The following is a 57370-nucleotide window of genomic DNA, read 5'->3' as shown; positions in this document are numbered from 1 at the left end:
TGAGCCGGCGGGGGAGGCATCCGTCTCGCGCGTCGTGCTGGCTCAGCCGGACTGATCAACCCGGGGGAGCGCCCGGGAACCGGTCAGAGACTCAGTCGTCGGAGTCGTCGTGCCCGCGGCCGTTGTTGCCGGGGAAGTCGGGGGAGTCCTTGTCGAGACCGAACGCATTGCCGCGGCCGTTGTGGCCGGGGCCGTCATCGTCCATCGCGTCGGCATCGCCGTTGCCGCGGCCGTTGTTCCCCGGGAAGTCCGGGGAGTCCTTGTCGTGACCGAACGCGTTGCCGTCGCCGCCCCTGTCACCGTCCCCGCGGTTGCCGTTGCCGGGGAAGTCGGGGGAGTCCTTGTCGTGACCGAACGCGTTGCCGCGGCCGTTCTCGCCGGGGCCGTCATCCGGTGCCGCCGCGAAGGTCGCCGGGACCAGTGCGGGGAGCGGGGCTCCGGTCGCGACGCTCGGCACCAGGATCGCGGCCGCCACGACGACGGCGATCGCGGCGCCCGTGAGGAGCAGCTTCTTCGAACCCATGACGCACCTCGGTTTCGGGCGGCGGAGGCAGCCGGTGCGGGGAGCGTACCACCGCCGAGGCGCGGTGCGAAGGGTCCGACTCAGCGCGCGTAGCGGGTGACGAACGTGCGCAGCATGCGGCTCGGATGCGAGACCGCAGCGCGCCGCACCGCCGCGAGGGTGAGCTCGAGCTCGTCGGCGGCGAAGTACCCGTAGTCGGCGTACGCGTGGATGCGCGTCGTGATGCCCTCGACGTCGAGCTCGGGGTGGAACTGCGTCGCGTAGACGTTCTCGCCGACCCGGAACATCTGCACCGGGCAGCCCGGCGACGACGCCAGCAGGGTCGCCGCGGCGGGCAGCTGCGAGATCGCCTCCTTGTGTCCGACGAACGCGTCGAAGGTCGTCGGCATCCCCTCGAGCAGCGGATCGGATGCCCCGGCCTCGGTGACCGTCACCGGCACGACGCTGATCGGCTCGGGGTAGGTGCGGTCGATCACCGCGTGCTGGTGAGCGCCGAGCGTGCCGATGCCGTAGCAGGCGCCGAGGAACGGGAAGTCGCGGTCCACGACCTCGTCGAGCAGGGTCGCGAACTCCGCCTCGACCCGCCGCTGCACCGCCGACTTCTTCTCGAGGGGATCGGACGCGTTGAACGGTCCGCCTCCGACGAAGATGCCCGACAGCGCGTCGAGATCGAACCGCGGCATCGGCTCCGCCTCGAGTCGCACCCGCACGAGCTCATCGGGGGAGAGACCGGTGTAGCGCAGGAACAGCGCGTACTCCTCGTCGGCGGGCACGTCCTCGGCACGGGTGGCGAGGAGGACGAACGGCTTCACCGCACCAGCCTACGTGGGCCCGGGGCGCGTTTCGTCTCGCTGCGCTCGCTCAACGACCGGTCCTCTGTGCCGGTCGTCGAGCGAGGGAGCGCCAGCGAGCGAGACGAAACGTCCCGTGCTCGGACCCGGTCGTTGAGCGAGGGAGCGCCAGCGAGCGAGACGAAACGCCACGAGTCGACGCGCAGCCTCGAGGAAGGACGACGGATGCCTCGACCCGGCGCAGCACGCCGGATCGAGGCATCCGTGATCGGTGTCCTACGAGGCGTACGTGACGAAGCCGAGCTCCACGGGCGACACGAGCTGCGGGTGCGCCGGCCGCACGCGGACGGTGTACCCGAACGTGCCCGTGACGCTGAGCGGCAGCGTGCCGGTGAAGGCCCGCACTCCGTCCACGCCCTCGCCGGTGGGGGAGAGGCGGTACACCGAGTGGTCGCGCGCGAGCGCGTCGTCCTCGTCGGTGCTGCCGTAGAGCAGCTCGACGGCGACGTCGTCGGGCGAGAGGCCGTCGAGTCGCACGTCGGCGCGCACCTCGAGAGCGTCGCCGGCCTGCGCCTGCGCCGGGATGCCGGAGCTGTCGACGCTCGCGATCGAGATCCGGCCCCACGCGCCCTTGATGCGTCCGACGAACGCGGCGACCTCGCGGGCCAGGGCGAACCCGTTCGCGCGCAGCGCCACGTCGTGGGCGGCCGCCGGCACGTACAGCCGCTGGACGTAGTCGCGCACCATGCGGTCGCTCGTCGCCTTCTTGCCGAGATCGGTCATGGTGTGCCGCACCATGCCCAGCCACGCGGTGGGGATGCCGCCCTCGCGCTCGTAGAACTTCGGCACGAGCTGGTGCTCGATGAGGTCGTACAGGGCTGCGGCCTCGGCGTCATCGCGCTCCTCGTCGTTCGACGCGGTGTCGGCGGTCGGGATCGCCCAGCCGTTCTCGCCGTCGAACCACTCGTCCCACCAGCCGTCGAGGATCGAGAGGTTGAGCGCGCCGTTGAGCGCGGCCTTCATGCCGCTCGTGCCGCACGCCTCGAGGGGGCGCAGCGGGTTGTTGAGCCACACGTCGCAGCCGGGGTACAGGTCTTTGGCGAGGGTGATGTCGTAGTCCGGCAGGAACACGATCCGCCCGCGCACCTTCGGATCGCGGCTGAAGCGCACGAGCTGCTGGATGAGGATCTTGCCCGAGTCGTCGGCCGGGTGCGACTTGCCGCCGATCACGATCTGCACCGGCCGCTCGGGGTCGGTGAGCAGAGCGGTCAGCCGCTCGGGATCGCGCAGCATCAGCGTGAGCCGCTTGTACGTGGGCACGCGCCGGGCGAAGCCGATGGTGAGCACATCTGGATCGAGCAGATCCTCCACCCACGAGGGCGTGTGGCCGTTGCCCGTGGACACGGATGCCGCCACCCGCCGCCGCGCCTCGGCGATGAGCCCGCCCTTCATCTGCTGACGAACACCCCAGAGCTCGGCATCCGTCACGGCAGCCCGGTCGGTCCAGTCATGGGTGTCGGTGCGCGCGTCGCCCCACGCCCGCTCGCTCACGGCCTTGAGAGCGGGGTGCACCCAGGTCGGAGCGTGGACGCCGTTCGTGATCGACGTGATCGGCACCTCGTCGGCGTCGACGCCTGGCCACAGCATGCCGAACATGCCGCGGCTCACCTCGCCGTGCAGCACCGAGACGCCGTTCGCGTGCTGCCCGAGGTGCAGGCCGAGCACGGCCATGTTGAAGACGCCCTGGTCGCCGCCGTTCCAGGTCTCGAGGCCGAGCGCGATGGCACGCCCCGCGTCGAGGTTCTGGAAGAGGCCGCTGGCGAGATAGTCCGCGATGAGGTCGCGCGAGAAGCGGTCGATGCCGGCGGGTACCGGGGTGTGCGTCGTGAAGACGGTGCCCGCGCGCACCTGGGCGAGGGCCTCGTCAAAGCTGAGGGCGTCCTGCGTGATGAGCTCCGACATCCGCTCGAGTCCCTGGAACCCGGCGTGGCCCTCGTTCGTGTGATAGACGTCGGGGGCGGGGCGACCGTTCAGCTCGGACCACGCCCGCACCGCGCGCACGCCGCCGACGCCGAGCAGCAGCTCCTGCAGCAGACGGTGCTCGCCGCCGCCGCCGTACAGGCGATCGGTGACGCGGCGCATCTCGTCGGTGTTCGACGGCGTCTCGGAGTCGAGGAGCAGCAGCGGGATGCGCCCGATGTCGGCGATCCACACCCTCGCGTACAGGCGGCGGTCGCCCGGCAGATCGAGCGCGATCTCGACCGGTGCGCCGGCGCGGTCGCGCAGCAGCGTCAAGCCGAGGCCGTACGGGTCGAGCAGGGGATAGGCCTCGCGCTGCCATCCGTCGTCGCCGATCGACTGGCGGAAGTAGCCCGCGCGATAGAAGAGCCCGACGCCGGTCAGCGGCACGCCCAGGTCGGACGCGCTCTTGAGATGGTCACCGGCGAGGATGCCGAGCCCGCCCGAGTACTGCGGCAGCGACCCGTCGACGCCGAACTCGGGGGAGAAGTAGGCGATGTGCGCCGGCTTGTCGCCCTCGAGCTGCTGGAACCAGCGGTCGCCCTCGAGGTAGGCGGTGAGCCGCTCGTCCTCTTCGCGGACCCGAGCGACGAACTCCTCGTCGCGCGAGAGCTCGTCGAGGCGGGATTGACCCAGCGCGCCGAGCATGCGGGCGGGGTTCGCGCCGATGTCGTCCCACAGGGCCGGATCCATCGAGGCGAACAATGCATGCGTCGCGCGACTCCACGACCAGCGCCAGTTCGAGGCGAGGCGATCGAGCGGGGCGAGGGTGTCGGCCAGCACAGGGCGGACCGTGAACGTTCGGATGGCCTTCACGCTCGCGATTCTAGAGGCAGAACCTGGAAGCGCTTGCACCACGATCGCCGCCTCAGCGGAACGCCGGGCGTCGCGGCGGTGAACGTCGGCGGCACGGAGACACGTCGGCCGGCAGAGCGCAAGGGTGCGGATGGCGTCGGGCGCCGGGTCTACGCTGGGGGCATGGCCATCGCACGACTGCACGGAGGCCCGCTCGACGGGCAGCTCCTGCCCCTCGAAGACCCCCAGCTGGACCGCTTGATCGTCCCCTACAGCGAGACGCAGGTCGTCTACGAGCGCAAGGGGTCGCCCGAGAACACGGGCGACGGCGATGGGCCGACCGAAGCCGAGTTCTGGTTCATCGAGTCCGAGGACGACATCGATCCGTACAGCGACACCGCACGTGATCGGCGCTGACGAGCACCCTGCCGAACCGACCCGCCCGAGCCATTCGGTCGAGATCGAGCTGAAATTCGACGTCGACGACGACACCGCGCTCCCCGACTGGTCTGGTCTGCCCGGGGTGTCCTCGGTCGGCGCGGCCGAGCCGCGCGCCCTCGACGCCGTCTACCTCGACAGCGACGACCTCGCCCTCGCGCACGCCGGCTACGCGGTGCGCCGCCGCACCGGCGGCCCCGACGAGGGCTGGCATATCAAGGGCCCCCGTGACGCGGAGGGCGGCCGGGTGGAGCTGCACTGGCCGCTCGGCACCGACGACACGATTCCGGATGCCGTCGCCGACGCCCTCGCGGCCGTCGCCGTGACGTCGCACCTGGCGCCGATCGCCCACATCCGCAACCAACGCACGGCGTATGCCCTCTGCGACGCCCAGGGCGGCGTCGTCGCCGAGTTCGTCGACGACCACGTGATCGCCACCGACGAGCGGGGCGGCGTGGAGCGCACCTGGCGGGAGTGGGAGCTCGAGCTCGGCCCCGCCGCACCCGGTTCCGCGGACGACCGCGCGGCGCTCTTCGCCGCCGCCGCACAAGCCGTGCATGCGGTCGGCGGCCGGGAAGCGGCATCCGATTCCAAGCTCGCCCGCACGCTCGGCGCCTGAGGAGTCGTAGCGGGTTTCGTCTCGCTCCGCTCGCTCAACGACCGGTGGAGAGGCGTTTCGTCTCGCTTCGCGCGCGCGTCCGAACCAGCACCCGGTCGTTGAGCGAGGAGCGCCAGCGACGAGACGAAACGCCCCGGACCTTTCGAGAAGGTCCGGGGCGTTCCCGCGTCAGCTGATCAGAGGTTGATCATGTGGCCGGCCAGGCCGTGGAAGGCCTCCTGCACGGCCTCCGACAGCGTCGGGTGCGTGTGGACGTTGCGCGCGGCCTCGAGAGCGGTGAGGTCCCACTTCTGGGCGAGCGTCAGCTCGGGCAGGAGCTCCGAGACGTCGGGGCCGATGAGGTGACCGCCGAGCAGCTCGAGGTGCTCGCCGTCCGCGATGAGCTTGACGAAGCCGATGGGCTCGCCCAGGCCGTTCGCCTTGCCGTTCGCCGAGAACGGGAACTTCGCGACCTTGACGTCGTAGCCGGCGTCGCGCGCCTGCTGCTCGGTGAGGCCGAACGAGGCGACCTGCGGCGAGCAGAACGTCGCGCGCGGCATCATGCGGTAGTCGCCGAGGGTCATCGTCTCGGCCTTGCCGATCGTCTCGGCGGCCACGACGCCCTGCGCCTCGGCCACGTGGGCCAGCTGCAGCTTGGCGGTGACGTCGCCGATCGCGTAGATGTGCGGCACGTTGGTTCGCATGTGGTCGTCGATGTCGATGGCGCCGCGGTCGGTGAGCTTCACGCCGGTGTTCTCGAGCCCGAAGCCCTCGACGTTGGCGGCGAAGCCGATCGACATCATGACCTTGTCGGCGTCGATCGAGCCGGTGGAGCCGTCCTTGGCGGTGTAGGCGACCGTGACCTTGTCGCGGTGGTCCGTGACCGTCTCGACCTTGGTCGAGGTGAGGATGTCGACGCCGTAGCCCTTGTACTGGCGCGCGATCTCCTTGGAGACGTCGGCGTCCTCGTTGGGCAGCGCACGGTCGAGGAACTCGATGATCGTGACCTTGACGCCGTAGTTCACCATGACGAAGGCGAACTCCATGCCGATGGCGCCGGCGCCGACGATGACGATCGACTGCGGCAGGTCGCGGGCGAGGATCTGCTCCTCGTACGTGACGATGTTGCCGCCGATCTGCACGCCCGGAAGCAGGCGGACCTTGGAGCCGGTGGAGATGATCGCGTTGTCGAAGGTGACGTCCTCGGTGGAGCCGTCGGCCTTGGTCACGCGGATCGCGTTCGGACCGGTGAACGATCCGCGCCCCTCGTACTCGTCGACCTTGTTCTTCTTCATCAGGTAGTGGATGCCCTTGACGTGGGTATCGGCCACCTTGCGGCTGCGATCCCAGGCGACCCCGAAGTCGAAGTGCACGTCGCCCGAGATGCCGAACAGATCGGCCTTGTGGTGGAACTGGTGCGCGAGGTCGGCGTTCTTGAGCAGAGCCTTCGAGGGGATGCAGCCGACGTTGAGGCAGACACCGCCCCAGTACTTCTCTTCGATGATCGCGACCTTGAGGCCGAGCTGAGAAGCACGGACGGCCGCGACGTACCCGCCGGGCCCCGCGCCGAGGATGGCGACGTCGTAGTGAGGCATGCTTCCAGCCTAGTGGTCGGCCGGAGGCTCGGAGCCGGGCTGCGAGGGGGCGCCCGGAGCGCTCGCGGACGAGGCGGCGAGGGCCTTCTCGCGCCGCGAACGCGACACCAGCAGGTAGACCACGGCGGCCACCAGCGCGAGCGCCAGCACCCCTGCGATGACCCACGGCCACGCGCTCGGTGCGTCGTCGGAGGCAGGAGCCCTCGTCGCGGTCGGGGTGGGCTCGACGGTCTCCGTCGGCGCAGCGGTCGCCGTCTCGGACGGCGTCGGCGCCGTGGTCTCCGTGGGCGCCGGCGTGGGTGCCGGCGCTCCCGCGACCGTGAACGAGAACTCGCCCGAGATGGGATGCCCGTCGCTCGAGACGACCTTCCACAGTACGGTGACCGCACCGGACGCCTCACCCGCGAGCGGCTGCGTCAGCACGTTGTCGTTCACGACCGGGGCGCCGGCGGTGAGCGCGGTGCCCGCGGCATCCGTCACCTCCACGACCGATGCCCCCTCGTCGTCGGCGATCTCGGCGCTGAACGTGAGCGTGAGCTGCGCGGGAAGAGCATCGAGACTGCTGTCGGCGGCGGGATCGCTGCCGAGCAGCTCATCGTGCGCCTGAGCGGGGGATGCGGTGCCCAGCACGACGGCGAAGGCGACCAGCAGGGCGGCGACGAGCGCCGAGACGGGGGCTGAGAGCCGCTTGTGAACTCTGTGTGACATCACGCGATCGAGCCTATCCGGCCCTTCGATCCGGGCGTTCCGAGGTCTAGCATGGCCGCAAGGCGGGGGATCTGCCCGCCGACCCGGTGACGGAAGGATGGCGGCGATGGACTCCATGATGATGGACGCCATGTCGAAGGCGTCGATGCCCGGCATGGACACCATGGACATGTCGGTGATGCAGGCCTGTATGGACGCCTGCTCGGCCTGCGAGCAGGCGTGCACGGTGTGCTCCACGCAGATGATGTCGTGCGCGCCCGCGTGCATGAACTGCGCGGACATGTGCAACACGATGATGCGCGCCATGATGCGCATGCAGGGCATGACCCCGGCGGCGATGATGTCGATGCTCGACGCGTGCATCGCGATGTGCCAGGTCTGCATGGACGAGTGCATGGAGCACGCGGACCACAGCGAGGTCTGCAAGATGTGCGCTCAGGCCTGCCAGGCGTGCATGGACGCCTGCATGGCGATGAAGAACTCGATGATGGCGATGGGCTGAGGCCCGTCGCCTTTCTCATTCCTCCTGCGCGAAACCCCGCGCTGGAGACCGCAGGATCGCGGCAGGGCCGGTCAGGCTTCGGCGAGCTCCGCGCGGAGGACGTTGAAGCGCGCCCCGCCGACGGCGAGCACGTGGTAGCGCTCATGCAGCGCGACGGGCGTGCCCGGGGTCGCGGTCACCGCGGCGCCCACGCCGTTCCACAGCACGATCGACGTGGCGTCGGCCAGCGTCCGGACGATCACGAAACCGGAGCGCTCGTCGGACTCCTCGACGATGGCATCCGCCCACTCCGACGGCGTCGCCGACGCCAGGCGCGCCTGGATCAGGTGCAGTGCGTGGCCGGGAGCGAACGAGGAGCAGCTGCCGCCGTGGTCGCACATGCACGCCGCACGCTCACGCACCTGGAGGGGCGGGATGTGGCTGTGCGGGCTGGACACGGTGGTCTCCTTCTCATTCGACGAATCGTCTACGGTCCTGCCAGGCTAGGCGGGCACGTGTTCCGGGGCATCTCGCGCGACACGCGGCGAAACATTGCAGTACGAGCGCTTTTCCGGGTGCGCCGAGGCTCCGCCTCACCCCGCGGACGCGCCGGAGCTCTCGGGAGTGCCGGTGGCGGTGATCGGGTGAAATGGGGCGCAAACGACCTCGTCGCAGCCGAGGTCGATCGGATAGGCTGAACGGATAGAGGAGGAAACCGTGGAGCACGACCGCCGACCCGATCAGGGCGACATCCGCCGCGCAGCAGGGGCCGACGCACACGAGTCCGACCGTGCCGCCGACACCACGCAGACGTTCGGCCACGATTCCGATCTCTCGTTCGTGCCGTTCGGCAGCGAGCTCGGCGATGCGGAGCTCGACGCGATCGATGCCCTCCCCTCCGGTGCTGCACTGCTGCTCGTCCGTTCCGGACCCACCGCAGGCGCCCGCTACCTGCTGGACTCCGACGTGACGACCGTGGGGCGGCATCCCGAAGCCGACATCTTCTTCGACGACGTCACCGTCTCGCGCCGCCATGCCGAGATCACGCGCTCCGGCACGACCTTCGAGCTGGTCGACCAGCGCTCCCTCAACGGCACCTACGTGAACGGCGAGCGGGTCGACAGGGCCACGCTCACCAATGGCGCCGAGGTGCGCGTCGGAAAGTTCCGCCTCAACTTCTTCGTCTCGCCGGCCGACCTCGCCCGGGCGGCGGACGCCTGATGCCCGCGGCTTCCGCCCACGAAAGGGCGTCGTCCGCGGGTCTTCTCAGCATCGGGCAGGTTCTCGCACGCCTGTCACCGGAGTTCCCGTCCCTGACCTCGAGCAAGCTGCGCTTCCTCGAGGTGCAGGGGATCGTCACGCCGCTGCGCACCGAGTCGGGGTACCGCAAGTTCTCTCAGGACGACCTGGAGCGGCTGCGCCTCGCGCTGACGCTGCAGCGCGACCACTACCTGCCGTTGTCGGTCATCCGCGACTATCTCGAGGACGTCGACGCCGGTCGCGACCCGGCCACGCCGACCGCAGTGCCGCCTCCGTCGATCGTGCCCGCGCCGCGCCGCTACCGCCGCGACGAGATGCTCGCCGCCGCCGGTGCCGCCCCGCAGCTGCTCAACGACGCCATCAGCACGGGCATCATCGCCGGCGCCGAGTCGTACACGGAGCAGTCCGTCACGCTCCTGCGCGCGCTCGTCGCCCTCGACCGGCACGGCATCGAGCCGCGTCACGTGCGTGCGCTGCGACAGAGCGCCGAGCGCGATGTCGCCCTCGTGGAGTCGGCACTCGCCCCGCTCCTGCGACGGACGGATGCCTCGTCCCGCGGTCGTGCCGGCGAGCTCGCGCCCGAATTGACCCGGCGTCTCGACGACGTTCGGGCGATCTTCGTGCGCGCCGCGCTCGACCGCATGCTCGCCTGATCAGCCCGTCAAACCAGACCATCCGAACAGCGGGTGCCGAGCCCAGAACCGGTCGCGGAGCCCGTTCAGGCGTGCGACACGCCGACCTGCGAACAGCGGATGTCATTGCCGCGAGGGGGAGGCTGATCTAGCGTTGAGGTATTCGATTCCGGAGGGGGGAACGAGCATGACCGGAGACGTGGCTGCAGGTGAGCCATTCGGTGCCGAACTCCTCTTCACCGACGGACTTCCTGCGATGGACGACGAGGTCGGCTATCGCGGTGCCGTGGCGGCGAAGGCCGCCGGCATCACCTATCGTCAGCTCGACTACTGGGCTCGCACCGAGCTCGTGGAGCCGACCGTGCGGGGCGCCAGCGGATCGGGCTCCCAGCGGCTGTACGGCTTCCGCGACATCCTGGTGCTGAAGCTCGTCAAGCGACTGCTCGACACCGGGATCTCGCTGCAGCAGATCCGCACCGCCGTCGACCAGCTCCGTGCCGCCGGCATCCGCGATCTCGCCGGCACCACGCTCATGAGCGATGGCGCGTCCGTCTACCTCTGCACGTCGAACGACGAGGTCATCGACCTCGTCAGCCGCGGCCAGGGCGTCTTCGGCATCGCCGTCGGCAAGGTGCTGCGCGAGGTCGAGTCCGAGCTCGTCGAGTTCGAGTTCGAGCGGCCCGACCCCATGGACGAGCTCGCGGTGCGCCGCGCCGCCCGCTCCGCCTGACTCACGCGAGCGCCGGCTCGACCCGTCCTGGCTCCACTGTGGTGGCGCTGAAGGCCTGAGCCAGGTCGGCGATCAGGTCGGCCGGGTCCTCGAGGCCGATCGACAGGCGCACCAGCGCGTCCGAGGGCTTCGCGTCCGACGCCACCGGGCGATGTGTGAGAGCGGCCGGGTGCTGGATGAGCGAATCGACGCTGCCCAGCGACACCGCGTGCGTGAACAGCTCGACCGCCGCCGTCAGCGACGATGCGGCGTCGAAGCCGCCGGCCAGCTCGATCGCGATCATCGCGCCCGGACCCGACTGCTGAGTGCCCACGAGCCCGCGCGGGTCGCTCGCCGCGAAGCCGGGGAAGTGCACGCGCGCGACCTCGGGCCGCGTCCTGAGCCACTCTGCGACGACGCGGGCGCCCTCCTGCTGCGCCCGCATGCGCACCGGCAGCGTCGCGAGACCGCGGTGCAGCAGGTACGCGGAGAGCGGGTGCATGATCGCACCGGTGATGGCGCGCGTGCGGCGCAGCGCCGCGGCGAGCCGTGCGTCGCAGGCGACCACTCCGCCGACGACGTCACCGTGACCGCCGAGGTACTTCGTGGCGCTGTGCAGCGACAGTGCGGCACCGAGATCGAGCGGATGCTGCAGCACGGGCGTGGCGAACGTGTTGTCGACCAGCACGGGCACGTCGCCGGCCGCAGCGACGACGGCGCGGATGTCGACGAGTTCGAGCGTCGGGTTGGCCGGCGTCTCGAGCACGACGAGCGCCGTGTCGTCACGCATCGCCGCGGCGACCGCGTCGGGGGCGCAGAACGAGGTCTCGACGCCGAGCAGCCCCGATGCGAGCAGATGGTCGGTGCCGCCGTACAGAGGACGCACCGCCACGACGTGGCGGCGCTGCGACTCGTGCGTCAGCGCGAGCAGCACCGCGGTGACCGCGGCCATGCCCGACGAGAACGCCACCGCCTCCTCGGCGTGTTCGAGGCGCGCGAGGGCGTCTTCGAACCGGGCGACCGTCGGGTTCCACAGCCGCGCGTAGACGTTCGAGCCTCCTTCGAACGGGTGGCCGCCGGTCGCCAGCACCTCGTACGACATGCCGCCGAGCTCGATGCCGGGCAGCGGATTGGTCGACGAGAGGTCGAGGGGGAGTGCGTGGACGCCCAGCGCTGCGAGATCGTCGCGGCCGGCGTGCACGGCAAGGCTGTCAGGGTGCAGCGTCATCGATGCCATGGCGATATGGTCAGTGATCGAGAGCCGAATAGCAAGTCCTGATCACTCACTCGTGCACAAAGTGCGCAAAGTGTTCATCGAGTGAGCAGACTGGTCACCCGCGCGGATGCCGGGATACCGGCATCCGTCGCCGTCAGGAGCGCGTGTCTTCGGGAACCGGGATGCGGCCGGTGCGCATGACGCGGTCGAGCAGCGAGTCGAAGTCGGCCGCGAGCTCCTGGGCGGAGTCGCCGGGCCAGATGTGCAGGGGCTTCGCGGCACCCTGCGCCTGCTGCAGCGAGGTGCGCTCGGGCAGCTGCGGGCTCAGCACGAGGGGGCCGAACATGTCGCGCAGCTCCTTGATGCGGAACTGGTGCTCGATCGACTGGGGGCGCACGCGGTTGACGACGATGCCCAGCGGCTGCAGGCGAGGAGAGAGGCCGCGGCGGATCTCTTCGATGGCGCGGAGGGCGCGGTCGGCTGCGGCGACCGAGAACAGGCCGGGCTCGGTGACGACGATGACGCGGTCGGATGCCGCCCACGCGGTGCGCGTGAGGGCGTTCAGCGACGGCGCGCAGTCGATGAGGACGAGGTCGTAGTCGGCCTCGATGGTGGCGAGCGCCTCTTCCATCTTCCAGACGTCGCGCACGCTCGGGTGCGGGCCGTCGAAGTTGATCGCGGACGGGCTGCCGATCATGACGTCGATGGTGCCCGGATGCACCTTCGCCCAGCCGCTGGAGGTGATGGCCTGGCGGACCGTCTTCTCCTTGGGATTGGCGAGGACATCGGCGACATTCAGTCGACCGGCGACTTGGATGTCCATGCCCGTCGATACGTCGGACTGCGGGTCGAGGTCGACGACGAGCGTGCGGACACCGCGGGCGAAGGCCGCCGACGCGAGTCCGAGAGTCACGGTCGTCTTGCCGACGCCACCCTTGAGCGAGCTGACGGATAGGACGTGCACAAGGCACCACGTTACCGTCCCCTAGGCTGTGAGCACACTCAGCCTGTTTCCAGAGGCCCACCCGCGCCGCCGCTCACGGAGGTCGAATGTTCCGCAAGATCCTGGTCGCGAACCGAGGCGAGATCGCCATCCGGGCTTTCCGCGCCGCGTATGAGCTGGGGGCCCGCACCGTCGCGGTGTTCCCGTACGAGGACCGCGGCTCGCTGCACCGGCAGAAGGCAGACGAGTCGTACGAGATCGGCGAGAAGGGCCATCCGGTCCGCGCGTACCTCGATGTGGACGAGATCGTGCGCGTCGCGAAAGAGGCCGGCGCGGACGCGATCTACCCGGGCTACGGCTTCCTGTCCGAGAACCCGGAGCTCGCCGAGAAGGCGGCCGCGAACGGCATCGCCTTCATCGGCCCGCCCGCGAAGGTGCTCGAGATGGCCGGTAACAAAGTCACCGCGAAGCACCACGCGGTCGCAGCGGGCGTGCCCGTTCTGCGCTCGACGGAGGCCTCGGACGACGTCGACGCCCTGCTCGGCCAGGCCGACGAGATCGGCTTCCCGATCTTCGTCAAGGCCGTCGCCGGCGGGGGCGGACGCGGGATGCGGCGCGTCGAGCGCAGCGAGGAGCTCGCCCCGGCACTCGCCGAGGCGATGCGCGAGGCAGGGAGCGCCTTCGGCGACGCCCGCGTCTTCCTCGAGCAGGCCGTGCAGCGCCCGCGCCACGTCGAGGTGCAGATCCTCGCCGACGCGACGGGCGAGACCGTGCACCTGTTCGAGCGCGACTGCTCGGTGCAGCGTCGCCATCAGAAGGTGATCGAGATCGCCCCGGCGCCCAACCTCGACCCCGCCGTCCGCGACGCGCTGCACGGCTACGCCGTCGCGTTCGCCCGGTCGATCGGCTACGAGAACGCGGGAACGGTCGAGTTCCTCCTCGAGACGGCCGGTCCTCGCACCGGGGAGGTCGTCTTCATCGAGATGAATCCCCGCATCCAGGTCGAGCACACCGTCACCGAGGAGGTGACGGATGTCGACCTCGTGCAGTCGCAGATGCGCATCGCCGCCGGGCAGACCATCGCCGAGCTCGGCCTCACGCAGGACCGCATCCAGCTGCGCGGAGCCGCGCTGCAGTGCCGCATCACGACGGAGGACCCGTCGCAGGGGTTCCGGCCCGACACCGGCCGCATCACGACTTACCGCTCCCCGGGCGGCGCCGGCATCCGGCTGGACGGCGGCACCACCGCCGCCGGCTCGCAGATCAGCCCGCACTTCGACTCGATGCTGGCCAAACTCACCTGTCGCGGCCGCGACTTCCCGGCCGCCGTCGCCCGCGCCCGCCGAGCACTCGCGGAGTTCCGCATCCGCGGCGTCTCCACCAACATCCCGTTCCTGCGCGCCGTCCTCGACGATCCCGCGTTCATCGCCGGCGACGTGAGCACGTCGTTCATCGACGAGCGCCCCGAGCTGCTCACCAGCAACCCGTCGCGCGACCGGGCGACCAAGCTGCTGAACTGGCTCGGCGACATCACCGTCAACCGCCCCTACGGCGACAAGCCCCTGTCGGTCTCGCCGGGCAGCAAGCTGCCCGAGATCGACCTCGCCGCCGCGCCGCCCGCCGGCACGCTCGCCCGGCTGCGCGAGCTGGGCCCCGAGGGGTTCGCCCGCGCGCTGCGCGAGCAGAGCGCCCTCGCCGTCACCGAGACGACCTTCCGCGACGCCCACCAGTCGCTGCTCGCCACCCGGGTGCGCACGCGCGACCTGGTGCGGGTCGGCCCGCACGTGTCGCGGATGACGCCCGAGCTGCTGTCTGTCGAAGCGTGGGGCGGTGCGACCTACGACGTCGCACTGCGCTTCCTCGCCGAGGACCCGTGGGAGCGTCTCGAGGCGCTGCGCGAGGCGATGCCGAACATCCCGATCCAGATGCTGCTGCGCGGCCGCAACACGGTCGGCTACACACCGCGCCCGGTGGAGGTGACGGACGCGTTCGTGCGCGAGGCCGCGGCCACCGGCGTCGACATCTTCCGCATCTTCGACGCGCTGAACGACGTGTCGCAGATGCGTCCGGCGATCGACGCGGTGCGCTCGACGGGCACGGCGATCGCCGAGGTGGCGCTCTGCTACACCGCAGACCTGCTGGACCCGGCGGAGCAGCTCTACACGCTCGACTACTACCTGCGCCTCGCCGAGCAGATCGTCGACTCGGGCGCGCACATCCTGGCGATCAAGGACATGGCAGGGCTGGTGCGTCCGGCCGCCGCCGCGAAGCTCGTCACGGCGCTCCGCGAGAACTTCGACCTGCCGGTGCACCTGCACACGCACGACACCGCAGGCGGCCAGCTCGCGACCCTCCTCGCGGCCAGTGCCGCCGGTGTCGATGCCGTGGATGCCGCGGCGGCGCCGATGTCGGGAACCACCAGCCAGCCGTCGCTCTCGGCGCTCGTCGCCGCCCTCGCGCACACCGATCGCGACACCGGCCTGAGCCTGCAGGCGGTGAGCGACCTGGAACCGTACTGGGAGGCCGTGCGCCACCTGTACCGCCCGTTCGAGTCGGGACTGGCCTCGCCGACGGGCCGCGTCTACCACCACGAGATCCCGGGCGGACAGCTGTCGAACCTCCGCCAGCAGGCGATTGCGCTCGGCCTCGCCGACGACTTCGAGCTCATCGAGGACATGTACGCCGCCGCCGACCGGATCCTGGGCCGCATCCCGAAGGTGACGCCGTCGTCGAAGGTCGTCGGCGATCTCGCGCTGGCACTGGTCGCGGTGCGTGCCGATCCCGCCGACTTCGAGGCGAACCCGCAGAACTACGACATCCCCGACTCGGTGGTGGGCTTCATGGCGGGCGAGCTGGGTGATCTGCCGGGCGGGTGGCCCGAGCCGTTCCGCACCAAGGTGCTCGAGGGTCGCACGATCTCGATCGACGGGCCCGAGCTGACCGCCGACGAGCGCGAGGGCCTCGGCGGCGACACGGCGCTGCGCCGCCGCACGCTGAACCGGCTGCTCTTCCCTGGCCCGGCACGCGAGTTCGAGAAGAACCGCGAGGCGTACGGCGACCTGACCGCGCTCGGCACGCCCGACTACCTCTACGGCCTCAAGCCGGGGGAGGAGCACGTCGCCGAGATCGACCCGGGCGTCCAGCTGTACGTCGGGCTCGAGGCGATCGGCGAGGCCGATCCCAAGGGCATCCGGACGGTGATGACGACCCTCAACGGCCAGCTGCGCCCGGTGTTCGTGCGCGATCGCAGCATCACGGTCGAGGCGCGCCAGGTAGAGCGCGCCGACACCACGAAGCCCGGGCAGGTCGCGGCACCGTTCTCGGGCGTCGTCACGCTCAAGGCGGCCGTCGGCGACACCGTGACAGCGGGACAGCCGGTGGCGTCGATCGAGGCCATGAAGATGGAGGCGGCCATCACCGCACCCGTCGACGGCGTCGTCGAACGCCTCGCGATCGCCGCGACCGCGCAGGTCGATGCGGGCGACCTTTTGGTCGTCATCCGTCCCGCCCAGTAGCCTGGAGGGCGGCATACGCCCGATATGCGCCCCGGCACCGGCACAGGCGCCGTCTTCCCAGGAGAACTTCGCAGTGACGCCCGATCGCACCGAACACACGCCCGACGAGCCCGAGAACGGGGTGCTCTCCGAGACGGGCAGCATCGACACGACCGGTCTCGGCATCCTGGGTGGTGCGACGGCGCAGGTGAACGTCGAGCTGCCGTCCGAGTCCGACGACGACCTCGCCGATGACGACGTCATCGACGACGAGGTGCCCTTCATCATCGAGATCCCCGCCGACGCGGACCTTCCCGTCATCGCGCCGACGCCGGCCGCGGAGTATCCGGCCGACACGACCGAGGCGGAGATCATCGAGACGAACGCCGACCTCGAGGAGTGGACCATCGAGGGCGACGGCTTCGCGGCCGCGCCCCCGGAGGAGGACATCGCCGACGCCGACGAGGTGCTCGAGGTGCTCGAGGCCGCCGAGACGGTCCAGGCTGAGGAGTACCAGCCCGCGGAGCAGGCTGCTCCCCCCGTGGCCGCCGAGGACGCGGACGCGTACGCCGTCGAGCACGAGCCGGGCGTCGCAGCGGAGAGCATCGAGCCCGCGTTCGAAGCCGCTGAGCCCGAGTCCCACGAATCCGAGCCTGCCGGCGACCAGCCGGCCGCGGCGGTCGTCGCCGCCGAGCCTGCCGTCGATGAGTTCGAGGTCGTCGACTTCGACGCCGTCGAGTTCGAGGACGCGGACTTCGATGAAGAGTTCGATCCCGCCGAGTTCGACATCGTCCTCGCCGAGGAAGAGGTCGAAGCCGCTCTGGCGGAGAACGCCGCAACGGGAGACGATGTCATCGCGACCGACGACACCGCGGAGGAGCCTATGAGCGCGAAGACCCCGGCCGACAACGGCGAGGACGCCGGCACGACGGATGCCGCGGCCGCGGCATCCGCGCCCCCGACGTCGCCCGCACCGCCGTCGGTCTCGGCCGCCGCCGCTGCCGCGAAGACCGCCACAGGCCCGACGCCCGCGACACGCCGCGCAGCGAACCACACCGGGGCGCAGCCGGTCGTCGAGCGCTCGGCCGTCGAGCGCGCCGCGTTCCCGCGCGCCGACGTCGCCCTGTCGTCGAAGCGTCTGGGCGAGTTCGAAGCCGACCGCGAGACCGCCGACCTGCTCACCGCCGACCGGCTGCTCGACCCCCACCAGGTCGTGCGGCCAGAGCCCGAGGGCGCCTGGCAGCATTTCGTCTACTCGATCTCGGGTCGGCGCATCAACCTCGGCGACAGCAAGCGCGCGAAGGCCCGCAAGGATCTCGACCGTCGCATCGCAGCGCCGCTGACCGGCGGCGCGCGATTCGTGCCGGTGCTGTCCCGCAAGGGCGGCGTCGGCAAGACGACCGTCACCGCGCTGCTCGGCCAGGCACTGGCCGACGCACGCGACGACCGCGTCATCGCGGTGGACGCCAACCCGGACCGGGGGACCCTCGCCGAGCGGATCTCGAGGGACAGCGGCAAGACCGTCCGCGACCTGGTGCGCATCAGCCCCGAGGTCGTCGGCTTCAACGACCTGTCGAACATCGTCGCGCGCGACGAGACCCGGCTCGACGTCGTCGCCTCCGACGCCGACCCCCGCGTTTCGGAGGCGTTCAACGACGCCGACTACCGGAACGTCGCGGCACTCGCGGCCCACTACTACTCGGTCGTGCTCACCGACACCGGCACCGGCATCGTGCACTCGGTGATGGGCGCCACGCTCGATCTCGCCGACCAGCTCGTGATCGTCGCCGGCCTGAGCGTCGACGAGGCGCGCCTCGCGTCGGAGACGCTCACGTGGCTCGAGACGAACGGGTACGCGGACAAGGTGCGCAGCGCCGTCGTGGTGCTCAACAACGCACGCCCCGGACAGCCGCTCGTACAGCTCGACGAGCTGGAGGCGCACTTCCGCTCCCGCGTGCGCGCCGTGGTGCGCGTCCCCTACGACGCCCACATCGCGGCCGGCAGCGCCATCGTGTTCCGCGAGCTGCAGCCCGCGACGCGGGATGCCGCACGTGCTCTCGCGGCGACCGTGGTCGAGGGCCTCCGTTCGCTCGCGCCGGCGGCCTGAGGCACCCGATGGCTGTTCGTCCCATCCGTGTCTTCGGCGACCCCGTTCTCACGGCGGTCAGCGCGCCCATCGAGAAGATCGACGACGGCGTGCGCGCCCTCGTCCGCGATCTCCTCGACACCGTCGAGCTCCCCGGCCGCGCCGGTGTGGCGGCACCCCAGATCGGCGTCGGCCTGCGGGCCTTCAGCTACAACATCGACGGCGACATCGGGTACGTCCTCAACCCCGCGCTGGTGGAGGTGTCGGGCGAGCCCGAGGCCATCGGCGAGGGATGCCTGTCGGTGCCGGGACTCTGGCACGACGCGGTCCGCTACCCCTGGGCGAAGGTCGTGGGCATGGACCTCGACGGCAACGAGCTCGTCCTGGAGGGGGAGGGGCTGCTCGCCCAGGCGCTGCAGCACGAGACCGACCACCTGGACGGCATGCTCTACCTGAAGCGGCTCACCCCGGAGGAGCGCCGCATCGCGATGCGCGAGATCCGCGAGTCCGACTGGTTCTGACGCAGGCCGGATGAACAGAAGCCCCGGGCCCTGAAGGGCCCGGGGCTTCGGCATCCGTCGCCGGAGTTACGAGAGCGAGACGTTCGTGGTGTTCACCGGCACGGCGTAGATCTCCTCGATGTCGCCGGCGAAGTCGGCGAGGATCACGTTGCGCTTGATGCTCATCTTGGGCGTCAGGTGACCGCTGGCCTCGGTCCATTCGCTCGGAAGGATCGTGAACTTGCGGATCGACTCCGCGCGGGACACCGTCGTGTTGGCGCGATCGATCGCACGCTGCACCTCGGCGCGCACCGCGTCGTTCTTCGCGGCATCGGCGAGGGACATGTCGGCGGACAGGCCGTTGTTCGACAGCCACGTCGGCAGCATCTCGGGGTCGAGCGTCACCAGCGCGGCGATGAACGGCTTCTGGTCGCCGACGACGACGACCTGGCCGACGATCGGATTGGCGCGGATCGGGTCCTCCAGAGCGGCGGGCGCGACGTTCTTGCCGCCGGCGGTGACGATGATCTCCTTCTTGCGACCGGTGATCGTGAGGAAGCCCTCGTCGTCGAACGCCCCGATGTCGCCCGTCTTGAACCAGTCGCCGTCGAAGGCGTCGGCCGTCGCCTCGGGGTTGCGCCAGTACTCCTTGAACACGTTGATGCCGCGCACCTGGATCTCGCCGTCATCGCCGAGACGGATGCCGACGCCGGGGATCACGGGGCCGACCGTGCCGATCTTCGACTTGCGGGCCTGGTTGACGGTCGCCGGCGCCGTGGTCTCGGTCAGGCCGTAGCCCTCGAGGATGGTGACGCCGAGGCTGTGGAAGAAGTGTCCGAGGCGGGGGCCGAGCGGCGCGGAGCCCGAGACCGCGAAGGCGATGTTGCCGCCCATGGCCGTGCGGAGCTTGCTGTAGACGAGCCGATCGAACAGCGCGAACTTGATCTTCGTGCCCAGCGGGACCTTCTTGCCCTCCTGCTTCAGACGGGAGTGCTCGACCGCCGTGTGCGCAGCGGCGCGGAAGATCTTGCCCTTTCCGCCGGCCTCGGCCTTCTGCTCGGCGGAGTTGTACACCTTCTCGAAGACGCGCGGCACGGCGAGGAGGAACGTCGGCTTGAAGGAGCCGAGCGCGGGCAGCAGCTGCTTGGTGTCGGGCTGGTGCCCGGTCTTCACACCGGCGTGGATGTCGAGGATGGAGATGAACCGCGCGAACACATGCGCGGTCGTGATGAACAGCAGGGTCGACGCACCCGGGGTGGCGAACACCTCCTGGTTGGACAGCGTCGCGTTGCGGGTGAGCTCGACGAAGTTGCTGTGCGTGAGGACGCACCCCTTGGGGCGCCCGGTCGAGCCCGACGTGTAGATGAGCGTGGCGATGTCGGCGCCGTTGGCGATGTTGCGCCGGCGCTCGATCTCGTCGTCGGAGACGCCGGCGCCCTCGGCGATGAGCCGGTCGAGGTCGCCGCTGTGCATCTCCCACGCGGCGCGGATGAGCGGCAGCTCGTCGCGCGCCGCGGCGAAGCGGGCGGTGTGATCGGACGATTCGGTGATGATCGCGATCGCGCCGGAGTCGGTCAGGTTCCACGCGATCTGCGCCGTCGAGCTGGTCTCATAGATCGGCACCATCACGGCACCGGCATAGAACAGCGCGAAGTCGACCAGCGTCCAGTCGTACGTGGTGCGGGCGATGAAGCCGACCTTGTCTCCGGGCTCGATGCCTCCGGCGACGAAGCCCTTGGCGAGCGCGATGACCTGCTTCTGGAACTCGGCCGCGGTGATGTCGCGCCAGCCGTCGCCATCGGGCACGGCGAACAGCGCGCGGTCGGGCGTCGCCTTGACGCGCTCGACCAGCAGGTCGGTGACGTTTGCCTGCGGATCGGCGGGGACGATGGCAGGGACTTCGAACTGAACCACGGCAGCTCCTTCGGTACCGGACGGATGAATCTCGGGTGGATCTCATCCGAGTCTAATCGGCCGTCACATCGCGGACAGTGGCGGGTGTGGACGAAGACCGCCTGGATAGACTTCAAGGCGCTGTCGTACGTGCGGCGGCCGGAGAGGGAGATCGTGCTCAAGGTCGGTATCGACATCGGCGGAACCAAGATCGCGGGAGGCGTCGTCGACTCCGACGGCGGCATCGTCGAACAGCTCCGTGTCGACACGCCGACCGACACGGCCGCGCTCGCGCAGGCCGTGGTCGACATGGCCCGGTACTTCCGCGCGACCCACCGGGTCGCCGCCGTCGGCGTCGCGGCCGCCGGCTTCATCGACCGCGACCGCGCCACCGTCATCCACGCGCCGAACATCGCCTGGCACAACGAGCCGCTGAAGGCGACGCTCGAAGACGGCATCGGCCTGCCGGTCACGATCGAGAACGACGCGAATGCCGCCGGCTGGGCCGAGTTCCGCTTCGGCGCCGGACGCGACGTCGACCACATGGTGATGCTCACCATGGGCACGGGCGTCGGCGGGGCCATCGTCCTCGACGGCAAGCTGTTCCGCGGCGGCCACGGCATCGCCGCAGAGCTCGGCCACACGCGCTTCATCCGGGACGGCCTGCTCTGCGGGTGCGGACAGCACGGCTGCCTCGAGCAGTACGCCTCCGGCCGCGCGCTCCAGCGCGAGGCCGGTGAGATCGCCGACGCCGGCGGGATCGGCGCGGCCCTGGCCGCCCACCGCGCCGAGCACGGCTCGATCAGCGGCCCGGCCGTCTCGCGCCTGGTCCTCGCCGGGGACGCCGGCGCCGCAGAGGCCCTGCGCCGCGTCGCGACCGCGCTCGGCGAGGCGTGCGGCGGCTTCCAGGCGGTGCTGGACCCCGAGCTGTTCGTCATCGGCGGCGGCGTCGCCCAGCTCGGCGATGCGCTGCTCGAGCCGATGCGCCTGGCGTACGAGCGGTCGCTGCCCGGCTACGGCGACCGGCCGATCGCGACCTTCGCCATCGCGAGGCTCGTCAACGACGCCGGCCTGATCGGCGCCGCCGACCTCGCCGGCACAGAGGCGTAGCGGGATGTTCTACTGGCTGATGAAGTACGTGGTCATCGGGCCGATCGTCAAGGCGATCTGGCGCCCGTGGATCGTCGGCCGGCGCAACGTCCCCGCAGAGGGCGCCGCGATCCTCGCCAGCAACCACCTGTCGTTCGTCGACTCGATCTTCCTGCCGCTGATGCTCGACCGTCCGGTGTCGTTCCTCGCCAAGAGCGACTACTTCACGGGCAAGGGCCTCAAGGGCTGGGCGACGCGCATGTTCTTCAAGGGCACGGGTCAGCTTCCGATCGACCGCTCCGGCGGCAAAGCCTCGGAGGCCTCGCTCAACACCGGCCTGCAGGTGCTGGGCCGCGGGGATCTGCTCGGCATCTACCCCGAGGGCACGCGGAGCCCCGACGGCAAGCTGTACCGCGGCCGCACCGGCATCGCGCGCATGGCGCTCGAGGCGCACGTCCCGGTGGTGCCGGTGCTGATGGTCGACACCGACACGATGATGCCGATCGGCACCACGATCCCGCGCATCGTGCGGGTGGGCATCGTCGTCGGCGAGCCCCTCGACTTCTCGCGGTTCGCGGGTATGGAGGGCGATCGCTACATCCTGCGCTCGATCACCGACGAGATCATGGTGGCGCTGCAGCGGCTGGGCGAGCAGGAGTACGAGGACGTCTACGCGTCGACGGTCAAGGACCGCCTCAAGAAGAAGACTCGCTGACCGCCCGGCGAACGGGCGTCACGCGGCGCCGGCGCCGACCTCGTCACGGCTAGACTCGAGGGATGCTTCAGCAGCTCGACGCACTCGACCACTGGCGGACCCTGCCCATCAAGCAGCAGCCCCAGTGGTATGACGCCGAGGCGGCGGTCGCGGCATCCGCTGAGCTGGCCACCCTGCCCCCGCTGGTGTTCGCGGGCGAGGTCGACAACCTGCGTGACCGCCTCGCCCGTGCCGCGTCGGGCCGCGCGTTCCTGCTGCAGGGCGGCGACTGCGCCGAGACCTTCGCGGGGGCGACCGCCGAGCAGATCCGCAACCGCATCAAGACGGTGCTCCAGATGGCCGTCGTGCTCACGTACGGCGCATCGATGCCGATCGTGAAGATGGGTCGCATGGCGGGTCAGTTCGCCAAGCCGCGCTCGAGCGACACCGAGACGCGCGGCGATGTCACGCTGCCGGCCTACCGCGGCGACATCGTCAACGGCTACGACTTCACCGAAGGCTCGCGCCAGGCGGACCCGCAGCGGCTGCTGAAGGGCTACCACACGGCGGCGTCGACCATCAATCTGATCCGCGCGTTCACGCAGGGCGGCTTCGCCGACCTCCGCGAGGTGCACTCCTGGAACAAGGGCTTCGCGCAGAACCCCGCGAACCAGCAGTACGAGCGTCTCGCGACCGAGATCGACCGTGCGATCAGGTTCATGGAGGCTGCCGGCGCGGACTTCGACGAGCTCAAGCGCGTCGAGTTCTACACCGGTCACGAGGGCCTGCTCATGGACTACGAGCGGCCGATGACGCGGATCGACTCGCGCACCGACACGCCGTACAACACGTCGGCGCACTTCCTGTGGATCGGTGAGCGCACCCGTGATCTCGACGGCGCGCACGTCGACTACTTCTCGAAGATCCGCAACCCCATCGGCGTGAAGCTCGGGCCGACGACGACGCCCGAGACGGCGCTGGCGCTCATCGACAAGCTCGACCCGAACCGAGAGCCCGGCCGTCTCACGTTCATCACGCGCATGGGCGCGGGCAAGATCCGCGACGCGCTGCCGCCGCTCCTGCAGGCCGTGCGCGATTCCGGCGCCACCCCGCTGTGGGTCACCGACCCCATGCACGGCAACGGCATCACCACGCCCACCGGCTACAAGACGCGTCGCTTCGACGACGTCGTCGACGAGGTGCGCGGCTTCTTCGAGGCGCACCGCGCGGTCGGCACCTTCCCGGGCGGCATCCACGTAGAGCTCACCGGCGACGACGTCACCGAGTGCCTGGGCGGCTCCGAGCACATCGATGAGGCCACCCTCGCCACGCGGTACGAGTCGCTCTGCGACCCGCGCCTGAACCACATGCAGTCGCTCGAGCTGGCCTTCCTCGTCGCCGAAGAGCTCGAGAAGCTCACCGCTCGCGCCTGACACACGCAGAAGATCCCGGATGCCTCGGCCGAGGCATCCGGGATCTTCGCTGTGTCTGCGGTCAGAGCGCAGCGGCGATCCGCAGGGAGATCACGGTGCCGCGGGGCTCCAGGTCCTCGGCGTCGGGCTTCTGCGATTCGACCTGCGTGAACGGGTCGGGGAAGGCATCCCAGCGGGCGTCATAGTCGATGGTGAAGCCGGCATCGGTGGCCGCGTTGCGGGCTTCGGCGAGCGTCATGCCGACGAGATCCGGCACGGCGAACAACGGGGGACCCGTCGACACCACGAGGGTCACGGTGTCGCCCGGGGCGAGCCAGCCGCCGTCCTCCTTGCCGATGACTCGGATGACGCGGCCCTCGTCGACCGAGTCGCTCGCCTCGGTCTGGCTCGGGTCCGCGACGACCAGCTCAAGGCCCTCGAGGGTGCTGCGGGCCTTGCCCTCGCTCTCGCCCGAGACGTCGGGCAGAGGGCCGAGCGACACCTGGAGCCGGGCGCTGTCGCCCTGGTGCACGGTGCACCCGTCGATGCACGGGACGTCCTGCGAACCGTCGTCGGGTGCGCCGACGGGCCGGACGAAGGCGCCGATGACGGTCCCGGCGGCGGCATCCGTGAAGAACGCGGCGCTGTCGTCGGCGACCGAGACGGACTGCGCCGTGAAGGCCGATCGGGCGTCGGCCTCCGACATGCCGGCGAACGACGCGAAGGTGGCCTCGGCCGGACCGAGCGAGACGAAGACGTTCACCTCGGTGTCCTTGTCGACGCGTGTGCCCTGCGGGGGGTTCGTGCGGATGACCTGCCCCGCGGCGACCTCGAGGCTGTTCTCGCCCTGCTGCACGGCGACGAGGGAGTCCGCAGCGAGGATCTCGGATGCCTCGTCGAACGTCTTCCCCGTGACATCGGCGACAGCCACCAGGGATCCGGGTCCTGAGCCGAACCACCACCCGAGGCCGCCCGCGAGAGCCGCGAGCAGCAGCACGAGCACGATGAGCCAGGCGCCTCGCGAGCGGCGGCGCTGCGTGGCGCGGCGAAGGCGGCCGGCGTTGTCGACCTCTTCCATCGCGGCGGTGGGCCCGGTCGGCGTGCCCGGCAGCACTGCGGTGAGTTCACCCGTGGCCGTGGTGTCGTCGCGCACGATCCCGATCGGACCGGTGCGCGCGACGACGGGGGAGATGCCGAGCTCGCGCTCGATGTCCCGCAGGCGCTGCAGCATCTCGCGCGCGTCGAGCGGGCGCTCATCCGGCGACTTCTCGGTCGCCCACAGCACGAGTTCGTCGAGGGGTTCGGGCACGCCCGGATTCTTGACGCTCGGCCGCGGCACGGAGTCGGTCGCGTGCTGGAAGGCGATCTGCATCGGCTGCTCGCCCTTGTAGGGCTGCTCACCGGTGAGCATCTCGTAGAGCATGATGCCGATGGCGTAGATGTCGCTGCGGGCGTCCGCGGTGCCGCGCGTGACGAGCTCGGGAGCGAGGTAGGCGATCGTGCCGAGCAGCTGCGCGCCCGACGCGGTGTTCGCGGTCGTGGCGCGGGCCAGCCCGAAGTCGCCGATCTTGATGCGGCCGTCCTCGGCGAGGAGCACGTTCTCGGGCTTGACGTCACGGTGCACGATGCCGGCCTTGTGCGCGGCGGCGAGCCCCGACAGCACGGCGTCGAGGATCGACACCGCCTGCGGCACGGTCAGCCGCCGCTGCTCGCGCACCAGCTCACGCAGTGTGATGCCCGGCAGGTACTCCATGACGAGGTACGCCATGTCGCCGTCCTGACCCTGGTCGAACACGTTCACCACGTTCGGGTCGGCCAGCCGGGCCGCCGCGCGGGCCTCCTGGATGAACCGGCTCTGGAACACGGTGTCGTCGCTCAGGTGGCCGTGCATGACCTTGAGGGCGACGCGCCGCTCGAGGCGCAGATCTGTGGCGACGTACACGGTCGCCATCCCGCCGCGGGCGATGCGAGCACGCACCCGGTACCGGCCGTCGACGAGACGGCCGATCAGCGGGTCCGTCTGCTGACTCGTGCTCACGCTGAGAGTCTACGGACGCGGGCCTGCGAGGAAGCGGAGCGCCTCACCCCGCGAGATCGTAATGTGACGCTTCCGGATCAGCCGAGCGCCGCGAGCCACGAGTGCGCCGGCGCCTCCCACTTCGCGTACGCGTCGGGATAGGCCGAGATCTGCACCGCCTGGGCGGCCTGCGTGAACGTCAGGCCCTCCCAGCCGGCGATGTCGAGGAGACCGCGCGTGCGGGGTCCATTCGGGTCGCCCGGGCCGCCGAAGAAGGCGCGGGTCGCGCGTGCAGCATCCTGCACCTCCGCCTCGGTGCCCCAGCCGTAGCTCGGGCGCTGCTGGAAGAGGCCGAGCGAGTCGCGATCGCCCCACGTGACGTTGCGCAGCGACGACTCCTGCATCGCCGTGCCGAGGGCGATCGCGATGCCGCGGTCGGACACCCCGAGTTCGCGGCCGATGCGCACGATCAGCTGCGCGTTGGCCACCTGCTCCGAGGTCAGCCCCGGCACGGAGGAAGCGGATGCCGGGATCCGGAGAGTCTGGCCGGGGTAGATGATCGAGGACCGGTCGAGCCCGTTGGTCGACAGCACGGCATCGATGCTCACGCCGTACCGCTTCGCGATCGCGCTGACCGTGTCGCCCGCCGAGATCGTGTGCGTGCCGGCGGCCGGCGCGCTCGGAGCGGGAGCCGGCGCGGGCGCCGGGGCCGGCGCAGGAGCGGATGCGGCGGGCGCCGCGGCGCCGGGAATCGTGAGCGTCTGGCCGGGGTAGATGATGGACGACCAGCCGAGCCCGTTGGCCGACAGCACGGCGTCGGTGGTGACGCCGTGGCGCTTCGCGATCGCGCCGACCGTGTCGCCCCCTTGCACGGTGTACGAGCCGTCGGCGGGTGCCGCTGCAGGGCTCGCCGGCGCGGGTGCGGCGACGGCGACCGCGGCCAGCTTCAGTACCTGCCCCGGGTAGATGGTCGAGGACCAGCCCAGGCCGTTGAGCGCGAGCATGTCGGCGGTGCGCAGCCCCAAGCGGGCGGCGATGCGGCTCACGGTGTCACCGCGCTGCACGGTGTACGTCGCGGGTGCGGCCTCAGCGGTCACGCGGGCGACGGCGGGAGCGGCGATGACCGCCGCGTGCGCGGCGATCCCCTCCGCAGGTCCGGCGAGCGCCCTGGGCACCGAGACGGTCGCCACTGCGGGGCCCGTGGAGCGGATGCCGCGCAGCACGTGGTCGGCGCTCTGAGCGGCGGCATCCGTCGGCGCGGCATGCGCCGGAACGGCCGAGAGCGTCAGCGCGATCGAGCCGGCGACGGCCGCCGGAACCCCGGCCACGAGCATCCGCGAGGCGGCGCTCCGATGGGCATTCTTCCTGGTACTCCGCACCTGTCGCACGAGTTTTCCCCCCTCAGTCGACTCCGAAAACCGTGTCACGGAAGTCATATGGTGTCAACGCCTGTTATAAGAAGAGGCCTGTGTGACAGAAGTGGCTGAAGTGCGATGGGCTCGGCCTCGCTGCGATCTGAGATAGTTGCTTTCGTGACCTCTGACGCGCCCCGCTTCGAGACCGACTGGCTCACCCTTCCCGACCTCGTGGAGGTGCTCGGCGAACCCCTCGGCCGCGTGCGCCGGCTGCTGGACGAGTTCCACCTCGTCGGATCCAAGCGCGACGGCGTCCTGAAGGTCCCGGCCGTCTTCATCGTCGACGGGCACCCGCTGCCGTCGCTGCGGGGCACCGTGTTCGTGCTCCATGACGTGGGGTTCTCGGACGACGAGGTGATCGACTGGCTGCTGAGCCCCGAGGAGTCGATCGGAATGTCGCCGATCGAGGCTCTGCTCGCCGGTCGCAAGAGCGAGGTCCGTCGGGTCGCGCGCACCGTGGTCTGAGCGGCAGCGTCAGCCGCACCGCTCCGGGGTGCCGAAGGGCCGGTGCTCAGGTGGTGCGGACGGTCGCCGCACGAGCCAGATCCCGCAGCTCGCCGACGGCAGCATTGCCGAGCCGTGCTCCCGACAGGGCGCGATCGGCCTCGTGCGCGTAGTCGGCGATGAGGCGCTCGATTCGGTCGAGCGCGCCGGTCTCGACGATCGTCTGCTGCAGCGACGCGATCTGCCCGGCATCCAGGCCGGGATCGCCGATCAGCTCGTCGACGAGGCGGCGCGCGCCGGGAGCGAGAGCCTCGCGCGCATACGCGATGAGCACCGTGCGCTTGCCCTCTCGCAGGTCGTCGCCCGAGGGCTTGCCGGTGGCGGCCTCGTCGCCGAACACACCCAGCACATCGTCGCGCAGCTGGAACGCCATGCCGAGGGGGTGCCCGAACGCGGCGAGCGCGGCTGCCTGCGCGGCGTCCGCTCCCGCAAGCGCCGCGCCGATCGCGAGCGGCTGCTGCACGCTGTACCGGGCGGACTTGAACGAGGCCACGCGCAGCGCCCGCTCGGCGTGGCGCTCGTCGGGCTCCGTGACGAAGGCGGACTCCTCGGCGATGTCGAGGAACTGACCGAGCGTGACCTCGCGACGCATCAGGGCGTACTCCCGGCGGGCGGCCGCCGCGCGGTCGGGCGACGTCTCGGCGAGCCCCTCTTCGAGGAGGTCATCGCTCCAGGCGACGAGGAGGTCGCCGAGCAGGATCGCACCCGACCGGCCGAATGCGTCGGCATCGCCGCGCCACCCGGAGTCGCGGTGCCCCGCCTCGAGGGCACGGTGCGCCGCAGGGCGGCCGCGCCGCGTGTCCGAGTTGTCGATGACGTCGTCGTGCACGAGGGCGGCGGCGTGGAAGACCTCGAGCGCCGCGGCCGCTGCCACGACCGGGTCGGGAGCGTCGCCGGCACGGGCCGACGCTTCCTCCACAGCCCTCCACCCGGCGATGCAGAAGCGCCCGCGGAGCCGTTTGCCGCCCGTCGCCGCATCGGCCGCGGCCGAGACGAACCGCGCCGCCTCGGCGCCGGCATCCGTCACGGACTCCCGCTGAGCCGAGATGAAGATGTCCACTCGCTGGGAAATGGCTTCGATCGGTTCTGCGGGTGCGGACACGGGCCTAGCCTAGTGAGGAACGGCACGCGTACAATCGAGCCACCGAAGTACAGAGGGGGATGCATGCCACTCTCCGAACAGGAGCAGCGCCTGCTGGACGAGATGGAACGCCATCTCATGCGCAACGACGCGGATGTCGTCAGCGCGCCCCGCGACGGACGCACCCTGAGCTATCGCAACATCGTCTACGGCACGGTCCTCGTGCTGCTGGGGCTCGGCGGTCTGATCGTCGGGGTCTCGCAGCAATTGATCGTCGTCGGTGTGATCGGCTTCGTCGTGATGCTGGGCGGAGTCCTCCTCGCCGTCACGCCGGGTCGCGGCCCCGGCAAGATACCGGCCGAGCCCGACCGGCCCGCAAAACCACAGAATGCCTCCTCGTTCATGGACCGCATGAACGACCGATGGGACAAGCGGCAAGGGGAGCGCTGAGCGCCGCCGCCGGCTGAGTCCGCACGAGAAGCACCGACCTTCGGGTCGGTGCTTTTTTGTTGCCCGGAAGCCGTGCCGAGGACCGCGGCAAGGGGGCGCGGGGGAGCGTCGGGCGATCCATTAGTAGCAAAGTGGAGGAGAGTGGAGTAAAGTGGCGAACAACCCGGGGGGCCGGACGAAGGGGGTGTGATGTACCGATGCTGTTGGGCACGCACACACCCAAGCTCGATGACAAAGGACGCGTCATCCTCCCGGCCAAGTTCCGCGATGACCTTGGTGGGGGTGTCGTCGTGACGCGCGGACAGGATCGCTGCCTGTACGTGTTCAGCGAGAAGGAGTTCGAACGGGTGCACGACCGCATCCGTGAGGCCCCGCTCGCGAACAAGCAGGCGCGCGACTTCCTGCGCATGTTCCTCTCGGGTGCCAGTGCCGAGAAGCCCGACAGTCAGAACCGCATCACGATCCCCCCTCCGCTGCGCGCATACGCCGGCCTGGAGCGCGACCTCGTCGTCACCGGCGTCGGCGCTCACGCCGAGATCTGGGACGCCACGGCATGGAACACCTATGCCGAGGCCAACGAAGAGACATACGCCGAGCTGGAGCAGGAGGTGATTCCGGGCCTGTTCTGACGCGCCCTGTCGCCTGGACCCCGACTCCCAGCCGCTCCCGCCCTGTCGCCACTTCCCCGGTGCCAGGTCAGAGCGGATGGGGATCAGGATCCAGGGGGCGGAGCCCGCAGAGGCCCCGACGATCATGAACCTGCGCGACATCCACACCCCGGTCATGCTCGAGCGCTGCATCGAGCTGCTCGCACCCGCCCTCCAGCACGACGGCGCCGTCTTCGTCGATGCCACGCTCGGCATGGGCGGCCACTCCGAGGCATTCCTCGAGCGCTTCCCGAACCTCCACCTCGTCGGTCTCGACCGCGACACCGACGCGCTGCGCATCGCGGGGGAGCGGCTGGCGCGCTTCGGCGATCGCATCACGCTCGTCCACACCGTCTACGACGGGATCGCGGATGCCGTCACCTCGAGCGGCTTCGCCGCGGCCGACGGCATCCTGTTCGATCTCGGGGTCTCGTCGCTGCAGCTCGACGTCGCCGATCGCGGCTTCGCTTACGCGCAGGATGCCCCGCTGGACATGCGCATGGACCAGTCGGCGGGCACGACGGCGGCCGACATCCTCGCCACCTACGGCGAGGGGGATCTCCGCCGCATCTTCGAGCGGTACGGCGAGGAGAAGCTGGCCGGCCGATATGCCCGCGCGATCATCGCCGCCCGGGCGCAGGAGCCGATCGAGCGCTCCGGCCGGCTGGTCGAGATCCTGCAGGCGGCGACGCCGGCGGCCGTGCAGCGCACCGGACATCCCGCCAAGCGCGTGTTCCAGGCGCTGCGCATCGAGGTGAACCGCGAGCTGTCGGTGCTCGAGCGCGCCATTCCTTCGGCCCTCGGCATCCTGCCGGTCGGCGGCCGCATGGTCGTCCTGTCGTACCAATCCCTCGAGGACCGGCTGATCAAGCGCGCCCTCGCTGAGGCATCGGCGTCCACGGCGCCGGCGGGTCTTCCCGTGGAACTCCCCGAGCACGCCCCGAGATTCCGACTGCTCGTCAAAGGTGCCGAGCTCGCCACCGACGAGGAGCGCGCGGTCAACCCGCGCGCGACGCCGGTGCGCCTCCGCGCCGCTGAGCGCGTGAGGCCCGAGCACGCGGAGGGTGCCGCATGAGCACGATCGCGAACGCCATGACAGCGGCCGGGCTCTCGGGCTCCGCCGCGGGCCGACCGGTCGGCAGCGCCGCCCCGGATCGATCGGATGCCCCGCGCCGGCGCCTGCAGGTCGTCGACGCGCCCGCCCGCCGGCGTCGACCCAAGCTCTTCTACGGGATCGTCGCCGTGATGGGGGCGTTCCTCATCGCCGCCGCGCAGATGTCGCTGTCGATCATGACGACGCAGAGCACCTACGAGCTCGCCGCTCTGTCGAAGGAGCAGCGTGACCTCACCTACGAGAAGCAGATCCTCTACGACGATGTCGCCGGGCTCAGCTCGCCCCAGTATCTGGCAGCGAACGCCGCCGCCCTCGGCATGGTGATCAACGAGGCGCCGAGCTACCTGCGGCTGAGCGACGGCGCGATCCTCGGTCCGTCCGAGGTGGCCATGGGGTCGTCGTCGGTGGACGCGATCGGTCGCGGCGCGGTGGCGAACGCCCTCATCACCGACACGCCCCTCGTCACCGTCCCCGACGCGACCATCGACGGTGTGCCCGTCGAGATCGCCGAGACGCCGGACGGCGGAGTCGGCAACACTCCGCCGCCGCTCACCGACGGACTGCCCATCCCGAGCACACACTGAACCGACGGCATCGCCGGCGGTCGACACGAGAACGCGAGACCAGAGCACGAGACGCACATGACGACACGAAGCACGAGAAGTCCCCGCCGCCGCACCGTCGTGGCCCTCGCCGTCGTCCTCGCCGTCCTCGCCGGATTCATCATCCGCCTCGTCGACATCCAGGTCGTGAACGCCGACGACCACATCAAGGACTCGCTCGACACCGCGTTCGCGGGCAAGCAGACGCTGTACGGCACCCGTGGCTCGATCGTCGACGCGACGGGGCAGACGCTGGCCGGCAGCATCCTGCGATACGACTGCCAGCTCGATCCGCTGCTCATCACGCAGACCGACGCGGATGTGCTGGAGGAGAAGTCGGAGTCGCGGCTGTGGGCCGACGTGTCGAACGACGTCGCCGAGATCACCGGGCAGACGCCCGAGGACGTCCGCGCGATCGTCGGCACCGCGCTCGCGGATGACCCGGACACCCAGTACGCCGAGCTCAAGAACGGCGTGTCGACCGAGCAGTTCCGCGCCCTGGCCGACCTGAAGATGCCCTACATCACCTGCGTCTCCCACCCGGCGCGCGCATACCCCGACGGGGCCGTGGCAGGAAACCTCGTCGGGTTCATGGGCACGGACGGCGAAGCGCTGGAAGGTCTCGAACTGTCGCAGAACGACTGCCTCGCGGCGACCGACGGCGAGCGCCTCTACGAGCGGGGCAAAGACGGCGTCGTCATCCCCGGTACCGAGACCGAGGTGCCCGCGGCTGACGGCGGCACGCTGCAGCTCACCATCAACCGTGACCTGAACTGGTACCTGCAGCAGCTGATCGCCGAGCAGACGCAGAACATGGCCGCGCAGCACGGCTCGATCCTCGTGTACGAGGTGAAGACCGGAAAGGTGCGCGCGGCGGCCGAGTACCCGACCGTCGACCCGAACAACGTGGATGCCACGGCCCCCGACGACCGCACCAGCCAGATCCTGCGCGGCACCTTCGAGCCCGGTTCGACGTTCAAGGGCCTGACCGCCGCGACCGTCATCGACGCCGGCGGGCAGACCCCCGATTCGACCGTCGTGGCATCGGGGCTGGAGAACTTCCCGAACGGCGCGCGCGTGCGCGACTCGTTCCAGCACCCGGCGTACACCTACACGCTCACCGGCGTGCTGATCGACTCGTCGAACGCCGGCATCTCGAAATTCAGCGAGAAGGTCGACAAGAAGACGCGCTACGACTACTTCAAGCACTTCGGGATCGGTGACGGCACCTCGAGCGGGTACCCGCTCGAGGCGAACGGCCTGATCCATCCCGTCGAGGAGTGGGGCGCTCAGACCGCCTACAACACCGCGTTCGGGCAGGGCGTGACCACCACGATGCCCGAGCTCGCCCGCGCGTACGGCGCGATCGTGAACGGCGGCGTCAAGATGCCGCTGCAGATCATCGAATCCTGCACCAAGCCCGATGGGACCGTCGTCGAGCCCGAACTGGCCGAGCCCGAGCGGGTCATCAGCGAGAGCACCTCGGCGCAGATGCGCGAGATGCTCGAGAACGTGTTCCTGCAGGCTCCGTATGCCAAGACGGTGGAGATCCCCGGTTACCGCATCGGCGGCAAGACGGGCACCGGCGAGAAGGCGGACCTGGTCAACGGCGGTTACAAGGCCGGCGTGTACTACACGACGATGGTCGGCTTCGCGCCGGCCGACGACCCGCAGTACGTGGTGGTCGTCACCCTCGACGAGCCGACGAAGGTAACATCGTCTGCGGCCAACGCGACCGCGTTCCAGAAGGCCATGACCCAGGTGCTCAAGACCTACCGCGTCATGCCCTCGACGACGTCGCCGGAGCTGCTGCCCAAGTTCGGGTAGTCTCCCCACCCGACGGAGAGTTCCCTGATGATCGCGCTCACCATCGCCCAGATCGCCCACGCCGTCTCGGGCGAGACGCACCTCGCCGACGGCGACACGCCCGACACGCTGATCGAAGGCGCTGTAGACACCGATTCCCGACTGATCGGTCCGGGTGGCGTGTTCGTCGCCAAGCCCGGCGAGGAGACGGACGGCCACCTGTTCGTCGACGCCGCCGTCGGCAACGGCGCGGCACTCGCGATCGTCGAGCGCCGGGTCGAGGCCGGCGTCAGCCAGATCGTCGTGCCCGACGTCGTCGCCGCCCTCGCGGACCTCGCACGCGAGGTCGTCGCGCGCGTGCGGGATGCCGGCGCGCTGCGGGTGGTCGGCATCACGGGCTCGAACGGCAAGACCACCACGAAGAACCTGCTCGCCCGCATCCTCGAGGGCGAAGGCGAGACCGTCTCACCGAAGGCGTCGTTCAACAACGAGGTCGGTGCGCCGCTCACGATGCTGCGCGTCACCGAGACCACGAAGTTCCTCGTGAGCGAGTTCGGCGCGAGCGCCCCCGGCGAGATCGCGCGCCTCGCGGGTCTGGTCGACCCCGATGTCGGCGTGGTCCTCATGGTCGGCATGGCGCACGCCGGCGGCTTCGGCGGCATCGAGGCCACCTTCCACGCCAAGTCCGAGCTCGTGCGAGCGCTGAGCGCCGGGGGAGTGGCGGTGCTCAACGCCGACGACGCCCGCGTCGCCGCGATGGCGCCGATCGCCGCCGAGCAGGGCGCGTCGGTGCGCTGGTTCGGCCGCGGCGCCGCTGCCGCCGACGTGCGCGCCGACGACGTCGTGGTGACGGCATCCGGAACAACCTTCACGGTGACCGCCGACGGCACCTCGCTGCCGGTGCGCCTGCGGGTGCTGGGCGAGCACCACGTCATGAACGCCCTCGCCGCCCTCGCCGCCGCCACGACCCTCGGGGTGTCACTCACCGACGCGGTCACGCGGCTGGAGACTGTCGAGATCGCCGAGCGCTGGCGCATGCAGCCGCTCGGATCGGACCGCGTCCGCATCATCAACGACGCCTACAACGCCAGCCCCGACTCGATGTCGGCTGCGCTGCGCACCCTCGCGCAGATCACCGCTCCCGGCGAGCGCACCGTCGTCGTGCTCGGCGCGATGAGCGAGCTGGGCGAGTACGCCGAGGAGGAGCACGACCGGATCGGCCTGCTTGCGGTGCGGCTCGGCATCCAGCGCATCGTGATCGTCGGCGACGCCGCGCGCCGCATGTACCTCGAGGCCGTCGCGCAGGGCTCGTGGGACAACGAGGCCGTCTTCTTCTCGACCGCCGACGAGGCGTTCGCCTACCTGCAGGGCGAGCTGCGCGACGGCGACCGCGTGCTGGTGAAGTCGTCGAACTCGGCCGGGCTCCGGTTCCTCGGTGATCGTCTGGGAGAATCGTTCTCGTGAGATCTCTCCTTACCGCGGCGGCGATCTCGCTGGCATTCACGCTCTTCCTCACCCCCGTCTTCCTGCGGCTCTTCCGCAAGTGGGGATGGGGTCAGGTCATCCGCACGCCTGAAGACATCCGCAACCCCAATCACCAGACGAAGCGCGGCACGCCCACCATGGGCGGCACGATCTTCATCGTCGGCACGATCGTGGGCTACCTCATCGGCTGCTACGTCGGAAACAACCCTCCGACGATCTCCGGCCTGCTCGTGATCTGGATGATGGTGGGCCTCGGGGCCGTCGGCTTCATCGACGACTACATGAAGGTGCGCCAGCAGAAGTTCATGGGCCTGAGCGGCTGGCGCAAGGTCGCCGGTCAGGTCGCGGTCACGGTGCCCTTCGGCGTCGTCGCGCTCAACTTCCCGAACCAGTTCGACCAGACCCCGGCCTCGCCGTACATCTCGGTGTTCCGAGACGTGCCGGTGCTCGGCTTCATGACGCTCGGCCTCATCATCGGGTGGATCCTCTACCTCGCGTGGGTGACGTTCATCGGCGTGGCGTTCTCGAACAGCACCAATGTGACCGACGGGCTCGACGGCATGGCCGCCGGCGCCGGCATCTTCGTGATCGGCGCCTACAGCCTGATCGCGTTCTGGCAGTTCAACCAGGCGTGCTGGGGCGGTGAGGGTCTCTCCGCGGCGGCCAAGGCCGCGTGCTATCCGACCCGCGACCCGTTCGACCTCGCGATCATCTCGGCCTCGTTCGTCGGCGCGCTGGTCGGGTTCCTCTGGTGGAACGCCCCGAAGGCCAAGGTCTTCATGGGCGACGTCGGATCCATGGCCATCGGCGGCGTCATCGCCGCGATGGCGATCCTCACCCGCACCGAGCTGCTCGCCGTGCTCGTCGCCGGCGTCTTCATCATCGGCCCCGGCTCGGTCATCCTCCAGCGCCTCTACTTCAAGATCACCCGCGGCAAACGGCTGTTCCTGATGAGCCCGTTCCACCACCACCTCGAGCTGCGCGGCTGGTCCGAGGTCACGATCGTGGTGCGCATGTGGATCATCGCCGGCCTCCTCGCCGTCTCGGGTGTCGGATTCTTCTACGTCGAATGGCTCTCTCGCACATGACCTCGCAACGCCTGTCCACCCTCACCAGCTGGAACGCCGACTGGAAGGGCCTGCGGGTCGCCGTGCTCGGACTGTCGGTCACCGGCTTCTCGGTCGCCGACACGCTGGCGGAGCTGGGCGCAGAGGTGCTCGTGGTGACGGAGAAGGCCGACGAGGAGTACGCGCGCCTGCTGCCGGTCATCGGCGCGCGGCTCTGGACCGGGAGCCTCGACGCCGTGCCCGCTGAGCTCGCCGAGTTCGCGCCCGAGGTCGTCGTGGCGTCGCCGGGCTTCGCACCGCGGCATCCGCTCGTCTCCTGGGCGCGTGAGAACGACATCGCGCTGTGGGGGGATGTCGAGCTCGCCTGGCGCGTGCGCGACAAGGTGGTGCGGGCCGACGGCACGCCGGCCGACTGGATCCTCGTCACCGGCACCAACGGCAAGACCACGACCACGCGCCTCGCGGCGACGATGCTCGTCGCGGGCGGCCTGAGGGCGGCGCCCGTCGGCAACATCGGCACGCCCGTGCTCGACGCCGTGCGCGATCCTTCGGGGTTCGACGCCCTGGTCGTGGAGCTGTCGAGCCACCAGCTCTGGTACCTGGGGCTGCAGGACTCGCCGGACCCGGTCTCGCCGTGGGCCGCGGTCTGCCTCAACCTCGCCGACGACCACCTCGAGTGGCACGGCTCGTTCGAGGAGTACCGGGCCGCGAAGGCGCACGTGTACGACAGCACGCGCGTCGCGTGCGTCTACAACAAGGCGGATGCCGCCACCCAGCGCATGGTCGAGGACGCCGAGGTCATCGAGGGCGCGCGCGCCATCGGGTTCGACCTGGGGACACCGGGGCCCAGCGACCTCGGAGTCGTCGAGGGCATCGTCGTCGACCGCGCGTTCCTGGAGGACCGGCGCACCAGCGCGCTGGAGCTCACCACGGTGGACGAGCTCGCCTCGCTCGGCCTCGCGGCGCCGCACATCGTCTCCAACATCCTGGCCGCCGCCGCACTGGCGCGGTCACTGGATGTCGCGCCCGCCGCGATCCGCGAGGCGCTGCGGGGCTTCCGCCTGGACCCGCACCGGATCGAGGTCGTCGCGCGGCACGCCGGCGTCACCTGGGTCGACGACTCGAAGGCCACCAACCCGCACGCGGCCGCCTCATCGCTCGCGGCATACCCGGGCGCCGTCTGGGTCGTCGGCGGACTGCTCAAGGGCGTCGACATCTCCGAGCTCGTCTCGGGCCGCGGTGCGGGCGCCAAAGCCGCCATCGTGATCGGCGTCGACCGCGCGGCCGTCGTCGCCGCGTTCGAGCGACACGCCCCGGCGGTGCCGGTGTTCGAGGTCGAGGCCGATGAGACTGAAGGGGTCATGGCGCAGGTCGTCGAACTGGCGGCAGGGGTGGCGCGTGACGGGGACGTGGTTCTGCTCGCTCCCGCTGCGGCATCCTTCGACCAGTTCGCGTCGTACGCGGACCGCGGGCGGCGATTCGCCGCAGCGGTGAGGGAGCGGATCGGAACGGGGGACCCGGGTGACCACGACACAACCGCCGCGGGCCCGGCAGACCCCGACTCCGCCTGAACCACCGGCCCGCCGCGGACTCGCCGCGCGCGTGTCGCTGGGCCGGGTGTTCGCGCCCGTGCCGAGCGAGTTCCTGCTCATCGCCTCGACGGCGCTCCTGCTCACGGTCTTCGGGCTCGTCATGGTGCTGTCGGCGACGTCCGCCACCGCCACTGCGGCCGGCGAGGCGCCGTGGGAGATGGTGATCAAGCAGGTCGTCTTCGCCGTGATCGGCATCCCGCTGATGTTCATCGCGAGCCGTCTGCCCGTCGCGTTCTGGAAGAAGATGGCCTGGCCGGCGCTCATCTTCGGCGTCGCGTTCCAGCTGCTGGTGTTCACGCCCCTCGGCCACGGTGCCGACGGCAACCGCAACTGGATCACGATCGCCGGCTTCCAGGCGCAGCCGTCGGAGTTCCTCAAGCTGGGGCTCGCGCTCTGGGTCGCCTACGTGCTGTTCCGCAAGCGGTCGCTGCTGACGAAGTGGCAGCACGTGTTCATCCCGCTCGTCCCGGTGGCAGGGCTGGCGATCGCGACAGTCCTCGCCGGCGACGACCTCGGCACGGCGATGATCCTCGTCCTCATCGTGCTCGGCGCGCTGTTCTTCTCGGGCGTGAAGCTGCGCATCTTCGTCCTCCCCGCGATCGGCGCGGCGGCGGCGGTGGCGTACCTCGCCGTCACCAGCCCCGACCGCATGCGGCGGTTCATGAGCTTCCTCAACCCGAACTGTCTCGACGACTACTTCAACGACTGCTACCAGCCGCTGCACGGCATCTGGGGCCTCGCGAGCGGAGGCATCTTCGGGCTGGGGCTCGGAAACTCGCGCGAGAAGTACGACTGGCTCCCCGCCGCGGCGAACGACTACATCTTCGCCATCGTCGGCGAAGAGCTCGGGCTCATCGGGTGCGCGGTCGTGCTCAGTCTCTTCGCCCTCTTCGCGGTCGGCGCCTTCCACGTCATCCGCAAGACCGACGACGCCTTCGTACGGATCGCCGCCGGTGGCATCACGGTGTGGATCGTCGGACAGGCGCTCATCAACGTCGGCGTCGTGCTGCGCGTCTTCCCGGTGCTCGGCGTGCCGCTGCCGTTCATGTCGCAGGGCGGCACGTCGCTGCTGTCGGTCCTGATCGCCTCCGGCGTGCTGCTGGCGTTCGCGCGCTCGCTCCCGGCATCCATCGCCCGTCGTGAAGCGGCGATCGCCTCCGCCCGCGCGGCGCGCGCGCGGGCGAAGCTGCGCGCCGTCCGCTGAGCCGGGGCTGAGCGGGGCTGAGCCGAAGCGTCCCGTTCCGCGCCGTCAGCTGTTCTGCGGTTCCCGGGTTTGGGGCGCGGCGCGAGCGTTCGGGGCGCACGGCGTGCGCCCCGAACGTCCGCCGTGCGCCCCGAACCCGATGGAGGTCGGCCGGGTAGGCTCGGGGAGTGACGACGTACCTCCTGGCCGGCGGCGGCACCGCCGGACATGTCAACCCGCTCCTGGCGGTCGCCGATGCGCTGCGCGCCCGCGATCCGGAGGCCGTGGTGCTCGTGCTCGGCACTCGAGAGGGGCTCGAGGCCCGGCTCGTGCCCGAGCGCGGCTACGAGCTGCTGTTCGTCGACAAGGTCCCGTTCCCGCGCCGCCCCGACAAGGCCGCCGCCGCCTTCCCGGCGCGCTTCCCGCGCGCGATCGCACAGGTGCGTGCCCACATCTCCGGGCGCCACGTCGATGTCGTCGTCGGCTTCGGCGGCTACGCCTCAGCCCCCGCCTACGTGGCAGCCCGCCGTGAGCGCGTGCCGTTCGTCGTCCACGAGGCGAACGCGCGCCCCGGCCTGGCGAACGTCCTGGGCGCCCGTCGGGCCGCGGGTGTCGGCGTCGCCTTCGAAGGCACCCCGCTGAAACGGTCGACGGTCGTCGGGATGCCGCTGCGCCGCGAGATCGTCACCCTCGACCGCGATGCACTCCGCGCCGAGGCGGCCGCGCACTTCGGTCTCGATCCCGCGAAGCCGGTGCTCCTGGTGTTCGGCGGATCGCTCGGCGCGCAGCGCCTGAACGCCGCCTTCGGCGAGGGGCACGGCGCCGCGTGGCGCGACGTGCTCGACGCCGGCTGGCAGCTGCTGCACATCACGGGGGAGCGGTCCGAGCTGGTCGATCCCGGGGTCGCCGGCTACGCGCTGCGCCGTTACGTCGACCGCATGGACCTCGCGTTCGCGCTCGCAGACCTCATCGTGTCCCGCTCCGGCGCCGCGACCGTCAGCGAGATCAGCGCGCTCGGCATCCCGACGGTCTACGTGCCGTACGCCGTCGGCAACGGCGAGCAGGCTCTGAACGCCTCGTCCGCCGTCCGCGCCGGCGCGGCTCTGCTGATCTCGGATGCCGACTTCACGGGCGATCGCGTGCGCTCCGAGGTCGTCCCGCTCCTGGCCGACGACGCCCGGCGCACGGCGATGGCGGCGGCTGCGGCATCCGTCGGCACGCGCACCGGAACCGAGAACGTCGTCGCGATGATCGACGACGCGCTGCGGGCTTCAGGACGCGGGTGACGCCTCTCCGCCGCGCAGCGCGGCGGTGACGATCGCGAGCGCCTCGTCGGCGTCGAGGCGGAGGTCGCGCACCTGTGCGGCGAATGCGGCGGCGGCGCGCTGAAGCTGCTGCCGCGCAGGGTCGGCGTCGAAGGCGACGAACGTGCCGTTGCGGCCACGGGTCTCGATCATGCCGGATGCCTCGAGCTCGCGGTACGCGCGCGCGACTGTGCCGGGCGCGACGCCCAGATCCTCGGCGAGGCGGCGCACGGTGGGCAGTCGCTCCCCAGGACCGAGCTCGCCCGAAGCCACCGCGTCGACGAGGCCGGAGCGCAGCTGCTCGAACGGCGGGACGGGGGAGGACGGGTCGATGACGATCATGCGGGCTGCTCCTCGGCGACCTGCGCCGTCGGGCGCAGGAAGTCCGGGTACAAGGGGTCCGGCAGACGGCCCTGACCGAGGGAGTACAGCACTTGCAGCGCCGGGATGCCCCACCAGGGGAAGAGAGCCGCGAAATCGGTCGGACCGTGCAGCAGCCAGGCATCGCCGATGAGCGTGAGGGCGAGCCCGAGCGGCAGCCACGCAGCCGTCGCGGCGCCCATCCGCAGCACGCTCAGCGTGTCGGCCCGGAAGAGGTCGTCCCAGGCGAGCTCGAGAGTGTCGGAAGCCGGTTGAGGCTGCGCGAGCACCAGACGTTCCGCGTAGCGGGCGCCGATCGTTGCGACGACCGCGAAGGCCAGCGCCGCATACGTCAGCGCCAGGGGGACGAAGCCGACCGGGCGCATCGCATCCGAGACCGCGAGGGCCACACAGCTCCCGGCGGCCGCGGTCAAGAGGAGCAGCGGGGCCAGGCGTCGCGCGCGCCCGACGTAATCGGCGACGCCCAACGCTCGCGCTCGCGCCACGCGCATCGCGGTAGGCGCCGGATCGAAGAGGCGCTCACGCAGCCCCACAGCCACAGACCCTGCTGTCAGCACGACAAGGAAGATCGACAGCGTGACGAGCCAGAGGAACTGCGGGCTCGACGACAGAGGCGTGGACACGAACACGGCGGTGGCGACGACAACGGTCGCGAGCAGACCCCACATGTTCGCACGCAGGAGCATACGGGTGCGACGGCGAATGCTGAGGGCCATGGCATCTGAGCCGAAAGGCAGTCTGGCGCGCACCGACGCGCGATACGACGTGGTGGCACCGAAGTCCTTCCGGTGCGAGGCCGCCAGGGCTATCAGGGCAACGGCGGCGATCCCACACAGCACACCGCCGTTGAAGGTGACGATCCAATCGAGCATGGGGTTATTGTGCCACGTTCTGTATCAATGTGTCAACACAAAAGATGCCAGGGCTGAGGGTGGTCCAGCGCGCCGGGGCCGCGGTCACCGCCGCCCAACTTAGGATTGACGGGCCATGATCAGACCCGATCTCAGTCTTCCCATCCCCGACGACATCGCCGCCGCCCACTTCATCGGAATCGGCGGATCCGGCATGTCGGGGCTCGCCCGCATGTTCCTGGAGCGCGGCATCCGCGTGTCGGGGTCCGATCGCGCCGACAGCAAGGGGCTCCGCGAACTCGCCGAGCTCGGGGCGACGGTCTACGTCGGCCACGACGCATCGAACCTCGCCGACGACGTCGACACGGTCGTGCACACCGGTGCGATCTGGCCGGAGAACCCCGAGTTCGTGCTGGCCAAGGAGCGCGGCCTGCACGTGATCCACCGTTCGCAGGCGCTGTACTGGCTCATCGGCGGGCGCCGGCTCGTGTCGGTCGCCGGTGCGCACGGCAAGACGACGTCGACGGGCATGATCGTGACGGCGCTGCGCGACCTGGATGTCGACCCCACGTTCGTCAACGGCGGGGTGATCGCGCAGCTCGGCGTCTCGAGCGGCAGCGGCCGCGACGACCTCTTCGTCATCGAGGCCGACGAGTCCGACGGCACGTTCCTGCTCTACGACACGTCGATCGCCCTCATCACGAACGTGGACCCCGACCACCTCGATCACTGGGGCACTCGCGACGCGTTCTATGCGGCGTTCGCCCGGTTCGCGAACGAGGCGCGCGAGGCGGTCGTGATCTCGTCCGATGACGCCGGTGCCCGACTCGTGGCCGCGCAGCTCACCCATCCGCACGTCGTCACCTTCGGCGAGGCCGAGGATGCGACGGTACGGGTGAGCGACATCGTCACCGAAGGCCCGGTCGCCTTCCGCATCAGCCACGGCGGGGCCTCCGTGGACGCGCAGCTGCCGATCCCCGGCGCGCACAACGCGATCAACGCCGCGGGAGCCGTGGCCGTGCTCCTGACGCTCGGCCACGAGCTCGAGCCGGCGGTGCGCGCCGTCGAAGGCTTCGCGGGCACCGTGCGGCGCTTCGAGCTGCACGGGGTCGAGCGCGGAGTGAGCGTCTTCGACGACTACGCCCACCACCCGACCGAGGTCGCGGCGGCCCTGGCGGCCGCCCGCACCGTCGTCGGCGACGGGCGCATCATCGCGATCCAGCAGCCCCACACATACTCCCGCACGAAGGACATGTACCAGGAGTTCGCCGACGTGCTCGAGCGCTACGCCGACCACACGGTCATGCTCGACGTGTACGGCGCCCGCGAGGATCCCGTTCCGGGAGTCACCGGCGAGCTCGTGAGCGACGCCTTCGCCGACCCGTCCCACGTGCACTTCGTGCCCGACTGGCAGGAGGCCGCCGACTATACGGCGTCGGTCGCCCGCGACGGCGACTACGTCATCACGCTCGGCTGCGGCAACGTGAACCTCATCATCCCGCAGGTCCTCGAGTCGCTCGCCCGCCCGGGCAGCGGCACGACGAGTCACGAGCCCACGAGCACGACGGAGTAGGACCCATGCGCCGTCCGTCGCCGTTGCCGCAGTCGCCGGTCGCCTCGCGCGGCGCGGCGGATGCTGCCGCGCCGTCGCAGCGCGCGCCGCGGCGAGGCACGGCGACGTCGGTCGTCACGGAACCCGCCGAGTCCGTCGAAGCGCCGCTGACGGAGAACGACGACACCACGGCCCCGGTCATCCCGCTCGCGCTTCCCACGGATCCTCCCGCGCCCGCCTCCGCTGCGGAGACCGCAAGCGCCGGGACGGATGCCGGCGATGTCGGTTTCCGCGAGGTCTGGAAGGCGTCGCGGGCCCGGCGCAAGGCGCTGCGCGCCGAGATCCGCCGCTTCACCGTGCGGCAGCGACGGCGGCGGGCGATCTGGCTCGGAGCTGCGGCATCCATCCTCCTGCTCGCGCTGGGCACGCTCGGCGCCGCGTACAGCCCGCTCTTCGGCGTCGAGAAGATCTCGGTGGTGGGTGCGCAGCAGGTCTCGGCGGATGCCGTCTCGGATGCGCTGGCGGGACAGCTCGGCACCCCGCTGCCCCTGATCGACGAGAGTGCGGTCAAGGCGGAGCTCGTCGCCTTCCCGCTCATCGAGACCTACGCGCTCGAGGCCCGGCCGCCGCACGAGCTGGTGGTGCGCATCGTCGAGCGCACGCCGATCGGCCTCATCGAGACCCGCGCGGGCTACACGCTCGTCGACGCGGCGGGCGTGGCGCTGTCGACCACGGGGACGCCCAGCCCGGGGACGCCGCTGCTCACGATCACCGGCGGCGTCGACTCGGACGCCTTCGCGGCCGCCGGCCAGGTGATGCGGTCCCTCCCCGAAGACATCCGGGCCCAGGTGACCGAGGTGGCCGCCTCGACGCCCGACGATGTCACACTCACGCTCGGCGGGTCGAACGCGCAGGTGGTGTGGGGGAGTGCGGACCAGTCCGCCAGGAAGGCGATGGTGCTGGCGACCGCCATGGCGGCGCGTCCGCCCGCGGACGTCCTCAGCTACGACGTGTCCTCGCCCGACGCGATCGTCATCCGCTGACCGCAAGCCTTCCGCCACGGCTTCCGGCACCGGATGCCGCGACACGCCGTCTCGGTCCGCACGCTGGCGCGGCATCCGCTTACTTTCGAGTCAAGGAATTGCATACCGGGCAATTCTTTATACCTCTACTAGAGGTTGAAGGTTTAGAAGGTCCAGGGCTACGGAGGCCGGCATGAGCCAGAACCAGAACTACCTCGCCGTGATCAAGGTCGTCGGCGTCGGCGGCGGCGGCGTCAACGCGGTCAACCGCATGATCGAGCTCGGGCTGCGGGGCGTCGAGTTCATCGCCATCAATACCGACGCCCAGGCGCTGCTGATGAGCGACGCCGACGTCAAGCTCGACGTGGGGCGCGAACTGACCCGAGGGCTCGGCGCAGGTGCCGACCCCGAGGTGGGTCGGCGCGCCGCCGAAGACCATGCCGAAGAGATCGAGGAGGCGCTGCGCGGCGCCGACATGGTCTTCGTCACGGCCGGCGAGGGCGGCGGCACCGGCACGGGTGGTGCCCCGGTGGTCGCGAAGATCGCCAAGTCGATCGGCGCCCTCACCATCGGTGTCGTGACCAAGCCGTTCTCGTTCGAAGGCCGCCGTCGTCAGCAGCAGGCCGAGACCGGCGTCGCGAAGCTCAAGGAAGAAGTCGACACCCTGATCGTGGTGCCGAACGACCGCCTCCTCGAGATCAGCGACCGCGGCATCTCGATGATCGAGGCGTTCGCGACCGCCGACCAGGTGCTCCTCGCCGGTGTGCAGGGCATCACCGACCTCATCACGACGCCGGGTCTCATCAACCTCGACTTCGCCGACGTCAAGTCGGTCATGCAAGGGGCCGGGTCCGCCCTCATGGGCATCGGCTCGGCGAGGGGGGCCGATCGCGCCATCAAGGCCGCCGAGCTCGCCGTCGAGTCGCCGCTGCTCGAAGCGTCGATCGAGGGTGCGCACGGCGTGCTGCTGTCGATCCAGGGCGGGTCGAACCTCGGCATCTTCGAGATCAACGACGCGGCCCAGCTCGTCAAGGAGGCCGCGCACCCCGAGGCCAACATCATCTTCGGAACGGTGATCGACGACACCCTCGGCGACGAGGTGCGCGTCACGGTCATCGCGGCAGGCTTCGACGGCGGCGAGCCTCAGACGCGCATCGAGCCGATCACGGCCTCGCGCATCGTCTCGACGCCCGCCGTGCCGGCGACGCCCGCCGACGAGGCGGCGAAGGACCGCGACGTCGTCGAGCAGTCGGTCGTGCCCGTGTCGGTCGGCGCCGTCACCGAGTCCTCGTACGACACGGCCTTCGGCGACGACGACCTCGACATCCCCGACTTCCTCAAGTAAGCCCATCGGCACGCTCGCGGACCGCCCTTCGACAAGACCGGAAACCGTGGGAGATCTACGTTCACGCCTCGCGGCGATCGATGAGCGGATCGCGGATGCCGCACGCGCGGCGGGCCGCGATCCTTCGGAGCTCACCCGCATCGTCGTGACGAAGTTCCACCCCGCATCGCTCGTGCAGGAGCTCTACGAGCTCGGCGTGCGCGATGTGGGGGAGAACCGGCAGCAGGAGTTCAGCCGGAAGGTCGTGGAGACCGGCGAGCTCGCGGGCCTGCGGTGGCATTTCATCGGGCAGGCGCAGACCAACAAGGCGCGCGCGATCCGGGCCGCGGCATCCGTCGTCCACTCGCTCGATCGCGCCCGCCTCGCCGACGCGCTGGATGCGGCGGCCGAGCCCGGTGAACCGGCGCTCGACGTGCTGCTGCAGGTCAACCTCACCGCCGACCCCGGTCGCGGCGGCGTGGCGCCTGCGGAGCTCGAGGCCCTCGCCGCACACGCGGCAGCGCTGCCCTCGCTGCGGGTGCGCGGCGTGATGGCGGTCGCGCCGCTCGACGAGCCGCCGGCGCCGGCGTTCGCGCGCCTGAACGCCCTCGCGGGCGTCGTGCGCGCCGTCGTGCCCGACGCCGACTGGATCTCGGCCGGCATGACCGCGGACTTCCCCGAAGCGATCGCGGCCGGCGCGACACACCTTCGGATCGGTTCGGCAATCACGGGCCCCAGACCAGAACCCGGTTAACCTCGGAACAGATGAGCACTACGGAGGATCAGATGTCGAACCCGCTCAAGAAGACCATGGTGTACCTCGGACTCGCCGACGAGGAAGAGGTCTACGAAGAGCCGGCGCCCCAGCCACGTGCTCGCAAGTCGGAGCAAGTCGTCGATAAGCCGGCCGCACCCGTGACCCCCATCCACCGGCCCGCGGTCGTCCGTCAGCCGGCGCCGGCGACGATCAACGAGATCCTCACGGTGCACCCCAAGCAGTACCGCGACGCCCAGGTCATCGCCGAGAACTTCCGTGACGGCATCCCCGTCATCATCAACCTCTCGCAGATGAGCGATGCCGACGCGCGCCGCCTGATCGACTTCGCCAGCGGCCTGTCGCTGGGCCTGTACGGACGCATCGAGCGCGTCACGAGCAAGGTCTTCCTGCTCTCGCCCGAGAACGTCGCCGTATCGGGCGATGGAGCCGTCGCGCAGGCCGATCCGGAGTCGGTCCCCTTCACTCAGCCGTAGTCTGGCTACGTGGCCGTCGTTCAACTCATCGCAGCGATCCTCAACCTCGCGCTGCTGCTCTATGTCTTCGTGTTGCTCTCGCGGCTGATCCTCGACTGGATCCCGTTCTTCAACCGCGAATGGCGTCCGCGCGGCGCCGGGCTCGTCGTTGCGGAGCTCATCTACACCGTCACCGATCCGCCCATCAAGCTGTTCCGGCGCTTCATCCCGCCGCTGCGGGTGGGCGCCATCGCGATCGACTTCGGGTTCGCGCTGACGATGCTGGGATGCTTCATCCTGCTCAGCATCACGCGCACGCTCGCCGGCTGAACCGGCGACGCGCCGCGACCCGGGCGTCGCCTTCGACACTCTCAGAACCGATGACTATGCTTTGCTGATACGAACGGCCGCCAGCCGGCGGCCGCCCCGACATCGGCCAGCGACCAGACGCTCGAAAGAGGAATCACCATGGCATTGTCCCCCGATGACGTCGTCACCAAGCAGTTCCAGCACGTCCGCTTCAAGGAGGGCTTCGACCCCGACGAGGTGGACGATTTCCTCGACGAGATCGTCGTGGAGTGGCGCAAGGCTCTCACCGAGAACGAGGAGCTGAAGGCCAAGCTGGCGGCGTACGAGTCGGGTGCCGCTCCCGCACGTGCCGCCGAGCCCGCTCCCGCGCCGGTCGCCGAGGCCGCCCCGGTCACCGGTGCCGCCCCCGCCGCGAGCGCAGGCATCATCGAGCTGGCCCAGCGCCTGCACGATGAGCACGTCGCCGAGGGCATCGCGCAGCGCGACCAGCTCATCTCCGACGCCAAGTCGCAGGCGGCCTCCATCGTGTCCGAGGCCGAGACCCGCGGCCGCGAGGAGCTCGCGAAGCTCGACCGCGAGCGCACCACGCTCGAGGGCCGCATCACCGAGCTGCGCAACTTCGAGCGCGACTACCGCGCTCAGCTGCGCAGCTACATCGAGGGCAAACTGCGCGACCTCGAGACCTCGGCGACGACGTCCGGCGCACAGCCGGTCTCGGCGCTGGGCCTCTAGGCCTTGACGCGTCGACCTCCCCTTCGTCAGGCGGCGGCCGGCATCATCATCGCGAGTCTCGCGGTGCTGGTGCTGGCCGCCGACCAGTTGGCGAAGTATCTCGCTCTCGAGAACCTGCCGTACCAGGAGCCCGTCGAGGTCCTCGGCGACTTCCTGAGCTTCTACCTGACACGCAATCCCGGTGCCGCGTTCTCGCTCGGCGCTGAGGTCACGTGGATCTTCACCATCGCGCTGGCCGTCGTGGCCGGCGTCATCGCCTGGCTCGCCGCGACACGGGTGCGTTCCCGGCTGTGGGCCGTCGCGCTCGGACTCCTTCTCGGCGGCGTCCTGGGCAATCTGACCGACCGGCTCTTCCGCGACCCCGGGTTCGCGGTCGGACATGTCGTCGACTTCATCAACACGCCGTGGATGTGGTTCTTCCCCGGCATGTCGCCGGCGATCTACAACATCGCCGACATCTTCATCGTGTGCGACATGATCGCGATCGCACTGCTGGTACTCGTGGGGGTGCACATGGACGGATCGCGCGACCGCGGCCGCAATGACGAAGAGGAAACCGAGACCCTGCTGGGTGCCGAGGGCGATCAGTTCGCGCCGGGCGGCGCGGTGGCAGGCTTCGGGAGCGAGTTCCCGGTGGCGGATGCCGATGCCGGCGTCCCCGCCGACGAGCGCGGGCTCCCGCCGCTGAGCGAGAGCGAGCAGCTCGAGGTCGAGGCGGAGGCCGAGCGCGAGGCGGAGGAGTACGAGGCCGAGCCCGAGCACCGCCGCCCTGGGCGCGACGCCGAGATCTGACGTGGAGTCGCGGAGCCTTCCCGTTCCCGACGGGCTCGACGGCACGCGCGTCGACGCGGCGCTCGCGAAGATGCTCGGGTTCTCGCGCACTTTCGCGGCCGACGTGGCCGATGCCGGCGGCGTGTCGATGGACGGGCGGACGCTCGCGAAGTCCGACAAGCTGCGCGGCGGCGCGTGGCTGGACGTGTCGTGGGCGCCCAAGGAGGAGCCGCGCGTCATCCCCGTCGAGGTGCCCGACCTCGGCATCGTCTACGACGACGACGACATCGTGGTGGTCGACAAGCCCACCGGGGTCGCCGCCCACCCGTCGCTCGGATGGGAGGGGCCGACCGTGCTCGGCGCCCTCGCCGCCGGCGGCTACCGCATCGCGACGACCGGCGCAGCGGAGCGCCAGGGCGTGGTCCACCGCCTCGACGTCGGCACGAGCGGCCTCATGGTGGTCGCCAAGACCGAGAGCGCGTACGTCGCGCTCAAGCGCGCGTTCAAGGAGCGCGAGGTCGAGAAGATCTACCACGCGGTCGTGCAGGGCCACCCCGACCCCCTCGCCGGCACGATCGACGCGCCCATCGGGCGGCATCCGTCGCACTCGTGGAAGTTCGCCGTGACGCCCGACGGCAAGGACTCCGTCACGCACTACGAGACGCTCGAGGCCTTCCCGGGCGCCTCGCTGCTCGAGATCCACCTCGAGACCGGCCGCACGCACCAGATCCGCGTGCACATGGCCGCGCACCGGCATCCGTGTGTCGGGGATCCCCTGTACGGCGCCGATCCGACGCTGTCGGCCCGGCTCGGTCTCACGCGCCAGTGGCTGCACGCGCATGAGCTCTCGTTCGCCCACCCGAGCACGGGGGAGTGGGTCACCTTCACGTCGGCGTACCCGGCCGATCTCGCCCACGCGCTCGCGATCCTGCGCGGCGACTGAGCCCGACGCCGCCCGTCGTCACGGGGCTACGAGGGCTCACATCGATCAGCGACCGCCCTCGAAACGGGCGACGCCCTCGTCGCGCAGGGCGGCCTGGATGCGTCCGCGCATATCGTCCGAGAGCTGCAGGGCGGGCAGCGCAGCGAGGTCGTACCAGCCGACCTCGCTCATCTCCCCGTCCGCCGGGTAGGGGTCTCCCGACACGAAGGCGCACCGGAAGGTCAGGTCGAGGTAGTCGCTCTGGTCGCCGTTCTCGTACGTGACCCGCGGGATCTGATGCACCCATGCGAGGCGCTCGGCGCGGCAGGTCACACCCGCCTCCTCGAGCGTCTCGCGCACCGCCGCGTCAGCCGGCTCCTCTCCCGGATCGACGATGCCGGTGACCGGCGTGAGGGCGCCGTTGTCGCTGCGGCGGCCGAGCAGCACGTGGTCGCCGCGCAGGACGACGGCAGTCACGCCGACGAGCGGCAGCGGCCGGGTGCCGACGAATCGGCGCAGGTCGAGGACGAAGTCGGGCGTCGGCATGACATCACCCTAGAGCGACGCGCGCGGAGGCAGCGGGAACGGTGGACGATGTCGGATGCCGGGGGCACAGTGGTCGCATGACGATCGAGGTGCGGCCGGCCACGGTGTTCGAAGACGTCGCCGCTCTGGTGGGGCCGAAGAATCCGGCGTCCAACGTGTGCTTCTGCCTGAGCTATCGCATCCCCGCGAAGGAGGCGACCGCCCTGCGCGGACCCGAGCGGGCCGAGCGTGTGCGCCGGCTCATGGACGAGGAGGGACCGATCGGGGTGCTGGCGTACGACGGCGACGAGCCCGTCGGCTGGGCGGCGGTGGCGCCTCGCACCCGGACGCATTTCGCCACCTTCCGCAAGATCCCCCATGTCGACGACCTCGATGCGTGGTCGCTGTGGTGTTTCCGCGTTCGGCCGGGTCATCGCAAGCAGGGGGTGATGCACGCTCTGGTCGACGGTGCGGTGGACTTCGCGCGCACGAGCGGAGCCCCCGCGATCGAGGGGTACCCGGTCGACAACGGCGATGCCAGGGTGGATCTCACGATGGCCTACGTCGGCACGCAGCGCCTTTTCGAGCAGGCGGGCTTCGTCAAGGCGGCCGACACGACGTCGGTTCTCTCCGGATTCCCCCGTGTGCTCATGCGGCTCGAGCTCTAGCGTGGACGCGTGAACGACCTTCTGCGACGCCGCTTCACGCGGTCCAACACCCTGTACGTCGACCTCGTGGACGCGCTCACCGCCGAGCAGCTCGGATCACGGCTCGCCGTGCCGTCCGACACCGTCGGCCATCAGCTGTGGTGCGTGCTCGGCGCGCGCGAGAGCTATCCTCGCGCGGCCCAGGCGGGGGAGTGGCAGGGGTTCACGAGTCCCGTCTCGGTGGAGCAGACGACGGATGCCGCGGCCCTGCGCTCCGCCTTCGTCCAGACGGCGTCCGATGTCGACGAGTGGATCGCGGGCCTCGACGCCGAGGACGAGGCTGCTCTCACCTACGCCCTCGCGCTGCTCGAGCACGAGACCCAGCATCACGGTCAGCTGATCCGCTTCCTGTACGGCCTCGGCATCGATCGGCCTCACTCCTGGCAGCAGCAGTACGCGCTCGACGAGGACTTCTGAAAGCGCTTCGACCTTCACTCTCCACGTGAGGGTGAGCAGGCGCAGTTCGGCAGACCTTCACCTTCGACTCGAGGGTGAATCGACCTCGCCGCGGGAGTCCGCGACTCACGCGATCGCCCGCGGCCGGTGTCGGCGGCCGAACCTAGACTCGATCCGTGGCATCCGACTCCTTCGTTCATCTGCACGTGCACAGCGAGTACTCGATGCTGGACGGTGCCGCCAAGATCGGCGCCATGACGCAGGCCGCGGCCGAGTACGGCATGCCGGCGATCGCGGTCACCGACCACGGCAACACCTTCGCGGCGTTCGAGTTCTACAACGCGGCCAAAGCCGCGGGCGTCAATCCGATCATCGGGCTCGAGGCGTACGTCACCCCCGGCACGCATCGCAGCGACAAATCCCGCGTCGCGTGGGGCTCGCCCGAGCAGAAGAGCGATGACGTCTCGGGCTCCGGCGCCTACACGCACATGACGATGTGGAGCCAGACCACGGAGGGGATGCACAACCTCTTCCGGCTGAGCTCGCTCTCGAGCATGGAGGGCTACTACTTCAAGCCCCGCATGGACCGCGAGCTGCTCGAGACCTATGGCAAGGGGCTCATCGCGACGACGGGGTGCCCGTCCGGGGAAGTGCAGACGCGCCTCCGCCTGGGTCAGTACGACGCCGCCCGCGCGGCGGCCGCGGAGTTCCAGGACATCTTCGGCAAGGAGAACTACTTCGCCGAGATCATGGACCACGGGCTCTCGATCGAGCGCCGCGTCATGACCGACCTGATCCGTCTGTCCAAGGACCTGAACATCCCGCTCGTTGCGACCAACGACTCCCACTACACGCACCAGCACGAGGCCGACGCGCACGCGGCGCTCCTCTGCGTGCAGTCCGGTTCCACGCTCGACGACCCGAACCGGTTCAAGTTCGACGGGGACGGCTACTACATCAAGACCGCGCAGGAGATGCGGCAGATCTTCCGCGACCACCCCGAGGCCTGCGACAACACCCTGCTCATCGCCGAGCGGTGCGAGGTGGAGTTCAACACGAGCGCGAACTACATGCCGCGCTTCCCGGTCCCCGACGGCGAGACCGAGGACAGCTGGCTCGTCAAAGAGGTCGAGGCGGGCCTGCACTACCGCTACCCCGGCGGCATCCCCGACCGGGTGCGAAAGCAGGCAGAGTACGAGACCGGGATCATCCTCCAGATGGGGTTCCCCGGCTACTTCCTCGTCGTCGCCGACTTCATCAACTGGGCCAAGAACAACGGCATCCGCGTCGGCCCCGGCCGCGGCTCGGGCGCCGGCTCCATGGTGGCCTACGCGATGCGCATCACCGACCTCGATCCGCTCGAGCACGGCCTCATCTTCGAGCGATTCCTCAACCCCGACCGCGTCTCGATGCCCGACTTCGACGTCGACTTCGACGACCGCCGCCGCGGCGAGGTCATCGACTACGTCACGGAGAAGTACGGTTCCGAGCGCGTCGCGCAGATCGTCACCTACGGCACGATCAAATCGAAGCAGGCGCTGAAAGACGCGGGGCGCGTGCTCGGCTTCCCGTTCAGCATGGGCGAGCGGCTCACCAAGGCCATGCCGCCGGCCGTCATGGGCAAGGACATGCCCCTGAGCGGAATGTTCGACTCGCAGCATCCCCGGTTCAAAGAGGCCAGCGAGTTCCGCGCGCTCATCGACACCGACCCCGACGCGAAGACGGTGTTCGATCGCGCGCTGGGGCTGGAGGGCCTCAAGCGTCAGTGGGGCGTGCACGCCGCGGGCGTCATCATGTCGAGCGAGCCGCTGCTCGACATCATCCCGATCATGCGCCGCGAGCAGGACGGCCAGATCGTCACGCAGTTCGACTATCCGTCGTGCGAGACGCTCGGTCTCATCAAGATGGACTTCCTGGGGCTGCGCAACCTCACGATCATCTCGGACGCCCTCGACAACATCCGCATGAACCGGGGCGAGGAGCTCGACCTCGAGCACCTCGAACTCGACGACCGCCCCGCCTACGACCTGCTCACGCGCGGCGACACCCTCGGCGTTTTCCAGCTCGACGGCGGCCCGATGCGGTCGCTCCTGCGCCTGATGAAGCCCGACAACTTCGAGGACGTCTCGGCCGTCATCGCGCTGTACCGCCCGGGGCCGATGGGCGCGAACTCGCACATCAACTACGCGCTGCGCAAGAACGGGCAGCAGGAGGTCACGCCGATCCACCCCGAGCTCGAAGAGCCGCTCCGGGACATCCTCGACATCAGCTACGGCCTGATCATCTATCAGGAGCAGGTCATGGCGATCGCGCAGAAGGTCGCCGGGTTCTCGCTCGGACAGGCCGACATCCTCCGACGCGCGATGGGCAAGAAGAAGAAGTCCGAGCTCGACAAGCAGTACGAGGGCTTCTCGGGCGGCATGAAGGAGCGCGGGTTCGGCGATGACGCCATCAAGGCGCTGTGGGACATCCTTCTGCCGTTCTCCGACTACGCGTTCAACAAGGCGCACTCGGCGGCGTACGGCCTCGTCTCGTACTGGACCGCATACCTGAAGGCCCACTATCCGGCCGAGTACATGGCGGCACTGCTCACCAGCGTCGGGGACTCGAAGGACAAGATGGCGGTCTACCTCAACGAGTGCCGCCGCATGGGCATCAAGGTGCTGCCGCCCGACGTGGGGGAGTCGATCCGGTACTTCGCCGCCGTCGGCGAAGACATCCGGTTCGGGCTGGGTGCCGTCCGCAACGTGGGCGCCAACGTCGTCGACGGGATCGTGGCGGCACGCAAGGACGCGAAGTTCACGTCGTTCCACGACTTCCTGGTCCAGGTCCCGATGCACGTGGCGAACAAGCGGACCATCGAGTCCCTGATCAAGGCCGGCGCGTTCGACTCGATGGGCGACACCCGTCGAGCGCTCCTGGAGGTCCACGAGGACGCCACCGAGGCAGCGGTCGATCGCAAGCGCAACGAGGCTCAGGGAGCCATCGGGTTCGACTTCGACAGTCTCTACGACGCGGTCGAGGAGGTCGTGCCGCCGAAGGTCCCGGTACGGCCGGAGTGGACCAAGAAGGACAAGCTCGCCTTCGAACGCGAGATGCTCGGCCTCTACGTGTCGGATCACCCGCTCGCCGGCCTCGAGATCCCGCTCGCCAAGCACGCGTCGACCAGCATCCACGACCTGCTCGCCTCGGAGGACGTCGGCGACGGCGACCAGGTGACGATCGCCGGCCTCGTGACGAGCGTGCAGCACCGCGTCGCCAAGCAGAGCGGCAATCCCTACGGCATGATCACGGTCGAGGACTTCGACGGCGAGATCACGGTCATGTTCATGGGCAAGACCTACACCGAGTTCCAGCACATGCTGCAGGCCGACTCGATCCTCGTCGTGCGAGGACGCGTGTCTCGACGCGACGACGGGATGAACCTGCACGCGCAGTCGGCGTTCACGCCCGATCTGGGCACGACGGACGACTCCAGCTCGCTGGTGCTGATGATGCCGGAGCGCCGAGCGAGCGAGGCCCTCATCGGCGAGCTGCTGCAGACGCTGAACCGCCACGCGGGCGACACCGAGGTCTCTTTGAAGCTCCACAGCGGCACGGTGGCGAAGGTCTTCGAGGTGCCGCATACGGTGCGGATCACCCCCGACCTCTATGGCGAACTGAAGGGTCTGCTCGGGCCGCAATGCCTGGGATGATGCGTGACACGCGGGCGGCAACGGATGCGGCGGACCCCGCGCGTGGTCTCATCGGCGTCTCATACGCCGTGGGTAATATCGGGTCGACGCGGGCTTCAGGCCCGCCGGAAGGGACGATCGTGACGGACGAGAAGCAGGACGGGAACATCGACGAGGCGGTCGCGACCGAAGAGCCGCCGCAGTACGGAGTAGGGCCCTTCTCGATCCGCGAGGTCGCCCTCGCCGGCACGTGGCTCGTCGCTTTCGTGGTGTCGTTCTTCCCGATCTACGGCGATCTGGGTGAAGGTCCGTCGGTCTGGAGCAGCGGCATCGACTGGGTGCTGACCGTCGGAGTGCCCACTGTGGCGGTATTCCTCATCGTGCTGCGCCGGCTCTCGCCGCAGGGCATCCGCCGCGTCGGCTCGCTCGGCATCGACCAGTTCGCGTCGGTCGCGTTCTCGGTGGCCACCGTGCTGTGGCTGACGATCATCTGGAACTCCTTCATCCAGCTCGCGAGCGGACGCGTCTTCGTCGCGACCTGGGTCGTCTGGGTCGAGTTCTTCCTCATGCTCGCCGGCGTGGTTCTGACCGTCCTGGCGCCGTTCATCGCGCCGTTCGCGCAGGACTTCCGAGGGCGCCCCGAGGTCCCGGCGCACCGCAACGCGCGTCCGGTGCTGCCAGTGGCGCCCCGCCCCGCGTACGTCCGCCCGGAGCCCGCAGCCGACGCCGACGACTCCGCGTACGCCGACGACTCCGCCTACGCCGCGGAGGCCGCGTACGCCGCCGAGGCTGCCCCCGAGGCGCCTGCAGCGCCCTACGCGTCGGCCGGCGACGCGGAGGCGTCGCGCGGGTACGACCTCGACGAGACCCCCCGCGCGACGACGGACGACGCCGCGACCACGGTGATCCCGCTCGACGAGCAGGACGCCGGCGCAGCGGACGAGTCGGTCTCCGCGGAGACTGCGGCGACCGAGCCCGCCGCGACCGAGCCTGCCCACGCACGTGAGTCGTTCGAACCCGTCGACAACCCGTCGTCGACGGTCGAGCCCGCTGCCGCCACCGCGCCGCAGCACCAGGCGTTCTGGGCGCTCGTCCCCGAGGAGCGCGACATCGTCGACGAGATCGGCATCCCGGTGTTCCGCATCGGTCCGACCGCGTGGGCGCTCGTGATCGAGGACCGCGGCAAGGTCTTCGTGGTGCGCCACGAGGACGGTCGCATCGGCTACCTGCACGACGTCTCCGGCGTCACGCGCGGCTGATCCCGATACGCGACGCCGGGCTTTCGCCCGGCGTCGCCGGGCGATCCGGCGAAGCCCCTCCTATCGGCGCGGTACCGTAGACGGATGCTCCGGACGATCGACCTGCGCGGGCGCACGCTCTCGCCCGCCGAACTGCTCGCGACCGTTCCCCGTGCCGCTGCGGCACGGGAAGAGGCCCTGGCGACGGCCGCCCGCATCGTGGACGACGTCGCCGCCCGCGGCGAGGACGCACTGCGCGAGCAGGCGGAGAAGTTCGACGGAGCGACGGGGCACGACATCCGTGTGCCGGCTGCCCACCTCGACGAGGCCCTCGCGGCGCTCGACCCTGCGGTGCGCTCTGCGCTGGAGGAGGCGATCGCACGCGTGCGCGAAGCCTCTGCCGCACAGGTGCCCGCGCCGACGGTGACCGAGCTCGGACCCGGCGCCCGCGTCACCCAGCGCTGGCAGCCGGTGCGCCGCGTCGGTCTCTACGTTCCCGGGGGCAAGGCCGTCTACCCCTCCAGCGTCGTGATGAACGTGGTGCCCGCGCAGGTCGCCGGGGTGCGCGAGATCGCGCTCGCCTCGCCGCCCCAGCGGGAGTTCGGCGGCCGTGCGCACCCGGTGATCCTCGGAGCCGCCCGGCTCCTCGGCGTCACGGAGGTGTATGCGATGGGCGGGGCGGGGGCGATCGGCGCGCTCGCTCACGGCGTCGCCTCCCTGGGCCTCGAGCCGGTGGACGTCGTCACGGGCCCGGGCAACAACTTCGTGGCGGCGGCCAAGCGGGCCGTCGCCGGCCTGGTCGGGACGGATGCCGAGGCCGGCGCCACCGAGATCCTCGTCGTCGCCGACGACAGCGCCGACGCGCGCCTGGTCGCCGTCGACCTCATCAGCCAGGCCGAGCACGACGAGCAGGCCTCGGCTGTGCTCGTGACGACTTCGGAGCAGCTCGCCGACGACGTGCGGGAGGCGATCGCCCCGCGCGCCGCCGCGACCCGGCACGCCGAGCGCGTCGCGGCTGCCCTTGCCGGCCCGCAGTCGGCGATCGTCCTCGTGGACGACCTCGCCGCCGCGACGGCGTTCAGCAACGCCTACGCGCCCGAGCACCTGGAGCTGCACCTCGCCGACCCGCGCCCGGAGGACTTCGTGCACGCGGGCGCGGTGTTCGTCGGCGCCGACTCGCCGGTGAGCCTCGGCGACTACCTCGCCGGAAGCAACCACGTGCTCCCGACCGGCGGGCAGGCGCGGTACTCGGCGGGTCTGTCGGCCGCGACGTTCCTGCGTCCGCAGCAGGTCATCGAGTACGACCGCGATGCCCTCGCGGTCGTCCGCGACGCCATCGTGACGCTGGCCGAAGCCGAGGCGCTTCCCGCGCACGGCGAGGCGATCACGGCTCGGTTCGAGGACTGAGGCCGGATTCCCGGCGTAGGCTGTCTCTGCCATGCACTGCCCGTTCTGCCGCCACGCCGATTCGCGCGTCATCGACTCGCGCACCAGCGACGACGGTCTCAGCATCCGTCGCCGGCGTCAGTGCCCCCAGTGCGGCGGCCGCTTCACGACGATCGAGACCGCCAGCCTCAACGTGATCAAGCGCTC

General features: G+C 70.3%; 54 protein-coding genes (2 of these 54 running past the window's edge). 39 read left to right on the top strand and 15 right to left on the bottom strand.

Features of this window, described 5'->3' with window-relative positions:
• Positions 1-55, top strand: partial view of an NAD(P)H-hydrate epimerase gene (locus MRBLMI12_RS17755; RefSeq protein WP_363357568.1) — the end only. Its footprint begins 713 nt before the window's first position; 55 of the gene's 768 nt are visible here — the last part of the coding sequence; its start codon lies off the left edge, out of view; the stop codon is at positions 53-55.
• Positions 56-91: 36 nt separating this feature from the next.
• Here MRBLMI12_RS17755 and MRBLMI12_RS17750 read toward each other — a convergent pair whose 3' ends face one another.
• The 3 genes from MRBLMI12_RS17750 to glgP all read right to left on the bottom strand — a co-directional run bounded on the left by MRBLMI12_RS17750 (position 92) and on the right by glgP (position 4149).
• Positions 92-523, bottom strand: a complete 432-nt coding sequence (locus tag MRBLMI12_RS17750) for a hypothetical protein (RefSeq protein WP_363357567.1) — start codon at positions 521-523, stop codon at positions 92-94.
• Between the two features lie 80 nt (positions 524-603).
• Positions 604-1335: a glutamine amidotransferase gene (locus MRBLMI12_RS17745; RefSeq protein WP_363357566.1), complete on the bottom strand. Its 732-nt coding sequence runs from the start codon at positions 1333-1335 to the stop codon at positions 604-606.
• Between the two features lie 255 nt (positions 1336-1590).
• Positions 1591-4149 carry an alpha-glucan family phosphorylase gene (glgP, locus tag MRBLMI12_RS17740; protein ID WP_363357565.1) on the bottom strand — a complete coding sequence of 853 codons (2559 nt, stop codon included), beginning with the start codon at positions 4147-4149 and terminating at the stop codon, positions 1591-1593.
• 162 nt (positions 4150-4311) lie between these two features.
• Between glgP and MRBLMI12_RS17735 the strand changes: the two genes are divergently transcribed.
• Both MRBLMI12_RS17735 and MRBLMI12_RS17730 read left to right on the top strand, forming a co-directional pair.
• The gene (locus MRBLMI12_RS17735; RefSeq protein ID WP_349427766.1) at positions 4312-4545 is read left to right on the top strand and encodes a response regulator; all 234 of its coding nucleotides are present in this window, start codon (positions 4312-4314) and stop codon (positions 4543-4545) included.
• Entirely contained in the window at positions 4532-5185 is a 654-nt protein-coding gene (locus MRBLMI12_RS17730) for a CYTH domain-containing protein (RefSeq protein ID WP_363357564.1), read from the top strand. The genes MRBLMI12_RS17735 and MRBLMI12_RS17730 overlap by 14 nt, the downstream gene beginning before the upstream one ends.
• A gap of 176 nt (positions 5186-5361) precedes the next feature.
• Here MRBLMI12_RS17730 and lpdA read toward each other — a convergent pair whose 3' ends face one another.
• Entirely contained in the window at positions 5362-6759 is a 1398-nt protein-coding gene (lpdA, locus tag MRBLMI12_RS17725) for a dihydrolipoyl dehydrogenase (protein WP_363357563.1), read from the bottom strand.
• A gap of 9 nt (positions 6760-6768) precedes the next feature.
• On the bottom strand, positions 6769-7467 hold the full coding sequence (locus tag MRBLMI12_RS17720; RefSeq protein WP_363357562.1) for a copper resistance CopC family protein: 699 nt from the start codon (positions 7465-7467) through the stop codon (positions 6769-6771).
• A 106-nt stretch (positions 7468-7573) separates the two neighbouring features.
• Between MRBLMI12_RS17720 and MRBLMI12_RS17715 the strand changes: the two genes are divergently transcribed.
• A complete protein-coding gene (locus tag MRBLMI12_RS17715; protein WP_349427762.1) occupies positions 7574-7969 on the top strand; it encodes a hypothetical protein in 396 nt (131 codons plus the stop codon).
• Positions 7970-8040: 71 nt separating this feature from the next.
• On the opposite strand, the gene MRBLMI12_RS17710 is transcribed toward MRBLMI12_RS17715, so the two are convergent.
• Positions 8041-8406 (bottom strand): hypothetical protein, encoded by a 366-nt coding sequence (locus MRBLMI12_RS17710; RefSeq protein WP_349427761.1) that lies wholly within the window; start codon positions 8404-8406, stop codon positions 8041-8043.
• A 259-nt stretch (positions 8407-8665) separates the two neighbouring features.
• On the opposite strand from MRBLMI12_RS17710, the gene MRBLMI12_RS17705 reads away from it, so the two are divergent.
• From MRBLMI12_RS17705 to MRBLMI12_RS17695, 3 genes are all read left to right on the top strand, one after another.
• Positions 8666-9169, top strand: a complete 504-nt coding sequence (locus MRBLMI12_RS17705; protein ID WP_331910068.1) for an FHA domain-containing protein — start codon at positions 8666-8668, stop codon at positions 9167-9169.
• Complete coding sequence (locus tag MRBLMI12_RS17700) at positions 9169-9861, top strand: MerR family transcriptional regulator (RefSeq protein ID WP_349427760.1); 693 nt, start codon at positions 9169-9171, stop codon at positions 9859-9861. The genes MRBLMI12_RS17705 and MRBLMI12_RS17700 overlap by 1 nt, the downstream gene beginning before the upstream one ends.
• A 166-nt stretch (positions 9862-10027) precedes the next feature.
• Positions 10028-10570 (top strand): MerR family transcriptional regulator, encoded by a 543-nt coding sequence (locus MRBLMI12_RS17695; RefSeq protein WP_308867592.1) that lies wholly within the window; start codon positions 10028-10030, stop codon positions 10568-10570.
• Position 10571: 1 nt separating this feature from the next.
• Here MRBLMI12_RS17695 and MRBLMI12_RS17690 read toward each other — a convergent pair whose 3' ends face one another.
• Positions 10572-11786, bottom strand: coding sequence for a trans-sulfuration enzyme family protein (locus MRBLMI12_RS17690; protein ID WP_363357561.1), 1215 nt, complete (start codon positions 11784-11786; stop codon positions 10572-10574).
• 133 nt (positions 11787-11919) lie between these two features.
• A complete protein-coding gene (locus MRBLMI12_RS17685; RefSeq protein ID WP_308867590.1) occupies positions 11920-12729 on the bottom strand; it encodes a ParA family protein in 810 nt (269 codons plus the stop codon).
• An 86-nt stretch (positions 12730-12815) separates the two neighbouring features.
• On the opposite strand from MRBLMI12_RS17685, the gene MRBLMI12_RS17680 reads away from it, so the two are divergent.
• From MRBLMI12_RS17680 to def, 3 genes are all read left to right on the top strand, one after another.
• Positions 12816-16223, top strand: a complete 3408-nt coding sequence (locus MRBLMI12_RS17680) for a pyruvate carboxylase (protein ID WP_363357560.1) — start codon at positions 12816-12818, stop codon at positions 16221-16223.
• A 73-nt stretch (positions 16224-16296) separates the two neighbouring features.
• The gene (locus MRBLMI12_RS17675) at positions 16297-18309 is read left to right on the top strand and encodes an AAA family ATPase (protein ID WP_363357559.1); all 2013 of its coding nucleotides are present in this window, start codon (positions 16297-16299) and stop codon (positions 18307-18309) included.
• Between the two features lie 8 nt (positions 18310-18317).
• Complete coding sequence (gene def / locus MRBLMI12_RS17670) at positions 18318-18809, top strand: peptide deformylase (RefSeq protein WP_363357558.1); 492 nt, start codon at positions 18318-18320, stop codon at positions 18807-18809.
• Between the two features lie 66 nt (positions 18810-18875).
• Here the strand turns inward: def and MRBLMI12_RS17665 are convergent, their stop codons facing one another.
• On the bottom strand, positions 18876-20702 hold the full coding sequence (locus tag MRBLMI12_RS17665) for an AMP-dependent synthetase/ligase (RefSeq protein ID WP_363357557.1): 1827 nt from the start codon (positions 20700-20702) through the stop codon (positions 18876-18878).
• Between the two features lie 153 nt (positions 20703-20855).
• On the opposite strand from MRBLMI12_RS17665, the gene MRBLMI12_RS17660 reads away from it, so the two are divergent.
• The 3 genes from MRBLMI12_RS17660 (at position 20856) to MRBLMI12_RS17650 (ending at position 23897) form a co-directional block, all read left to right on the top strand.
• A complete protein-coding gene (locus MRBLMI12_RS17660) occupies positions 20856-21791 on the top strand; it encodes an ROK family protein (RefSeq protein WP_349428979.1) in 936 nt (311 codons plus the stop codon).
• Between the two features lie 4 nt (positions 21792-21795).
• Positions 21796-22485: a lysophospholipid acyltransferase family protein gene (locus MRBLMI12_RS17655; protein WP_308867579.1), complete on the top strand. Its 690-nt coding sequence runs from the start codon at positions 21796-21798 to the stop codon at positions 22483-22485.
• Positions 22486-22547: 62 nt separating this feature from the next.
• A complete protein-coding gene (locus MRBLMI12_RS17650) occupies positions 22548-23897 on the top strand; it encodes a class II 3-deoxy-7-phosphoheptulonate synthase (RefSeq protein WP_349427753.1) in 1350 nt (449 codons plus the stop codon).
• 61 nt (positions 23898-23958) lie between these two features.
• Here MRBLMI12_RS17650 and pknB read toward each other — a convergent pair whose 3' ends face one another.
• Together pknB and MRBLMI12_RS17640 are read right to left on the bottom strand one after the other, a co-directional pair.
• Positions 23959-25914 (bottom strand): Stk1 family PASTA domain-containing Ser/Thr kinase, encoded by a 1956-nt coding sequence (pknB, locus tag MRBLMI12_RS17645; protein WP_363357556.1) that lies wholly within the window; start codon positions 25912-25914, stop codon positions 23959-23961.
• 77 nt (positions 25915-25991) lie between these two features.
• Positions 25992-27227, bottom strand: coding sequence for a muramidase family protein (locus MRBLMI12_RS17640; protein WP_363357651.1), 1236 nt, complete (start codon positions 27225-27227; stop codon positions 25992-25994).
• Positions 27228-27386: 159 nt separating this feature from the next.
• Between MRBLMI12_RS17640 and MRBLMI12_RS17635 the strand changes: the two genes are divergently transcribed.
• Entirely contained in the window at positions 27387-27773 is a 387-nt protein-coding gene (locus MRBLMI12_RS17635; RefSeq protein ID WP_349427750.1) for an Rv2175c family DNA-binding protein, read from the top strand.
• A 46-nt stretch (positions 27774-27819) separates the two neighbouring features.
• On the opposite strand, the gene MRBLMI12_RS17630 is transcribed toward MRBLMI12_RS17635, so the two are convergent.
• On the bottom strand, positions 27820-28914 hold the full coding sequence (locus MRBLMI12_RS17630; RefSeq protein WP_363357555.1) for a polyprenyl synthetase family protein: 1095 nt from the start codon (positions 28912-28914) through the stop codon (positions 27820-27822).
• Between the two features lie 63 nt (positions 28915-28977).
• Here MRBLMI12_RS17630 and MRBLMI12_RS17625 point away from each other — a divergent pair, with 63 nt between their 5' ends.
• From MRBLMI12_RS17625 to MRBLMI12_RS17580, 10 genes are all read left to right on the top strand, one after another.
• Positions 28978-29343, top strand: coding sequence for a DUF3040 domain-containing protein (locus MRBLMI12_RS17625; protein ID WP_363357554.1), 366 nt, complete (start codon positions 28978-28980; stop codon positions 29341-29343).
• A 197-nt stretch (positions 29344-29540) separates the two neighbouring features.
• Positions 29541-29972, top strand: a complete 432-nt coding sequence (gene mraZ, locus MRBLMI12_RS17620; protein WP_163620259.1) for a division/cell wall cluster transcriptional repressor MraZ — start codon at positions 29541-29543, stop codon at positions 29970-29972.
• A 124-nt stretch (positions 29973-30096) separates the two neighbouring features.
• A complete protein-coding gene (gene rsmH, locus MRBLMI12_RS17615) occupies positions 30097-31065 on the top strand; it encodes a 16S rRNA (cytosine(1402)-N(4))-methyltransferase RsmH (protein WP_349428978.1) in 969 nt (322 codons plus the stop codon).
• Positions 31062-31688, top strand: a complete 627-nt coding sequence (locus tag MRBLMI12_RS17610) for a hypothetical protein (RefSeq protein WP_363357553.1) — start codon at positions 31062-31064, stop codon at positions 31686-31688. The genes rsmH and MRBLMI12_RS17610 overlap by 4 nt, the downstream gene beginning before the upstream one ends.
• Positions 31689-31745: 57 nt before the next feature.
• Positions 31746-33533, top strand: a complete 1788-nt coding sequence (locus MRBLMI12_RS17605) for a peptidoglycan D,D-transpeptidase FtsI family protein (protein WP_363357551.1) — start codon at positions 31746-31748, stop codon at positions 33531-33533.
• A 27-nt stretch (positions 33534-33560) separates the two neighbouring features.
• Positions 33561-34976 carry a UDP-N-acetylmuramoyl-tripeptide--D-alanyl-D-alanine ligase gene (locus MRBLMI12_RS17600; RefSeq protein WP_363357550.1) on the top strand — a complete coding sequence of 472 codons (1416 nt, stop codon included), beginning with the start codon at positions 33561-33563 and terminating at the stop codon, positions 34974-34976.
• Positions 34973-36085 carry a phospho-N-acetylmuramoyl-pentapeptide-transferase gene (gene mraY, locus MRBLMI12_RS17595; protein WP_363357549.1) on the top strand — a complete coding sequence of 371 codons (1113 nt, stop codon included), beginning with the start codon at positions 34973-34975 and terminating at the stop codon, positions 36083-36085. The genes MRBLMI12_RS17600 and mraY overlap by 4 nt, the downstream gene beginning before the upstream one ends.
• A complete protein-coding gene (gene murD, locus MRBLMI12_RS17590) occupies positions 36082-37635 on the top strand; it encodes a UDP-N-acetylmuramoyl-L-alanine--D-glutamate ligase (protein ID WP_363357548.1) in 1554 nt (517 codons plus the stop codon). Before mraY ends, murD begins: the two co-directional genes overlap by 4 nt.
• On the top strand, positions 37586-38860 hold the full coding sequence (ftsW, locus tag MRBLMI12_RS17585; protein ID WP_363357547.1) for a putative lipid II flippase FtsW: 1275 nt from the start codon (positions 37586-37588) through the stop codon (positions 38858-38860). The genes murD and ftsW overlap by 50 nt, the downstream gene beginning before the upstream one ends.
• 167 nt (positions 38861-39027) lie before the next feature.
• A complete protein-coding gene (locus MRBLMI12_RS17580; protein ID WP_363357546.1) occupies positions 39028-40125 on the top strand; it encodes a UDP-N-acetylglucosamine--N-acetylmuramyl-(pentapeptide) pyrophosphoryl-undecaprenol N-acetylglucosamine transferase in 1098 nt (365 codons plus the stop codon).
• Here the strand turns inward: MRBLMI12_RS17580 and MRBLMI12_RS17575 are convergent.
• Both MRBLMI12_RS17575 and MRBLMI12_RS17570 read right to left on the bottom strand, forming a co-directional pair.
• Complete coding sequence (locus MRBLMI12_RS17575; protein ID WP_349427740.1) at positions 40111-40485, bottom strand: GntR family transcriptional regulator; 375 nt, start codon at positions 40483-40485, stop codon at positions 40111-40113. The two genes, MRBLMI12_RS17580 and MRBLMI12_RS17575, sit on opposite strands and share 15 nt — an antisense overlap.
• Positions 40482-41396 carry a hypothetical protein gene (locus MRBLMI12_RS17570; RefSeq protein ID WP_363357545.1) on the bottom strand — a complete coding sequence of 305 codons (915 nt, stop codon included), beginning with the start codon at positions 41394-41396 and terminating at the stop codon, positions 40482-40484. The genes MRBLMI12_RS17575 and MRBLMI12_RS17570 overlap by 4 nt, the downstream gene beginning before the upstream one ends.
• Before the next feature lie 115 nt (positions 41397-41511).
• Between MRBLMI12_RS17570 and murC the strand changes: the two genes are divergently transcribed.
• From murC to MRBLMI12_RS17525, 9 genes are all read left to right on the top strand, one after another.
• Positions 41512-42948, top strand: a complete 1437-nt coding sequence (gene murC, locus MRBLMI12_RS17565) for a UDP-N-acetylmuramate--L-alanine ligase (protein ID WP_363357544.1) — start codon at positions 41512-41514, stop codon at positions 42946-42948.
• 5 nt (positions 42949-42953) lie between these two features.
• On the top strand, positions 42954-43970 hold the full coding sequence (locus MRBLMI12_RS17560; RefSeq protein ID WP_363357543.1) for an FtsQ-type POTRA domain-containing protein: 1017 nt from the start codon (positions 42954-42956) through the stop codon (positions 43968-43970).
• Positions 43971-44142: 172 nt separating this feature from the next.
• The gene (gene ftsZ / locus MRBLMI12_RS17555; protein ID WP_363357542.1) at positions 44143-45294 is read left to right on the top strand and encodes a cell division protein FtsZ; all 1152 of its coding nucleotides are present in this window, start codon (positions 44143-44145) and stop codon (positions 45292-45294) included.
• Positions 45295-45340: 46 nt separating this feature from the next.
• Positions 45341-46027, top strand: coding sequence for a YggS family pyridoxal phosphate-dependent enzyme (locus MRBLMI12_RS17550; protein WP_363357541.1), 687 nt, complete (start codon positions 45341-45343; stop codon positions 46025-46027).
• A 32-nt stretch (positions 46028-46059) separates the two neighbouring features.
• Positions 46060-46524 (top strand): cell division protein SepF, encoded by a 465-nt coding sequence (locus MRBLMI12_RS17545; RefSeq protein WP_308867697.1) that lies wholly within the window; start codon positions 46060-46062, stop codon positions 46522-46524.
• 9 nt (positions 46525-46533) lie between these two features.
• Positions 46534-46833, top strand: coding sequence for a YggT family protein (locus MRBLMI12_RS17540; protein ID WP_308867539.1), 300 nt, complete (start codon positions 46534-46536; stop codon positions 46831-46833).
• A gap of 138 nt (positions 46834-46971) precedes the next feature.
• Positions 46972-47544: a DivIVA domain-containing protein gene (locus MRBLMI12_RS17535; RefSeq protein ID WP_349427735.1), complete on the top strand. Its 573-nt coding sequence runs from the start codon at positions 46972-46974 to the stop codon at positions 47542-47544.
• Positions 47545-47547: 3 nt separating this feature from the next.
• Entirely contained in the window at positions 47548-48336 is a 789-nt protein-coding gene (gene lspA / locus MRBLMI12_RS17530; protein ID WP_363357540.1) for a signal peptidase II, read from the top strand.
• Position 48337: 1 nt separating this feature from the next.
• Positions 48338-49258 (top strand): RluA family pseudouridine synthase, encoded by a 921-nt coding sequence (locus tag MRBLMI12_RS17525; RefSeq protein WP_363357539.1) that lies wholly within the window; start codon positions 48338-48340, stop codon positions 49256-49258.
• 45 nt (positions 49259-49303) lie between these two features.
• Here MRBLMI12_RS17525 and MRBLMI12_RS17520 read toward each other — a convergent pair whose 3' ends face one another.
• Positions 49304-49783, bottom strand: a complete 480-nt coding sequence (locus tag MRBLMI12_RS17520; RefSeq protein ID WP_349427733.1) for an NUDIX hydrolase — start codon at positions 49781-49783, stop codon at positions 49304-49306.
• Between the two features lie 77 nt (positions 49784-49860).
• On the opposite strand from MRBLMI12_RS17520, the gene MRBLMI12_RS17515 reads away from it, so the two are divergent.
• The 6 genes from MRBLMI12_RS17515 to nrdR all read left to right on the top strand — a co-directional run.
• Positions 49861-50430 (top strand): GNAT family N-acetyltransferase, encoded by a 570-nt coding sequence (locus tag MRBLMI12_RS17515; RefSeq protein ID WP_363357538.1) that lies wholly within the window; start codon positions 49861-49863, stop codon positions 50428-50430.
• 9 nt (positions 50431-50439) lie between these two features.
• Positions 50440-50886 (top strand): DinB family protein, encoded by a 447-nt coding sequence (locus MRBLMI12_RS17510; protein ID WP_363357537.1) that lies wholly within the window; start codon positions 50440-50442, stop codon positions 50884-50886.
• Positions 50887-51089: 203 nt separating this feature from the next.
• The gene (gene dnaE / locus MRBLMI12_RS17505; protein WP_404908918.1) at positions 51090-54560 is read left to right on the top strand and encodes a DNA polymerase III subunit alpha; all 3471 of its coding nucleotides are present in this window, start codon (positions 51090-51092) and stop codon (positions 54558-54560) included.
• Positions 54561-54679: 119 nt separating this feature from the next.
• Positions 54680-55798, top strand: a complete 1119-nt coding sequence (locus tag MRBLMI12_RS17500) for a hypothetical protein (protein ID WP_363357535.1) — start codon at positions 54680-54682, stop codon at positions 55796-55798.
• Positions 55799-55882: 84 nt separating this feature from the next.
• Entirely contained in the window at positions 55883-57184 is a 1302-nt protein-coding gene (hisD, locus tag MRBLMI12_RS17495) for a histidinol dehydrogenase (RefSeq protein ID WP_363357534.1), read from the top strand.
• 31 nt (positions 57185-57215) lie between these two features.
• Positions 57216-57370, top strand: the 5' portion of a protein-coding gene (gene nrdR / locus MRBLMI12_RS17490) for a transcriptional regulator NrdR (RefSeq protein WP_349427728.1). It continues 337 nt past the right edge of the window; 155 of the gene's 492 nt are visible here — the first part of the coding sequence; the start codon lies at positions 57216-57218; its stop codon lies beyond the right edge, outside the window.

The organism is Microbacterium sp. LMI12-1-1.1 (assembly GCF_040676455.1).
In the GTDB taxonomy this organism is placed as follows: Bacteria; Actinomycetota; Actinomycetes; order Actinomycetales; family Microbacteriaceae; genus Microbacterium.
This window is presented reverse-complemented; position numbering and strand designations above follow the sequence as displayed.

Coding starts and splice junctions, on each gene's coding strand:
- dnaE (WP_404908918.1), top strand. CDS start 51,090: ATGCTGGACGGTGCCGCCAAGATCGGCGCCATGACGCAGGCCGCGGCC.
- MRBLMI12_RS17650 (WP_349427753.1), top strand. CDS start 22,548: ATGCTTCAGCAGCTCGACGCACTCGACCACTGGCGGACCCTGCCCATC.
- mraZ (WP_163620259.1), top strand. CDS start 29,541: ATGCTGTTGGGCACGCACACACCCAAGCTCGATGACAAAGGACGCGTC.
- MRBLMI12_RS17735 (WP_349427766.1), top strand. CDS start 4,312: ATGGCCATCGCACGACTGCACGGAGGCCCGCTCGACGGGCAGCTCCTG.
- MRBLMI12_RS17655 (WP_308867579.1), top strand. CDS start 21,796: ATGTTCTACTGGCTGATGAAGTACGTGGTCATCGGGCCGATCGTCAAG.
- MRBLMI12_RS17720 (WP_363357562.1), bottom strand. CDS start 7,467: ATGTCACACAGAGTTCACAAGCGGCTCTCAGCCCCCGTCTCGGCGCTC.
- lpdA (WP_363357563.1), bottom strand. CDS start 6,759: ATGCCTCACTACGACGTCGCCATCCTCGGCGCGGGGCCCGGCGGGTAC.
- MRBLMI12_RS17695 (WP_308867592.1), top strand. CDS start 10,028: ATGACCGGAGACGTGGCTGCAGGTGAGCCATTCGGTGCCGAACTCCTC.
- MRBLMI12_RS17515 (WP_363357538.1), top strand. CDS start 49,861: ATGACGATCGAGGTGCGGCCGGCCACGGTGTTCGAAGACGTCGCCGCT.
- MRBLMI12_RS17690 (WP_363357561.1), bottom strand. CDS start 11,786: ATGGCATCGATGACGCTGCACCCTGACAGCCTTGCCGTGCACGCCGGC.
- MRBLMI12_RS17610 (WP_363357553.1), top strand. CDS start 31,062: ATGAGCACGATCGCGAACGCCATGACAGCGGCCGGGCTCTCGGGCTCC.
- murC (WP_363357544.1), top strand. CDS start 41,512: ATGATCAGACCCGATCTCAGTCTTCCCATCCCCGACGACATCGCCGCC.
- MRBLMI12_RS17680 (WP_363357560.1), top strand. CDS start 12,816: ATGTTCCGCAAGATCCTGGTCGCGAACCGAGGCGAGATCGCCATCCGG.
- MRBLMI12_RS17625 (WP_363357554.1), top strand. CDS start 28,978: ATGCCACTCTCCGAACAGGAGCAGCGCCTGCTGGACGAGATGGAACGC.
- MRBLMI12_RS17640 (WP_363357651.1), bottom strand. CDS start 27,227: ATGCTCGTGGCCGGGGTTCCGGCGGCCGTCGCCGGCTCGATCGCGCTG.
- MRBLMI12_RS17560 (WP_363357543.1), top strand. CDS start 42,954: ATGCGCCGTCCGTCGCCGTTGCCGCAGTCGCCGGTCGCCTCGCGCGGC.
- MRBLMI12_RS17605 (WP_363357551.1), top strand. CDS start 31,746: ATGACGACACGAAGCACGAGAAGTCCCCGCCGCCGCACCGTCGTGGCC.
- MRBLMI12_RS17600 (WP_363357550.1), top strand. CDS start 33,561: ATGATCGCGCTCACCATCGCCCAGATCGCCCACGCCGTCTCGGGCGAG.
- MRBLMI12_RS17635 (WP_349427750.1), top strand. CDS start 27,387: ATGGGCTCGGCCTCGCTGCGATCTGAGATAGTTGCTTTCGTGACCTCT.
- rsmH (WP_349428978.1), top strand. CDS start 30,097: ATGAACCTGCGCGACATCCACACCCCGGTCATGCTCGAGCGCTGCATC.
- MRBLMI12_RS17700 (WP_349427760.1), top strand. CDS start 9,169: ATGCCCGCGGCTTCCGCCCACGAAAGGGCGTCGTCCGCGGGTCTTCTC.
- ftsZ (WP_363357542.1), top strand. CDS start 44,143: ATGAGCCAGAACCAGAACTACCTCGCCGTGATCAAGGTCGTCGGCGTC.
- MRBLMI12_RS17535 (WP_349427735.1), top strand. CDS start 46,972: ATGGCATTGTCCCCCGATGACGTCGTCACCAAGCAGTTCCAGCACGTC.
- MRBLMI12_RS17575 (WP_349427740.1), bottom strand. CDS start 40,485: ATGATCGTCATCGACCCGTCCTCCCCCGTCCCGCCGTTCGAGCAGCTG.
- def (WP_363357558.1), top strand. CDS start 18,318: ATGGCTGTTCGTCCCATCCGTGTCTTCGGCGACCCCGTTCTCACGGCG.
- MRBLMI12_RS17750 (WP_363357567.1), bottom strand. CDS start 523: ATGGGTTCGAAGAAGCTGCTCCTCACGGGCGCCGCGATCGCCGTCGTC.
- MRBLMI12_RS17520 (WP_349427733.1), bottom strand. CDS start 49,783: ATGCCGACGCCCGACTTCGTCCTCGACCTGCGCCGATTCGTCGGCACC.
- murD (WP_363357548.1), top strand. CDS start 36,082: ATGACCTCGCAACGCCTGTCCACCCTCACCAGCTGGAACGCCGACTGG.
- hisD (WP_363357534.1), top strand. CDS start 55,883: ATGCTCCGGACGATCGACCTGCGCGGGCGCACGCTCTCGCCCGCCGAA.
- MRBLMI12_RS17570 (WP_363357545.1), bottom strand. CDS start 41,396: ATGCTCGATTGGATCGTCACCTTCAACGGCGGTGTGCTGTGTGGGATC.
- MRBLMI12_RS17715 (WP_349427762.1), top strand. CDS start 7,574: ATGGACTCCATGATGATGGACGCCATGTCGAAGGCGTCGATGCCCGGC.
- MRBLMI12_RS17545 (WP_308867697.1), top strand. CDS start 46,060: ATGTCGAACCCGCTCAAGAAGACCATGGTGTACCTCGGACTCGCCGAC.